Source organism: Niabella hirudinis (assembly GCF_051201075.1).
Taxonomy (GTDB): domain Bacteria; phylum Bacteroidota; class Bacteroidia; order Chitinophagales; family Chitinophagaceae; genus Niabella; species Niabella hirudinis.
Genome location: NZ_JBPEHJ010000004.1, coordinates 115,344 through 173,014, shown reverse-complemented (window position 1 = coordinate 173,014; position 57,671 = coordinate 115,344). Strand labels below are relative to the sequence as shown.

Sequence of the window (57,671 nt, the reverse complement as noted above, 5' to 3'; positions counted from 1 at the left end):
ACAGGTTCCCTCTTTATTTACGGGTACCGGGCTGGTGTACCGATGCGGCAGTTTTGATCAATGGTAAAAAGTCGGCACAACGTTTTAAACCCGGCTCCTATATCCGGATCGAACGAACATGGAAAACCGGCGATAAGATCGAATTGAACCTGCCAATGGAGATAAAAGTACGCGAATGGGTAAAGAATAAGAACAGCATCAGTGTTGATAGGGGGCCGTTAACGTATTCCCTAAAAATCAAAGAACAGTATATAAAGGCCGACAGTAAGGCTTCGGCCATTGGCGACTCCAGGTGGCAGGAATCGGCCGATCCGGAAAAATGGCCTTCGTATGAAATTGTGCCTTCGTCAGACTGGAACTATGGACTAATGTATAATAAGGGCAACAAGGGGTCGCTTTTCAGTATTACAAAAAAGGAATGGCCCGGCGACAATTTCCCTTTTACGCCGGAACAGGTTCCGATCGTTTTACACGCCAGGGCTAAAAAGATACCCGGCTGGAAGATAGACGGCAATGGACTTACGGGAGTATTGCCCCAAAGCCCGGTAACAGCAGGAGGGGAGGAAGAAACTGTGGAACTGATACCGATGGGCGCGGCCCGTTTACGTATTTCGGCTTTTCCTGTTGTGGATTAAATCTATTGCTTTTAATACAGGGTCAATAACTAAAAAACATTAACTCAAAACAATCATCAAATTATGAATCGGGTATTTGGAAAATTAAAATTTATGAGTATGGCCGCTGTGGCGGGCATGCTTCTTTTGGCCTCCTGCGCCTCACAGGAACAAACGGATGAAGCCGAAGCCGGACCGGATGCTTCCCGGGAAATCTGGACGGTGCAGCAGGCCAATAACTGGTATGCCTCCCAGCCCTGGTATGTTGGTGCAGATTTTTTGCCCAGCACGGCGATTAACCAGCTGGAGATGTGGCAGGCGGAAACTTTTGATACAGCAACGATCGATAAAGAACTGGCTATGGCGGAGTCGATCGGTATGAACGTAATGCGGGTTTACCTGCATGACCTGGTATTTAAAAATGACGAGCAGGGCTTTTATGACCGGATCAATAAATTCCTGGAGATCGCTGACCGGCATAAAATAAAAATATTGTTCACCATTTTTGATTCCTGCTGGGACCCCTTTCCAAAAGCCGGCAAGCAACGGGATCCCAAACCGTTTGTGCACAACTCCGGCTGGGTACAAAGCCCGGGACAGGAGGTGTTAAAGGACTCAACACAGTATCCGGAACTGGAACGGTATGTAAAGACTCTGGTGGGCAAATTTGCCAATGATCAGCGGATTATAGCCTGGGACGTGTGGAATGAGCCGGATAATATGACCGGGGCATCTTATGAAAAAGTAGAGATCCCTAATAAGGTAGACCTGGTACTGCCCCTGCTTAAAAAAACGTTTGAATGGGCCCGGAGTGCCAATCCTTCGCAGCCACTAACCTCTGGTGTATGGGCCGGCAACTGGGAGGCCGACAGTACACTGAAACCGATCGAACGCCTGCAGCTCGAGGAGTCCGATATTATATCCTTCCATTGTTATGACGACTCACTGACGCTAAAGAAAAAGATCCAACAGCTTCGGCGCTACAACAGGCCGCTCTGGTGCACCGAGTATATGGCAAGGCCTAATAAAAGCACCTTCCAAAGCTCGCTGCCGGTAGCAAAAGAAAACAAAGTGGCGATGATCAACTGGGGCTTTGTAGATGGAAAATCGCAAACGATTTATCCCTGGGACAGCTGGACAAAAACATATACGAGCGAGCCGCCACTTTGGTTCCATGATATCTTCAGGAAGGACGGTACACCGTACAAACAGGAGGAGGTGGATTTTATAAAATCAATGACGGGGAAAAAATAGCTGCCCGCTCATTGATATTATTGCAATAGATGCCGAAATAATCCCGATCGCCATCGGGACGGCATGAAAAAACAGCGACTTTTGATACAGCGTTTTCCTTTGGAAACAAGCGCCGCTGTGCCGGATATCCTTTTTTTAAACATTGCCGGCAGAACAAAAGAAAAAGATATATGTACCGAATTTTTTTAACGACCCTTATTGTTTTACTGTGTTGCTCATCACCGCTAAGCGCACAAACGGAAGACGGACAAAATCCGCTGATGGCAGACCCCACTATCTTTTTTCATAATGGGGTGTATTATTTGTATGGCACCAATGGCAGGGGTGCGGATAACGGCTTTATTGCTTACACATCCACAGACCTCCGGTCATGGAAGGCGGCCGGGAAAGTACTGACCCCTGGAGATGCATTTGGGACCAAAGGCTTTTGGGCTCCCCAGGTTTTTACGTATAAAGGCAGATTTTATATGGCTTATACGGCAAATGAACATATTGCCATTGCTGTTGCCGATAACCCGCTGGGGCCGTTCAAACAGGAAAAACAGGTGCCTTTAGAGGGGCCCGTGCGGATGATCGATCCTTTTGTGTTTTTTGATAAAGGGAAGATTTATCTCTATCACGTGCGCCTCCGGGAGGGCAACCGGATCTATGTAGCCGAAATGAACGAGGCACTTACAGCCATTAGAGAAACCACGGCAAGGGAATGCCTGCATGCAGCGCCGGGCTGGGAAAATACGGCAAATGCCCCATGGGGTGTTACAGAAGGCCCTACCGTTTTTAAAAGAGGAGACCTGTATTATATGCTGTACTCGGCCAATGATTTTCGCAATCCTGACTATGCTATCGGCATTGCTGCCAGTACATCGCCTTTGGGACCGTGGAGGAAGGAGCCAATCAATCCGGTGATTTCAAGGGCCTCTGTTGGAGCGAATGGCCCTGGGCATGGGGATCTTTTTAGAGATAAACAAGGCCGCTGGATGTATGTGCTGCATACGCATTTTTCCGGCACCCGGGTGGCTCCCCGCAAAACGGCTGTTATACAATTGTTATTTCCCAAAAAGAAGGGCGACCCCATCATAAAAGCAGATCCCAAAACTTTCAGATTTTTAAACCACATACAATGACCCGATTTTTTTCTATTCTTTTTATTGCTGCATTGATAACGGCATGTTCCGGCTCAAAAAACGCCACTGCATTGCACACATTTACCAACCCACTGCTTCCATCCGGAGCAGACCCATATAGTTTTTATAAGGACGGGTATTATTATTATACTCATACCACGCAAAACAGGCTGGTATTGTGGAAGACCAGGAACCTTTCGGACCTGAAGGATGCAGAACAGAAAACCATCTGGACGCCCCCGCGCAATACCATGTATTCAAAAGAACTGTGGGCTCCGGAGATCCTGTTTTTAAGAGGGAAATGGTATATGTATTTTGCGGCGGATAATGGCAATAATCATAACCACCGGATGTATGTACTCGAAAACAGTGCGGCCGATCCGATGCAGGGCGATTGGGTGTTTAAAGGAAAGGTAGCAGCCCCTTCTGATAAGTGGGCGATCGATGGAGATGTATTTGAGTATAAAGGACAATTGTATATGATCTGGTCCGGATGGGCAGGCGATGCCAACGGGCAGCAGAATATTTATATTGCAAAAATGAGCAACCCCTGGACGATTGAAGGAGAGCGGGTACTGATCTCGGAACCGGAATTCAAGTGGGAAAAATATGGGTATCTCAAAGGCGAAACACCGGATCATGTATATGTAAATGAAGGTCCGCAATTCCTGATCCGTAATAACCGTATTTTTATCATATACTCTGCCAGCGGCTGCTGGACGGAAAATTATACCCTGGGAATGCTGTCTCTTAAAAAGAACAGTGATCTGCTGAACCGTGCTAACTGGCTAAAAAGCCCGGAGCCCGTATTTAAAGCAGCCCCGGAAAATGGGGTATATGCAGCCGGACATAATTCGTTCTTTAAATCGCCGGACGGGAAGGAGGACTGGATTCTTTATCATGCCAATCCCCAGCCGGGGCAGGGTTGTGGCGGGCACCGTTCGCCCCGGGCGCAGCGGTTTACCTGGCGCAGGGATGGAACCCCGGATTTCGGCCGTCCCCTTCCAACGACCGAATCACTGCAGGAGCCTTCCCAAAAGAAGTAAAATGAAAAAACTACTTTGCTGTTTGATCCTGCCGGCAGCTTTGCAATTAAAAGCACAGCAGCCCGCGATCAGTACTGATTTTCCGGATCCAACGGTGATCACTGCTGAGGGGAAATACTATGCCTATGCAACCAATTCGGGGCCGGCCGGCAAGTTTATGAACGTGCAGGTTGCTATGTCTGTTAATTTGAAGGATTGGCGTATTATCGGAGATGCATTGCCGGATAAACCGGTTTGGGGATACCGGGATTTTTGGGCTCCTCATGTGCTGTACGAGGAGCAGTTAAAAAAATATGTACTTTTTTATTCTGCGGAAACAGTGGATACTTCAGCTGGCAAAGCCATTGGTGTGGCTTTTGCCGACCGGCCCGAAGGTCCCTTCCGGGACTCCGGAAAACCGCTGATTGTAAGACCGGGCTTTGAAGCCATTGACCCGATGGTGATCCGGGACCCCCGGTCGGGGAAATACTACATGGTATGGGGGTCTGGTTTTCAGCCCCTGCAGATCCGGGAAATGGATCCCTCAATGACAGCATTTGCAAAAGGGGCAAAAATATATGCCGTTTTGCCGGCCGGGGCAGATAAGGACTATGGCCGGCTGGTGGAAGGTGCATGGATCGATTACCGGAACGGTTACTATTATCTTTATTATTCCGGTGATAATTGCTGTGGCGTGGGTGCACACTATGCGGTAATGGTGGCCCGTGCAAAAAAGATTACCGGTCCGTATATCCGCAGGGGAACCGTGGCGGCCAATAAAAGCAGTGTAATTCTTGAAAGTGATGCAATGATGGTTGCGCCCGGGCATAATTCTATTGTCAGAGACCGGGGCGGAAAAACCTGGATCGCCTATCATGCCATTCCGCAGGCGGCATACGATAAAAAAAGATATGGCCGTGTAATGTACCTGAATCGCATTGAATATAAGAACGGGTGGCCTGTAGTAATAAAGGAAATGCCGCCGGCAATAGCTGTTCGTTGGACAGACAGTGTGACCATCAGCGCGGGCTACCGGAAAACGGCTGAGGGTGAAACGTTGCCGGTATATGGTGCACAGTATCCCAGGCTGCTAAGGCTTTCAACAGGAAAATGGCTGGCTGGCTATACGGTACTGCGCAACAGGGGGTATAGAAAAGATGCTCATGGCGGGCTGGAGCTGGAAATTTCGGAAAGTTCCGATAATGGCAGAAGCTGGAAACGGATCAGCACCATTGCAGACCCCGGACGGGATCTCGACAATGCACAGCTGGTACAATTGCCCGGCGGGGATGTATTGCTGGCAGGTCGTTCGGTGCGCTGGCAGGAATCGTACCGGCTACCGGTTTATAAAAGCACCGATGGGGGAAAAAGCTGGCAGCTCCTGAGCGTCATCGATGCCAATGAGGGCGCACCGGGTACTTTGGGTACACCGGATAAAGGAATGTATGAACCTCATTTTTATTTTTTAAACGATGGGCGGCTGGCGGTAATGTATGCCAGCGAAAAACATGTAACGGAATCGCCCTCTTACAGCCAGATCATTGCGCAGCGCATTTCGCCCGATGCGGGGAAGACCTGGGGCACGGAGATCTGGGTAGCCCACACACCCGGAAACCCGCTGTCGAGGCCGGGAATGCCGGTAGTGGACCGCATGCGGAACGGGAGTTATATAGTGGTTTACGAGGTTTGCGGACCAGAGGATTGTGGTATCTATTATAAAACCAGTGCCAACGGCATTAACTGGGAGAAAGGGCTCGGTACCTTTATACCCGGTCATAAAGGAGCCCCTTATGTGCTGGCGCTTTCTAATGGCAACCTGCTGTTATCATCCAACAGGGGCACGGTTTCTGTAAGCAGGGATTTTGGCGCTACCTGGAAGAAACAGGAAATGCCCTGGAAGCACAGTGCGCCTTTTGAAGCCGACTGGCATCAGACTATCTGGCAAAGTATATACCCGTTTGGAAACGATACGATCGGGATCGTAACTTCAAGAAAAAGAGAGACGGGAGGGCATGCGATAGAGATCCGGTTTGGAAAGATCGAAAATGCCCGTGATTTTTAAACCGGCAACAGTGCTGGTTTATTGTATATTTGACACTTATTAATGATTGCGTATGCGTTTGCCTTTTTATTATGGGATCTGCTCCCTGTTTTTAGCCGCCGGGGCGCTGGCACAGGCAAAGCCCGCTGCGCCGGGTCATTATACGCCAAGGGTATTCAATACTTTTGATATTGGGGCTGTAAAGCCAGAGGGATGGCTGCTGGATCAGCTTCAGACGGTTGCTGCGAATTCCACAGGCCACCTGGATGAAACACACGGCAAAATCAAAAATGACAATGGCTGGCTGGGGGGCAACGGAGATGGCTGGGAAGAAACGCCTTACTGGCTGGATGGGGCGGTGCCGGTTGCCTATCTTTTAAATGATCCGCAGCTGAAAACAAAAGTGCTGCGGTATATCAACTGGACCCTGGACCACCAGCGGCCCTCGGGGTATTTTGGTCCTTTGACCCGGTATGAAAAAGAAACGGGGAATACCATCACCGTTGCAACGGCGGAAAAGGGGGAAGACTGGTGGCCCAAAATGGTAATGCTTAAAGTACTGCAGCAGTACTACAGTGCTACCAAAGATCAACGGGTTATCCCGTTTATGCTGCGTTATTTCCGTTATCAGGAAGCGGTATTGCCAAAGGTCCCGCTTTCGAAGTGGACGGAATGGGCTGTTTCGAGAGGTTCCGAGAATATGCTGGTGGTACAGTGGCTCTATGGGATTACCAAAGAACCGTTTTTACTGCGGCTTGCCGCTACTATCCGCAATCAGTCCCTGCCCTGGAGTAACCTGCTGGGAGGGCGCGACTGGGTAATGCAGGCCGCTGCGTTTCAAAATAACAAAGCCTGGATGACGCGCCATGGAGTGAACGTGGGAATGGCGATTAAAGAGCCGGCGCTTAACTACGAGCGCACTTCGGATAAAAAATATATCGACATATTGAATAGGGGCTGGCGCGATGTTATGGTATTGCACGGGTTGCCCAACGGAATTTTTTCAGCGGATGAAGATCTGCATGGGAACCTGCCCACCCAGGGTACGGAGCTGTGCGCTATAGTGGAAACCATGTTCTCGATGGAAGAAGCGCTTTCTATTACAGGAGACCTTCGGTTTGCCGATGCCCTGGAGCGTATGACCTTTAATGCATTTCCCCCGCAGACAACGGCCGATTTTAATTATAAACAGTATTTCCAGATCGCCAATCAGGTAGATGTGAACCGGGGTGTATATGATTTTTCATTGCCGTTCGACCGCCAGATGAACAATGTGTTTGGTGCGCGCAGCGGCTATAGTTGCTGCCTGGCCAATATGCACCAGGGCTGGCCCAAGTTTGTCCGGAACCTTTGGCACCGCGCCGGTGATAAGAGCATTGCGGCTCTTGTATATGCTCCAAGCAGGCTCACAACCCGGATCGGATCTGTGCCGGTAACGATCATCGAAAAAACAGATTACCCGTTTGGCGATGAGATCCTGTTTGAAATAGCTGCCGGAGCGGCTGTTGATTTTTCCTTTTTACTCAGGATCCCGGGTTGGTGCAGGAAACCGGAATTGCGCGTGAACGGTATTGTTCAGGGCGCGGAACCACAACAGGGATTGATCGCACTGAAAAGGACCTGGAAGCAGGGGGACCTGGTCCGGCTCCGGCTGCCGATGGAGGTTCAGGTCTCTAACTGGGGCCGCAACTCAAGAACCGTGGAAAGAGGTCCCCTGGTTTATGCCTTGAAACTGAAAGAACAGGTAACCGGGGGTACAGAGCCTGCCGAGGGCGCCTATGAAACCCTTTCAACAGATGATGCGTGGAATTATGGACTCCTGAAACAGATCGTGGATAATCCCGGCAGCTTAAAGGTTACGGAGCATTCATTAAAAGCGGGCTTCAAATGGACCCAGGATTTTGCTCCGGTTGCTATTACAGCCCCGGGGAAACGGATACCTGCCTGGAAATCCGAGACAGGAAAGGTAGCTGATCAGCCCGTATCGGATCGGGAGGGGATCTATAAAGGCCGCGTAGAGCCCGGGCCCCGGTCGCTTACGCTGATCCCCTACGGATTCACCCGTTTAAGAATTGTGGCTTTCCCGGTGGTTCCCTAAAGATGATAATCGTTAATTTTAAAACCTGAAATAATCAAATCAATAAAAAGATCAACATGAATCAAACTCTAAAGATGGCAGCACTGGTGGTTTTGGCAGCGGGAGCAGTCGCCTGCACTAACCCGGAAAATAAAGCAGAGACGCAAAATACATCTGATTCCACCGGGGTAGCCGGTACTGATAGTACAGGGGCCCTGAACCCTGCGAATTTTGAGGCAACGATCGACGGCAAGAAGACCGGGTTGTATACTTTAAAGAACAATGATGGGATGCGCGTGGCTATTACCAGCTACGGCGGCCGTATTGTGGGGCTTTGGGTTCCCGACAAATCCGGCAAGTCTACAGACGTGGTTATCGGTTTAAATAGTGTAGACGGTTATCAGAACGCAACGGAGGCCTACCTGGGCGCAACCATCGGACGTTATGGCAACCGGATAGCAAAGGCCCGCTTTAAGCTGGACGGCAAAGAATATACACTGGCTGCAAATAACGGACCTAACAACCTGCATGGGGGCAAAAAGGGATTCCAGTATGTAGTATGGGATGCGGCACAGCCCAATGACAGTACCCTTGAGCTGAGCTATGTCAGCCCGGATATGGAAGAAGGTTTTCCGGGTGAACTGAAAGTAAAAGTTACTTACAGCCTTACTTCAGATAATGCCATAAAAATGGAGTACCAGGCAACAACCAATAAGAACACGATTGTAAACCTGACTAACCATGCTTATTTTAACCTGAATGGTGAGGGCAGCGGCGACATCCTACAGCAAACTGCTCAAATTTATGCCGATAAATATACACCAGTGGATTCCACGCTGATCCCAACCGGTAAGCTGGACCCTGTTGCCGGAACACCCTTCGATTTTACGAAGCCGGTTGCGATCGGTGCCCGCATCGGGGAAGATGATACGCAGCTGAAATATGGAAGGGGCTATGATCATAACTATGTCCTGAATGGTACAAAAGGCGATTATGGTTTAACGCATGCTGCTACCTTCACCGGTGATCAATCGGGAATCGTAATGGATATTTATACTCAGGAGCCGGGATTACAGTTTTACAGCGGCAATTTCAATGAAGGAAAAAATACTCTGAAATCCGGTGCAAAGGATATTCATCGCGGAGCCTTTTGTGCGGAAACACAGCACTTCCCCGATTCGCCCAACCAGCCGGCTTTCCCAAGCGTGGAATTAAAACCCGGTGCAACATATCATACCGTTTCTTATTATAAATTTTCGGTAAAGAAATAAGTACATCATCTAACAAAATAAGGGGTATCCTGATGAGGGGTACTCCCTTTTTAATTTGAAAATAGAGGATTACTGCTGACGTGTCAGGGATACATTCAATAAAAATTGTATCTTTAAGCATGGCTACTATGAAAAATACGGGTGTACCTCCGATAGGCCGGTACATTGACCCGCTAACCGATTTTGGTTTTAAAAGAATCTTTGGTTCCGAACCCAGTAAAGACCTGCTGATTTCCTTTTTGAATGCCTTGTTCAAAGGTCGGAAGACTATTTGCGACCTGGTATACAATCCCCAGGAAAGGCATGGCCCGGCAAAGCATTACCGCAAAGCGGTTTTTGATATCACCTGCACGGGCGCTAATGGCGAAACGTTTATCATTGAGATTCAGCGCGCCGATCAGAAGTTTTTTAAAGACCGCGCACTTTTTTATACCGCCAGTCAATTGCACGAGCAGGGCATAAAAGGGAACAAGCATTGGGATTTTGAATTGAAAGAAGTGTATTTTATAGGGATTGTAGATTTTAACTTTGACGGATCATTATCTGGCCAATGGATTTGCCAGGTACAGCTAACTGAAGCCTCAACAGGCCGCGTGTTTTATGATAAACTGGAATTCATATTCCTGGAGTTGCCCAATTTTAAGCTTGGCGCAGCAGCGTTAAAAACTGATTTGGAACGATGGTTGTATCTCTTGCGGAATATGGGAAAAATGAAAGAAATTCCATTAACTTTACGGGAAGAAACATTTCAGCAGGTGTTTGAAATAGCAGAGGTAGCTAACTTAAAAAAGGAGGAATATATGTTATACCAGAAAGACGTTTTAGACCGGTGGACGGAGTATGCTGTATTAAAAACTGCCAAGGAGAAAGCCATATCGGAAGGCATGGCCATCGGCATTGCGAAGGGCATCGCCAAGGGCATTGCGAAAGGTACAGCAGAAGGAATGGAAAAAGGCATGCAAGAAGGAATGGAAAAAGGTATGGAGAAAGGTATGGAGAAAGGCATGGAGAAAGGAATAGAGAAAGGCGCGGAACAAAAGAGTTATGAAGTTGTCGAAAATCTTATCCTTAAGCATGGTTTTACGGATGTTCAGGCTGCAGAAACGACTGGCGTACCGGTTGTCTTTGTAAAAAAATTGCGCATGAAACTGAGGGCAAACAAATAAGATATTCGGAAATTAAAAATAGAGAAGCTGTTCCATTGTGGCAACAGCTTTTTTTGTGCCTATGAGTTATATAAGCTCCCATATTTGAACCTGCCATTTTCTGAGTCCCAATATTTGGATTTACGCAATTTTTTGCTGTTTTTTGACAGGATAATTGCGGTATGTTTCTATTTATTACGAATACATAAAGTCTTTCCGCTGAAAAAGAAATAAATCAAAATCCATTAAAATGTAGCTTAATGTTTTGTTTGTTTAATTATTTATAAAAGCTTTTTAGTTTTTAGTGTTTTTTTTATTGAAGATATTGGCGGGTACAAGCCTATTTTACTTAAATATTAAGGATTTATTAATTATATTTTAACAAAAAAAATTTTGTAAAAAAATTTAAATAAGTTTTGATTTAACCATATTAGTCTTATATATTTGAACTTGATTAACAAGAAATAAACATTTTTTAACGTTTTTAAGATTTTGGGATTCATGATTTTTGGAAACGAGCTGTTTATTTGAAGATAACGATTGTAGTATTGCTGTATCAGAGCAACTATAGAAAAGCATATTGAAAATAGAATTCTTTCAGATTTGATTAACTGTTTATTATGCAATTGAAAAAGCGGTTTATGCATTGCAGGTGGCAATTGATTGTCTTTTTGCTGGTGGGGATCTCTCTTCACAGTAAGGCGCAGGTTGATTCTCTTTCGGATGATGAAAAGCGGGACTCAATACAGAAAGTGGCCGCCAGTCAGCAATTTAACAATGAATTAAAACGTTCTAATCACCCCGGGTTGAGCGATACGTCTTCTGTATTGACCCTGGTGCATTTAGACGGAGTAAAAAAGGCGCCGTTTATCAGTGTGCAGCAATACCTCAAAGGGAGGGCTGCCGGCTTATATGTGAATGAAGAAAGCGGGGAGCCGGGAGCCGACCAGTTTATGTTTATAAGAGGGCTGAACATGCCTGTATTTAATAAACAGGACCTGATTGCACAACAACCGGCCATCTTTGTAAACGGGGTACCCCTGGTACAGGAAAACGCATTAACTTATAATATTCAACGGTATGATTTTAACCGGATTGGTTCCGGCACCAACTTTTTATCAACGATTGATGTGAACAATATTGAAAAGGTTGAAGTGTTGAAAACACCTTCTGACCTGGCAGTATTGGGGCCTATGGCAACCAATGGCGCCATTTGGATTACCACCAAGAGCGCCCAGTCGGGGTTCCGCAAAATTAATGTAGACTCCTATTTTGGAGTGCTGCAGCGCCCCTCCGTTTATAGTATTAACAGCCAGTATGAAAATGAATTCAGGGAACGGTACTACCAGAAATATGCCACGCTGGACCAGATTCAGAACCGGCCCTTATATGTAGCCAACACACTGGATCCCAATTTTTACGGACCTTCTGACTGGACTGATGTTTATTACAAAGCTAAACCGGTTCACTATATCGGAGTAGGGTTACTGGGTGGTATGGAGCGGGCCAACTTTATGTTCAATATCAGCAAAACGAAAGACCATAGTTTTGATGCCACTGCTCTTAACCGGTACAATATTGTTTTTGGCATTAATATGCTGCCGGCAAAGTGGCTGACGATAACCGGTAATGTAAATGCCACCCGGATAGACAGGGATCGTAACCGCAGCCTCAGAGATCGTTTTGCCGAAACAAGATTTGTGCCCGATCTTGCCAATCCTTTAGCGCCCAATGCGGATGCCTATAAAAGTTTCCTGAAAAAATATACCGGCTCGGTAGATGATAATATCAACAACTCCTTTTTCGGTTCGTTTGGCGCACGTGCAAAATTTAATGATCTGGAGCTGAATACCCGGCTGGCTGTTGATTATGAAGAATCATTGAGGGATGTGTTTTATGGAAAGGCCCTGATGGATAACAATAACTTCGGTTCTGTTTATACCGGGTTTAACCAGCGGTTTACGGTAATGAACAATATTAAATATAACCTGCCGCTCAACAACACCGATCACAGGATCCGGCTGGAGGCGGGGCAGAACTATATTTCTGATTTTGTTAAGTATGACTATGTAGTGGCCTACAATACACCCAACGATTTTATTAAGATTAAGGAAACCTATCTGAGCGATGGTATGTTCCTCAACCGCAACGATATTTTCGGATACCCTTTTACAGATAAATCAAAAGCCAACCTTTCCTCCCTGTATGGCCGGATCGGCTATTCCTTTCAAAAGCTGCTGGACCTGGATTTTGTGGGCCGCTATGACGGGTACTCCAATTTTTCGGCATACTCCCGCTGGTTGTTTACCCCGGTTGCCAGCGCCCGCTTCAATGTGCACGAACTGCTAAAATCATCTACGTTGAGCCGGCTTGTACTCAAAGGATCATGGGGCCAGTTTGGCAACCTGCTTGCAGACAACCGGTTTAAAATAGGCCCGCAATACCGGGTAGACCTGGGCTATTCTGATGAGCCTACACTGGGTAGTTACGCCGGCCTGGCAGGAATTTCGCAGCCTTATTCTTTTGGGTGGGTAAATGAATATTACAATTGGCCGTTTAGCGTACGTACCAATATCGGCACAGAAATCGGCCTGTATCAGGATCGTATTGTACTGGGGCTGGATTATTATAATAATAAAAACAAGAACCTGCTGGTACCCACAAGCATGCCCGCAGAAAGTGGTTTCTCTTATAAGTACGTACAGGGAATGACGGTGCAGAACAGCGGGCTGGACCTCACATTCAATGCCGAGGTGGTGAAAAACAGCAATAATTTTAGCTGGAACCTCTTTGGTAATTTCAGCTGGAATAAAAATAAACTCGTACAACTGCCTTACGGACTTACCTCAATGGTGTATGGCAATAAGAAAATTGAAGTAGGAAAGCCGGTGGATGCCTATTGGGTATATGAGAATAAAGGAATTATTAATACCGAAAATGATATACCGAGAGGCAAACTGAATCTGAGCGGGGGCTATGACCCGCTTACATTTAGCGGACTGATCAATTTTTCGCCGGGTGATGCCCTATGGGCCGATAATAACAATGATGGTACTATTGATGATAATGACAAAGTGCTGAAGGGGAATGCGCTGCCGGTATACACGGGTGGACTGGGAAGCAGCTTTGCTTATAAAAGGTTTACGCTCGATTTTCAGCTGTATATGGCATTTGGACAAAAACTGCTAAACCGGTTATCCTCTGCCAAGCTTGATTTTGTGAACAATGAAAACTCAAGGGATATCAGTTATATAAAGGAAATTACCTTTTGGCAAAAAACCTTCGACTATAACGATTATCCCCTTTATAACCCCTGGAGCAGCACCACTCCTTACCGGGTAGATCAGGATCTGTTCCTGGAGAATGCGGGGTACCTGAAACTGCGCAGCCTGACACTCGGTTATGATGTAAGCAAATTGCCAGTATTGAAAACTGCGCAGTTTAACAGGGCGCTGTTCTATGTAACCGCCTCCAATTTATTTACCCTTACTTCTTTTTCGGGCGGAGATCCGGAGCAGGTGGATTATATGGGATATTATAACGGCAGGAGCCTGCCCATTCCCAAATCATTGATTTTTGGATTAAAACTGAATTTTTAAATAATAAGATTCGTTAAGCTATGTCTGTTAAATATTTGAAACAAACCCTTTTCTTGTTGTCGGGTATTATTTTACTGGTAACAACGGGGTGCAATAAAAAGCTGGATACTGCTGTTGCATCGGCGGAGTCTGCTACAAAAATGTGGCAGTCCTATGATGATGCCCGCAATGGTTTGGTGGCGCTGTACGGGCTGTCGCGCGCGGCGTTGGCCGAAAACAACAGTCACTGGATGTATGGCGACCTGAGAAGGGGCGACTTTGTGGCTACCTCCAGCGGCAACTACCTGGATGCGATTATTAAAAACGAATTGAATAAAAGCTTTACGCAAATTAAACAACTCACCAACTGGCGCCGTTTTTATGCGGCTATTGATGCCTGTAACACGTTTATCGAAAATGCGGAGCGATGCAAGGTGGATCTTCGCTATTCTGATATGAACTGTAAAGTAGACATCGCCCAGGCGCATATGCTGCGTTCCTTTTTGTATTTCTATATTGTGCGCATCTGGGGTGATGTACCCCTGATTACTACCGCCTCCAAAAATGGCGAAACCAACCAGGTAGCCCGTACACCGCAGGACCAGGTAATGGATTTTTGTATTGATGAATTAAAGCAATACAAGGATAGCCTTCCTACAGAGTATGGCGGCGATGATAAATCCAAGCTGAACTATGACGGGCTCTATTACGGGCAGGCCTGGAGCAGCTGGGGAAATGCATTCTGGGGCTATTACCAGTCTCTTGGGTTGCTGGCCCACATGTATGCCTGGGTAGGAGACTATCGTTCGGTGCTGGCCGTAACAACGGAGATTAATGCCAATGCATCGGCCGCGCGCACGGGGATGATCAGTTATAATAATTCGAGGGCCTACCTGGCGGGAAGAAATAGCTTGTTTTACAGCAACGGTATCAAAGGCAGTCTTTGCTACCAGATGATTGCCTTTCCTTACAATATGAACAACCGGGAATCGGGGCCCAGTGGAGTAGGCCATATCGAATCCCTTACGCTTGCAAGCCCCTATGTGGTACGCTCCAAACCGGATCTGTATGTTCCCCGCGATACAATCGCCCGCTGGTTTCATTATGTGGGTGATGTGCGCCACCCCTTCCAGCCGGAATTTGGCAACTACGAAGACATTTATTTTTCGAACTACTACGGCAATATTCCCATTTTTGCCAAATTCAAAAATATAGCAACGGGATCCAGCAATTTCCCCATTTATGGTTCTGCTATTCCTATTTTTCGCTGGGAAGATAATGTGCTGCTAATGGCCGAAGCCAATTATGTACTGGGTGATATGCGAACGGCCTTTAACCTCCTGAATAGTGTTCGGCAACCCCGTAATTCCCCCGGCTTTTTTTACGGAACGGCAAGTCAAACCCGCCCGGGGTTTACGTTGCAGCCTACGGAAGCCAGTATGGAAGGAGGTATTCTGTACAATATTTTCCGCGAGCGAAGGGTAGAACTTGCCGGGGAAGGCAGCTGGTGGTACGACCAGGTGCGCTATAACCGCCTGGCGCGAAACAACCCCGACTTTAACAAGTTGCTGGATGAAGGAGGCATTTACTGGCCCATCGACCAGGAAATCATCAGCAAAAATCCATTGATTGAACAAAATTCTTATTGGAAACGGTAATTGGAATCAATATGAAAAAGCAAGTTTTACCTGTAGCAGCTATGCTGTTGATATTGCTGATGCTTGGTGCCGGTTGTAGTAAGGGACGAAGCCCCTACTATAAATCCGAAGTAATCGAAACGGAACGATTTGATGGTACGGTGCTGCAGTACCTTGAGAGCCGGAAGGGGGTATATGATTCGATGGTGGTAGTGATCAAGCGCTTTCCGAATCTTGCAAAATTGCTGTCATCACCCGGCTCCATGACGGTATTTGCGATACCCAACGCGGCATTTGAAGTGGCGGTTACCAATTTTAACCGCGAGCGGGCAAAACAGGACAGTGCGCCGCTGTATTTTTCACCCAATAATTTAAGCCGGCCGGATTCGGGTATGTTTCATTACCTGGGGCTCGAACAGCTGATAGCACGCTATATTTTTAACAGGGTATATACTTATGAAGAGCTGGTGGTGTCGACTACCGGCCTCCGGTCGCCTTCCGTCCTTGGGTATAATATGAACCTCAAGGCCGTGCAGCAGAATGCCGTAGGCGCTATAAAAGACGGCCCTAAGGTAATAGAGCTGAGCGACATGAATAATTCCATTTTTAACCGTTTCTGGAAATCGGCTTTAACCAGCACCATTGCTGCTGTGCAAACCAGTAATGCCCTGGTGCACACGCTTGCCCAAAACCACGAATTTGGCTTTGCCAGTTTTACCGATAAACTACTGAACCCTTCCTGGGACAGAACCGGATGGACGCCCATTGCCTGGCATTCGCAATACCTGGGAACCTGGGGGGGCACGGTAGCGCATGCGCTGGATAATGACTATGATACCCGCTGGCATACCGTTCAGTCGAATATACCGCCGTTGCCGCTGTATTTTACAGTGGATATGAAAAATACGCTGCTCATTGGGGGTGTTAGGATTCAGTGCCGGAGAGATGGCTCGCACGATGCTTCACCGGTGGATTTTACCATACAGTTTGCACCCGATGGAGCCAATCTTGCCGACTCCTCCGTATGGACAAGCTACCGGTTTGATTTTGAGCCAACCACTGTTACCATTAAACTTCCACAAACATTTATGTTTGAGAAAGAGAAAGTGGAGGCGAGGTATTTCCGGTTTATCGTAAACCAGGTGTTTTCGGGCCGGCTTTATACCGATCGGCCCTATTCGAATCTTGATGAAATCTGGATGCTTTATTAATTTATTTTTTTGATTGACTATGAATAAGATTTTTTTAACGGCTTTATGTGCGCTGGTGCTGGTGGCGGGAGAGTCCTGTAAGAAAAACCTTCCCAGCCAGCTGGATGCCATCGACCGCTCGGCTACTTTTCTGACAACCAATTTTTCGCCCATCCTCGGCCGCAACTATATTTCAAGAAGCCCCTTTAGCTATGGGCAGTCTACATTGCCGCTGGAATTTGAAATCGTAAATATGCGCCGGTTCAATGGTCAGCCTGCCCCGGAGTTGACGGACGATGTGTATCCTGTTACCGTATGGAAAACCACCGGTGCGGGATCGTATACCGGTTTTGAAACTTCGCTGGCAGAAATTGAGGCCAAACGCACCATCGAAAACCACCGCATCTTCGAAATGCGAAAGGCTTCGGGCGATGTGGTGGTTTGGGGCGATGTAAATACATCCAAGGTACTTACCCGGCCAGACTCTGGCTACGTGTTTGATGTAAAAGTATCCAACAGCGGCGCTACCCGTTACTTTTATAACCTGCGTTTTATACCCTACAAGCCTGTTCCTTATGATCCCAATAACTATGATCTCAATACAGGTATGGCTTCCAGCCCTGCATTGAGTTCGGGTAGGAGCGGTCTTTCATTATTAAACTTCACCAGGAGTAAGGATAATGTACCCATGTCTTCCACCGAAGTGGATGTGTATTTTAATAAGCTGGTGGGCGGACAGGGCAATACCCTTACATTTAAATTTCTTGATTCGGCCTATGCGCCCATCAATCCAAAACTATTTAACCAAACCCAGTGGGACCGGCTGGTGCATGGTTTTGATATGAAGCTGACCGATACCGAAGTAAAATACACAGTGGCTTATCCCATTCCGCTGGCGCCCATCGCTACGCCCTATACAGTGGGCTCCGGAAGCAGGGCCTCGGTTAAGTTTGCCTATTATCGTTTAGGCCCGGGGGGCTTTGGGGTAACGGCATTGCTTGGATTCACCTTCGCTATTTATCAAAAAGGCGACTGGGAGATTGCTTTTCACTTTAAGAACACATCACCCAAATTCACGAATGATTAACCTGCTTATAGAAAATATAAACGAAAAGTTATGAGGATATTGAAGGGTTTACTGCTTACGCTTTTTTGTTTTTCGGCGCAATTGCTGTACGCGCAGCAGGTCGAAATACGCGGAAAGGTAATCGACAATCAAACACAGCAACCCATTGACGGGGTTTCCGTCATCGTGGGCAACAGGGGAACTCATACCGACTCTCTGGGGCAGTTTATGATTAAAATGACCCGTAGGGAAACCCTGAATTTTTCCTATGTGGAATATAAAAAGCAAACATATAAATTGAACGGGGATGAAAACGACCTGACGATTTATCTGGCTTCGGACGATGCCAAAAGCGCCATGAATGATGTGGTGGTAATGGGATTTGCAAAAAGGAGCAAAGTGTTGTCTACAGGGTCTTCGGTGGTAATTACTTCGGATGAAATTAAAGATGTTCCGGCAGCCAACCTCGCAGACCTGTTGCAGGGGAAAGTGCCGGGAGTAAATATTCAAACCAACAACGGTATGCCGGGTGCCCGCAGCTCCATCTTTCAGCGTGGGTTAAGCTCCGTGGATGTTTCCGGCTCCGGTAACGAGGCCTTCCTGGCATCTACCCAGCCGCTCATTATTATTGACGGCGTGCCCATTGACCCCAATACCGACTACGAATACGGTTTTGCAACTGCCGGGGCAGGGGTAAGCCCTTTAACACTGATCCCATCCGAGGATATAGATGATGTGCAGATTCTGAAGGATGCGGCGGCCATTTCGGTATATGGATCGCGCGGAGCATACGGGGTGTGGATCATTAATACCAAGAAAGGAAGATCCGGAAAACCGGAAATCAACTATATCTCCAACTTTTTTGTAAGCACGGTGCCCAAGCTGCGGGATATCTATGGAGGACGTATCGAACGGATGACAAAGATCGATCAGATCCTGCAGTATAACCGGTACTTTTCCGAGCATGCCGGATGGGCGATGGTAAACGCAAACCCTTACCTTTCCGACAGCTTAAACCCTTATTATAACAACTCTACCAACTGGCAATCCTATTTTTTCAAAAACACCAATAACCAGAACCATAACCTGAGTATAAAAGGGGGGAATCCGGGTTTCAACTATAAGATCAACCTTGGGTACTATAACGAAAAAGGGATTATCGAAAACACGGGCATGTCGCGCTATACCCTTGGTATGAATACCGTGTACGAGCCTCAATCCAAAAAAATGAAACTGATTGCCAGCATTAACGCTAATAATTCGATCCGTAACAATGGCAGCGGGGTAGGGCTGCTGCAAACGGGTGTGGCCACCAGTGGCATGGCTTCCACTACATTGCCGCCTCCCAGTATCTACACGGAAAACAGTGATGCGCTGGCCGCCTTTCAGGTTGAGGAAGATAATAAAACCGCAACCATTATGTCGAACCTGCAGTTTGACCTGGTGCTTCATAAAAACCTGCGGTTCTCAGCGCTGGGAAGCCATTCCTACTCGCATTCCAACAGTAATACCTTTTATCCATCCTGGTTAAACAGCGGCAGCTCCTATTACCTGTCTACCGGTACCAACCCGCTGGCCCAGTACAATACTTTTTCAAGGATCACCAATGGCTACTATAACCGTAACGTATTAACGTATAACAAAACCTTTGATAAGGAAAAGCATTACTTGAGCGCCTATGCCTTTTCCGATCTGTCGGTAGATATGATCCGCAGCAACGCGCTGTTGCTGTATGGCGCGCCCAATGACTATATTTCCGGGCCCATCGGATACAACCTCTCCAACTCCCGTTTCGGAACCAACGGCGTTCCGGTAAACAGGCGGATATTCGGATATGGAGGCAACCTGAGCTATGCCTTTATGCAGCGCTACGTTGTGGAGTTTAGCTACCGGATTGACGGAACATCCACCAACGGGCCATTGACCGGTTTTAGTCATAATCCAACGGCTTCGCTGAAATGGAACCTATATAAGGAGCGGTTTATGGAAAATGTGAGCTGGGTCGATTACGCCTCCTTACGCGGCAGCTGGGGCCGTAATATTGTGCCCCAGGGTGATGTATATGCAATTTACGGAAAGTATTTCCCAGGCGGCAGCTATATGGGGCAGCCCTCTGTTGGTTTGAGCTTTGGAACGGCGCCCAATGCCTACTTCCTGCCCAAAACCTCCAATTCCTGGAACGGGGGACTGGAAGCCGGTTTCCTGAAGGGGAAGTTTTCCATTGAATATGATATTTATTACCGCACGGTTGAAAACATGAGCAGGCTGGTTGATATTGTTACGGAATCGGGCTATGCCAATAAACCTACCAATGATATCAGCATGGTAAACTACGGGCATGAATTGTCACTGCGTTTCAAACCCATTCAAACCAAGAACTTTACCTGGAACATGAGCCTGAATGGCGCTTATAATAAAAACGTGCTTACCCATTTACCCAATGATGCACGGCAATTGGTGGTGAACCCCGGGGATGAATTAGGCTTACCCGTTTTATACCGCCTGGGCTCTAATGCTCTTACCAATTTTGTGTTTAACACAAAAGGCGTTTATGCCACCGATGCAGATGTGCCGGTTGACCCCCTTACCGGGCTGCGGCAGCGGATCAACGGCCGCCAGCTGAAGGGAGGCGACCCCATTTTTGCAGATCTGAACGGGGACTACGTAATTGATAACAGCGATCGTGTGGCCGTAGGCGATCCGCAGCCCAAGATCACGGGCGGGTTTATCAATAATTTTACGTACAAAAACTGGTCGATGTCGCTGCAATTGTCTTATACCCTGTTTCGTGATGTGTTGAACACGCCATTGGCGAGAAGGTTCCAGTATTTCTATTCGCCTAACTCAGCTTCATCGCTGCCGTTGATTGATGATTATAATTACTGGAAGCAGCCGGGTGATGTAGCCGATTATCCCAACCCGTATTCTTATGACCAAAACCTGGCCATTTCATCGTACCGCTATAATCAAACGCTTTTTATGGAGGATGGATCGTATATTAAGCTCAACACGTTTACACTCAGCTACAGTTTAAATAAAGCGCTTATCAGCCAGATCCGGCTAAAGGGGGCCAGGGTATATTTTACCGGGTATAACCTTTGGGTGATCTCCAACTACTCGGGGCCCAACCCTGAGAATGTTTCCGACCTGGGACGGGACCAGCCCAACGGCTACCCCAACCCCCGAAAATTTTCTGTAGGTATCAATGTGACATTATAAAATTCAACTTATGCAACGTAGAACGTATTTATTGATGCTGCTGCTGATGGCAGGACTGGTGACCGGCACAGGTTGTAAAAAATTCCTGAATGTAAATCCCGTGGACTCCATGTCGGGTAACAATTTTTGGAAGAGTAAGGATGACGTGGAGAAGTTTACCACCGGGGCCTATATCCTGCTTCGTAACTATACCTGCATGGACGGCTACTCCCTGCTGGCCATGGCCGATTACCGGTGCACGGCCTGGATTCCCTCTACCCTGGGAACGGGGCGGCTTTATATTGGTGACCTGAACAATAACCGTGTCCGGAGCCTTATCAACACGGTTGGCGGTACATCGGGGGTATATGGAAATTTTAGTCAGAGCATAAATCAGTTTGGATTTCAGAACATGTCCAACTGGGGATATATGTACCAGATCGTTACCTCGGCCAATACGATCATCGCCAATATCGACAGTAAGGACATTACGGATATCACCGATCAGGAACGTAAACAATACAAGGCCGAAGCGATCTTTTTGCGTAGCCTCACTTATTTCCTGATGGTGCGTCATTGGGGCGATGTGCCTTATATTACCGATCCGTCGGATGACACACCTCATGAGCGCATGAACCAGGTGGAGGTACTTAAAAATTGTATTGCGGCCCTGAAAGAAACAAAAAATGACCTGCCGTGGACCTACGCCGATCCAACCCTGCGGGGGGTGCGTGCGATGCGTGGCGGAGCGCTGGCATTGATGATGGAAATGAATATGTGGATGGCCTGCTTTGATGAGGCCAATGACAAAGCCTATTATGAACAAACCGTGAGCCTGGGCACCGAGCTGATTGGTCAAAATGAAGGATCTTATGAGCTGCTGCCCCTCGAAAACTTTAAGGAGATCTTTAAAGGCTCATCAAAAGAGAGTCTGTTTGAAATTGGCCAGGACTACAATTTTGGTGAAACCTTCGGCCTGATGGCTACGATTGCCGATATCGTGTTAAGAACGCCGTATAAGAAAAATGTGAACGTAACCTACCTGTATTACGCAACGCCTTACCTGATGCAGCTTTATGAGCCGGAAATGAATGGCCAGATCGATAAGCGGATTGATAACTGGTTTGAGCAGCCGAATATGTACAATAATACCGGGCAATTTGTATTTAAGAAATTCCTGAACACTTTTGCCACCCAGCAGGAAACGGAGAATCCTAACGATGCCAAGATCCTGTTCCGGTATGTAGATGCCTTCCTCTTAAGGGCCGAAGCATTGGAAAAACTGGGACGTTATGCCGAGGCGGTAGCCGATGTAAATGTGGTGCGGAACCGGGCCGGGGCAGAGTTGTATACCGGGCTGGAAACAAATCAGTTTGGGCAGCAATTGTCGGATGCCATCTGGTGGGAGCGGGAGCGGGAGCTGATGGGCGAAAGTTCCACCTTTTATGACCTGGTGCGTACCAAGCGCATTCTTAGCGGTCAGTATACGCCATTCCCGATCACCTATGACGAGTTTTTGAACGGCGCCTGTACCTACCCGATTCATCCGGATGTAATGCTGGCCAATCCAAAAATTAAACCCAATCCTTACTGGATGTAAAATAAAAACAGATGAGAAGCAAATTGAAATATACATTATTGGGCAGCATACTGGCTGTGCTGCTGGCAACGACCGCCTGCCAAAAGGAGTACTACCTGGATTCGGGTTTGAGCCGGCCGGAGTTTAATGGTTCCATGCTCCAATACCTGGAGTCAAAACCTGTCCTTTTTGATACCCTGGTACAGGTGATCAAACTGGCTGGCCTCGAAACCAATTTCAGAGACAGTAATTTTACTTTTTTTGCCCCGGCTGATTCCACCATCAACAGTACGATGCAGTACTTTAATTTTGAATTGAAACGCCTTGGTGAAGACACCATTTCGGTGCTGTCTGACCTGAGCACGGAGTTCTGGAAATCTACCCTGTACAACTATATGTTCCGGGCGGTAAAGGGACTGGAAGATTATCCGCAGCTGGATCTTTTGAACAAGCAGGCTTTTCCGGGTGAGTTTTCGCGTTCTGTGGGCGGCCGGGTTATGAATATCGGCGGCGTATTTACCAGTGCGCGGGGGGTTAAATACCAGGGGTACCGCTACCTCAATATTTCTTATGTACCCAATGAGGCAGCGCCTTATAACTCCTGGATAGCTACCCGGGTGGCTACCTGTAATATTAAACCCAAAAACGGGATCGTACATGTGCTGGCTTATGCAACGGATGTTGACGATAAAATAGACGGTGTGGGCTATGGGCCTCATTTCTTCGGGTTTAATCCCGTTGATGCCTGGGTACTGGCAAGATATTATGGTATAAAAAAACAAACGAACTGAAACGGAGCATCATGAATCGATTGAGCAATAAAATACTCCTGCCGATGGCGCTGGCGGCGTTATTAATGGCAGGGACTTACTGTTCAAAAAAGAACAGGGAAAGTTTTTCAGGGGCGTATAAGCCTGCAGTAAAAACCTATGTAAGGTTTTCCGGTGCAGCTCCGGTTCCAGGGTCCGGAGCCTCGGGAACCCTGGTGAAATTTAAGGTGACCGGGCTGGACTCGCTGGTTAATCTGGCGCCGGGCGATGTGCAGTTTTTATTAAACGGTATAGAGGCCCGGATTGATAAGATATCTCCTTTAGATAGTATGATTACGATTGAGGTTCCGGAAAATGCATCCTCGGGAGCGGCTACCATTGTAGTGCGGGACCGGATGTATTTTGGCCCGCAGTTTAAGGTAAACGGCAATGTATGGCTGGATTCTACCTTTAATAAATTGGCCAATGATCAGCAGGGCAATGTAGTGCTGGGCTCCGGTACCGATAATACTATTTTCGGTATCTACGCAGAAAATATCGGCACCGTTCAAAGTGTATATATTTTGGGGGCGTTTAGCCAGTACAATGATCTTGCCACTTATGATGCGCCGTCTGCCACGGGAGTCATCCCATCGCGCAGGAGCTATATCCTGAAGCTGAATCCTGTTGACGGAACGATTAAAACGGATTTTGCCAAAGGCACAGGGCCCAGTGGTGTTGTAGCCGGACTATTGCCGCTTACACAGTTTCCGGGTTACCTGATCTATGGCGGGTTTAGCGTATACAACGGCCGTGACGGGGTCAATAATATGACCCGCATTTATACCAATGGCATGATGGATTCTGTAGTACAAAATGTGTATAATCCGAATCCGCTGGAGCCGGAGCATAATATTGATACGCTCCCCGCTTTTATCGGAGGCTTTAATGATGGTGTGCGACGGGCTTTTCTTGATAAGAAGCAGCGCATCATCAGCGTGGGTAACTTTACCAACCATCGCAAAAATCTTTATAATTTATCTACCTACACCAATGTAGTACGCCAAAGCACTTACATGCGCAATGTAGGAGCCATGGATCAGGACGGCAACCTGGATACTACATATAACTACGATAATACCCGGGGGCAAATCATGAAGGGAGCCAATTCGGATATTACGGATGCGGTGCAGATTAAGGACGGCAGTTCGCCCTATGGGAAAATTATCGTGGTGGGGAGCTTCACAACGTTTAATAATGCCCCTGTATCCCGTATCATGATGCTGGATGATAACGGCCAGCCGGACCCCGGTTTTAAGGCCAGTGCCAACGGTGCTATCAACCGGATTACCTACAACCCGGTTACCGGGAAGCTACTGGTAATAGGAATCTTTACAGAATTTAACGGTATTTCTACGCCAACGGGTATTGCCATGATCAATGAAGACGGTACCTCTGACCCTGTTTTTGCAATGGGAGAACTGCGGCGCGGTGGTACTTTTGGAGGAAACTGGATTACCTATGCCGGCCAGATGAACGATGGACGGATTGTGATTGGCGGCAGCTTTGGTAAGTACAAATCGCCGGGGACCGATGACTTTGTAACCCGCCAGAATTTTATGATCCTTAACGCAGATGGCACATTGGCAAATGGCGTTAATAATACAGGAGCAATGGCCGGCACTATCCAGGATATCCTTGAAACAAAATCAGGTACAAAAAAGGCGCTGCTCATTGTTGGAAATTTTAGCCTGTTTGATAACGAAACGGTGGGCAATATCATCAGAATTGGTTTAGAACCGAAATAAATGGCACATTTATGAAGAAGCAATTAAAATACGTATCGCTGCTGATGGGCTGGGTACTGATCGGGTTTACCGCCTGTAATAAATACGGTTACAATTTTGCCGATAACTACGAAGGCGGAGAGGAGAAGGCCAACATGCCCGGCGGGCAATCGGATTCGCTGAGCAAAGATCTTTCCAAGCTGAATGCCGCCCGTAATTTTCCGGGGCTTGTCGGTGAAACCGAGCCGCGCCTGACCAATGTGGATGTTACCATAGATTTTTCGGCGCGCTATGTGCCGGGGTCGGATATCCGGATCAATTCTTCGCCGCAACCCTGGTATAGCACGGGGTTGTATGCAGCTACCGGAGAGCCGGTCAGCATTGATGTTCCGCAGGGTATAAACGGTATTGTAGCGGTAATAGGAGGCTGGACGGATAATCTGGACGGGGTGCCGGCCACCAAAAGAGACCCGCTTATCTTTAACCAGGTGGCCCTGCAACCGGGTAAGAATGTGATCCGCAACCTCTATGGCGGAACCCTGTATCTGAGGACTAATGGTACCGTAAAAGAACTGGGCACCGTTACCATGAAAGTTTCGGGCGCCGTACGCGCTCCTGACTTTGTTCTTGGAACATCCACCGATGAGGGCTGGAACGAGCAGGTACGACAATCGCAGGTGCCCTGGTTCCAGTTGAGAGGCCGGCGGATTGTTTTTGAATTGCCAAAACTGTTTCTTGATAAGCACCCAATTGCCAATCCAACAGCGTTGATGGAAGAATGGGATCGCATCATCGGGGAAGATATTTATAGATGGAAAGGGCTGGAGGATGTTTCAGCCGACTCACTCAACAAAGCGCCCAATCATCCCATACGCGTAATCATGGACGCACAGCCGCGGCTGGCGTATGCGCACAACTCTTTCCCGATTGTGTTACAGATGGATGAAAACCTGTTTACGAACGAGATTGCCAATTACCAGGCTTTAACCACCAAGGGCGCCTGGCGAACATTATACGAGATTGGCCGGAACAATACCACCGGTTTTTGGCAGTTCAGCGGTTTGAGCGCAACCGGGGGCAACCTGTTTTCTGCAAAAATGGCCAACCGGCTGGGGATCAACTACGCCAACCTGGTGCAAGGTATGAAGCTGGCCGTAGATACCGGTATCTGGTACGCCAACCTGCCTAAAAACTATGCAAGCCTCTTTAACCGCGACCTGAGCAACCGGACCAATGGGGACCTCATAAAACTGCTGCCCTTTGTACAGCTTTTTGAATATTACGGGTACGGTCTTATGAGCTATATTGAATATGACGCACGTCATTATACAGAAGGAGGGCTGAACGACCTGCAGCGTATGGATTACTTTTTTACGAAAGCCTGCGACTTTACCCACACAGATCTTTCGGCCTTCTTCAGAGCCTGGTCTATTCCGGTATCTGCGGCCGTAGCCGATTCCATGGAATTGAAATATCCTTTTATGACTAAGACGGTCTTTCTTTATAACCCCATTACCAAAACCGGCGTTCGTGACTCCCTTATGCCCAAGCCGAGGGAACTGTCGCGGACAGCATGGAAGGTGTCGGGCTTCTGCTGCCAGGAAGCAACCACGGGGCCGTTGTATGCGGTGAACCTGATCGATGGCGATGTTAATACCCGCTGGCAAACAAGAGAGACGCATACACCACATACCGTTACGATCGATATGGGGGCCATTACCGATGTTGGCGGATTCTATTATGCCAACGGGGCATCTACCTTCCGCCCCAGGACCATCAAGGTATGGGTAAGCTGGGATAATATAAACTGGACGCAGGCTTTCTCCGGTACAGGTACAAACCCAAGTCTTCCGGGTAACCCCACTACCGATAACGGAGGCAATGTGGTTAATACCATCAATTTTTCGGATAATAAGCGTTATGTAGGCGTGCGCTATATCCGGTTTGAATCTGCAAACGCATTCCCAGCATCGCCGGTGGTAACCACGGCGTCCACTGCAGAGTTTGGCGCATTACGCGGCATTTCGACCGGAACGAATGCCCAAACGCCGGTATATCCTCCAACTGAAGAATAACAATAACGATGAATTAACTTTTATGATGATAAAAAAATTATACATAATAGCAACGGGGGCCTTCATCGGGTGTGTGCTGCTGGCTGGCTGCAAAAAATTTCCGGATCCCGGCGTGCAGATTGAAGAGTACAAGGCCGATACAACCGTACGTGCCGTTTCCAACCAGCGAAGAATGTTGCTGATCAGTATTGATGGGCTGGCGGCGGATGTATTACAGGCCGTAAAGCCGGAAGCCATTCAATCGCTGCTGCAAAACGGCAAATATTCTTTCAGTACAGCCACCAACCTGCCGGTCAACAATACGGCGGCATTGGGATCGATGTTTACCGGAAATTTTGAAACCCGGCTATGGGACAGTACGTTTTACGCCGTGCCGGCAGACAGTACCAATACCATCCCTGTGCCGCTGAACCTGACGGCGTTTCGCTATATCCATGACGAGATCCCCGATAAAAAATTTGCTGCTGTGGCCAATTGGCCCAACCTGGTAAATACCCTGCTGGCGGATGCCGACAAAAAAGTGGTAACGGCCGATGATGCGGCAACAAAAGCCGCAGTGGAAAATATCCTCAAATCCGAAAACAGGGATGTAGTGTTTGCCCGTTTTTCTTCGGTACAAAATGCCGGAAGTCAATATGGCTTTAAGGCCGGGGCAGAATATGAAGCAGCCATCCGGACGGTAGACGGGTACATTGGAGATATTATGAATGCGCTGAAGAGCAGGGCCTCCTACAATAACGAAAAATGGTTAACCGTTATTACTACAACCCAGGTAAGCGACACCCTGCTTACTGCAAAAACCTGGGCGGGTTCACCGTTAAAGATTCCTGGTTTTATTATTGCCCATCACAAGGGCTTTACCAGCCAGGATATTACAAAACTGAACCCTGCAATCATCGCAAAAAATGAAGATGTGGCGGCCATGATGCTCTACTGGCTGCAGGTTTCCAAACCCTCCACCATGGTTAACGGGAGCTCCTGGCTCGATCGGTTTGAGCTGGAGTTTTTAACAAAATAGCTTATTGTTTAAACGGACATTAAATGGAACGAATTATGGACAAACTGAAAGGGATCAGAATCGGTATAGCAGCCCTGCTGCTGCTGGGTATGGCTTCCTGTGCAAAGGAGAGCCTGCCGGCTGCGGAGGCAGAGCTCAAGTCCTACAACAAAATATATTTTGTGCAGGCCAGCCTTAGCGGGAATATCAATTTTAAGGTATACGTGGACGCGGATAAAAGAGATACCGCTTTTAATGTGGTGAATGTAACCATTGGAGGCACCACAGCGCCGGATCATGATATTCCGGTTAAATTTGAAATATTGGATCAGACCTTTGTAGATGCGTATAATACGCAAAAGGGAATGACGGCAAAGCTGCTGCCCGAAGCAAACTTTAGCCTGGATAAAGACGTTGTGATCAAAAAAGGAACGCTAACCACCGGAACCCTTCCGCTGAAGCTAAATCTTGACGGGCTTTCGAACGGCGACATGTATGTGCTGCCGGTAAAATTTGAAGCAACAGATCCCACCCACCCGGTGGATCCGCAATTGCAGGTGGCCTACTATGTATTTAACTGCCAGCAGCTGCCCGTGGGCAAGTATATTGGAAATATACCCCAGGTCAACGAGCCGGGCGTACGTCTTTTTGATTTTTACGATGACTTAATGCTTCGTGATACGGCGGGCGACCTGTGGGTATACCCGCTAAAGGACAGGCAGACCCTTGGAGATCCCGTAAAAGTGGCCTCGGGGTTCGATAGTGTAACCTCCCTGATTTTTAACTCCGGCTATAACCGGCTTATAGGCGTTGTTACATCCGGATTCTATCGAAATTGTGTCGTAAGCTGGAGTATTTCCAATATGCCGGATGTTAAAATAGGAGATACGCTGCTGGCCTATAAATCGGCCGATTTTGCTACCGTTTTTGCCAATACCTTCTTCCAGGGTGTTAACGGGGCCTGGTATGGTGTGCATGCTACAGGCAACTCTTTTTGGTATTTTACGCTCAACGCAAGCGGAACAGCCGCTACCAGAAGCAATATCAATGGGGGATGGGTTCGTGATATATATAAGGACCCCTGCATTATCAATAATGCCGTTGTTGTAAACCACCCCACCAGTTTGCTGGTGTACTTGTTGGGAACAAATGGCGCTACATTTGCTACGGACCGGTGGCCCGTAGGCAAAGGCTTTTTTAAGTACAGCCGGATTTTTTCGTATAAAAATAAGGACCTGATTGGGATAAAGGCCAACGGAGACCTTATCCGTTACGCTGATTTTGATATCCATGGCTTCTATATTGCAGAACTTTAGAAAGCCTCGCGGGAGAATAAAAAATTTATAAGTTATTAAATACGATTGAAATGAAAACATGGGGTAACTGTAGGCTGCTGCTTTTACTAACAGTGATCTTTATTTCCTGTAACAAGGACTTCAAAGACGATGAACAAGGCCTGGTGGAAGGGGCGAATAGTCCCAGCATTTCGGGGCTTAGCAAAACCTCGGGAGTAATGGGCGATACCCTGACAATCATGGGTGATTTTCCAAATGGGGGTGAAGTGACTTTTGGAATTCAAAAGCTCAATATTGTTTCTTTCAACAGCAAGGAAATTGTGGTGGTGGTACCCTATGGTACCGGAAGCGCCTTTGTGATGGTAAACTCGGGCGTGCTTCGCTCCAATAAAGTAACCTTCACGTACACCCTGCCGCCGGCGAAAGAAGGTGTCCGCATCGGCGACAACTACTACGATGTTGATACCACAACAATCATGGAGGTTGGGCCGGGTACAAAATACATGGTATTGAGTTTTACAGACCGTTACACTACCAATCATCTGAAAGTGCACCTTACATTTATGGATACACAAAATCCGCTGTTGTCCTTTAAACCGGCACTGGCAAGGGATACGGTGGCCAGTATGGACAATATCCCGAATATCGCCGTTCGCAAGTCAAAAGCAGGCGCCCGGTATTTTGTGGGGGTCAACGGCGATCTTTTTAATACAACCCTTACGGCGCCGCCCGGTGTCAATAACCAGGGCCGGGTAAATAATTCCTGTATTGTGGATGGGCTGATCACGAATATGAGTTATAATTATCCTGCGTATGCACCCGTGTATTTTAACGGGAATACCGTTTATTTTGATGATTTCGAGTTTGTGTCTTATGTACAGGTACCAGATATGGAAAAAATAGGTATCAAGAATGTGAACAATTCACGGGCGGCGGACGATCTCATTCTCTATAATACAGCCAAAGGGCGTCATACCAATACCAATAATTTTGGAACCGAAATGGCGGTAGTACCCATTGGAGGCTCCTGGGGCGACTATACCAATGTGCGCGTAAAAATAAACACTAAGGTAGTGTATGGCCAGGTAGGCAGCACAGTGATACCTGCCGGCGGAGCCGTTGTCTCGGGACACGATTTTTCGGCTACGGTTTTGAATACCGCCAGTATCGGCGATACACTAACCATTGTTAACTATGCAAAAAATACGGCAACAGGTACCCTTATTCAGCAGATGATCTCCGGCGACCGTAGAATTTTGCAAAACGGACAGGTTATTAACCCGGTTGCAGCCCGCACAGCGCGTACGGCTATTGGCGCTTCTGCAGATAAATCGACCCTTGTGTTTTGTGTGGCGGAGGGCGCTATTGCAGGTGTATCGGTGGGTATATCAACCAGCGATCTGGCGGAGATTTTAAAAATGTATGGCATTGCTGATGCCGTTCACATGAATGGCGGAAACTATAGCACCCTGTATGTAAAAGGGGCCGGTTATAATAACGGCGGATTGGTAAACCGACCCAATAATACAACTACTGCGTCCAGTGTTGGCAATGGGTTATTTGCCATATCCAAAGCGCCGGATGATGCCTCGGTGGTAAAACTGGTATCTGATCTTTATTCTGTTCGGGTAAAGGCAGGCGGCACCATAACGCCCCGGTTTTACGGATTGAATAAATATGGGCATATCGTAAACTCGGACATCAGTGGCGTAACGGTAACGGAGGCTAATGGTTTGGGTACCGTTACCGGAACCAGCTTTACCGCCGGCACAACAACGGGGTATACAGAATTGGTGGGTACTTATGGTGGCATGACATCGAAGGTTATGGTGAATATAGTACCATAAGAAATTCGTTTAGTCACAAATTTATTCCTGTTAAAGTATACATACAGAGCTGTCACAGTAGTTGCTGTGGCAGCTTTTTCATGCATAATAATAAGACGCTTTGAAGGAGAGGCACATAAGGTTTTAATGCACAGGCTAAGCCTGGACGTAAATAAATATTTCTGAAAAAAGATGAAAGCCCGAAGAGGGCCCACCAGTTGAAAATAGCGAAGGGTAATAAAATTAAGAGGGGCGTACGTTGGTCTGGAAAGATTACGAACCCCACTCTTAGCCCTCTAAACCGTTGTAAAGATATTGCCGCCAAACAGTATCTGCCAAACGTTGAGCAGGGTATTCGATAGAATGCCGTTCTCCTTAGTTCAAACCCGTTGTATCATCGATAAAATGAGTATGTATTTTGGCTAAAATCCCCCGGCCAGGAAATTGATAGAAATAATTTTGATACCGGTTCGATAACAACGTATCGATGATGCTTAAAAGGATTCCGTTGCCAATGTAGCATTATTTTTAGGCCCGCTTTTTAATTATTATGGTAGATTTGTGGGGTATGTATGACAAAGTGAATAAGAATAATCAGTTTTATCAGCAGATATTTGAATCGCAGAAAGGGGTACCCGCGGTACCCCCCAACCAGGTTATTGCACGATGGGCGGATGCGTTGATCTGCCTGCTGTTTCCGGAGCGTGCGGATTGTTTCCCCATCAGCATTGATGAAGTGCATCATAAGTTTGAGCTTCGGGAAAAAGAGCTGAAGGCCATCCTGGAACTTACAGATACCTGCGCGCAGGTGTCAAAGAAGGCTAGCAGCTTTTTTAAGCAGTTGCCCGGGTTGTATCGTTTATTAAATACCGATATTGAAGCAATCCTTTCCGGCGATCCTGCTGCCAAAACGCGGTTTGAGGTGATCCGCGCCTATCCGGGCTTTTTTGCCATTGCCTATTACCGCATAGCTCATGAACTGCTGAACCAGCAGATACCACACTTGCCACGGATTCTTACCGAGCATGCCCACGGTATCAGCGGCATCGACATTCATCCTGGCGCCGTTATCGGCGGATATTTTTGTATTGATCATGGCAGCGGTACGGTAATCGGCGAATCGACCGTTATAGGCAATCATGTGAAGATTTACCAGGGAGTAACCCTGGGAGCCCTGAGTGTAGATAAGAGCCTGATGGACCGCAAGCGTCATCCTACCGTGGAAGATGGAGTGGTTATTTATTCCAATGCAACCATATTGGGGGGCGATACCGTAATTGGTCGCAATAGCATTGTGGGCGGAAACGTATGGCTTACCCGGAGCATACCTCCTAACTCAAAAGTGTATCACCGGCCATCGATTGACCTGGTGGAGCAGGAAATACTGGAGTAGAAGGGGGGCAAAGTTTCAGGTTTGACGTTTAAAGTTTAACGTTAGTGCCGGTTCTACGCTCGATGCACATTGCCTACTGGCTACTCACCACTTCCTATTCACTATTCAATATCGTTTCCTTAACGCTTCATTTTATAATATATAATTTTTTCGATATGGCTTCTTTACTGGACCTGGTGGGGAATACTCCCATGGTGGAACTTAGAAAACTCAACCCCAATCCCAATGTGAATGTGTTGGTTAAACTGGAAGGCACCAATCCCGGCGGCAGTGTGAAGGACCGGGCGGCATTCAATATGATCGCCTCCGCTTTGGAGCGCGGCGCTATTAAACCCGGAGACAAACTGGTGGAAGCCACCAGTGGAAATACCGGTATTGCACTGGCTATGATTGCCCGGTTTTATGACCTGGAACTGGAGCTGGTGCTCCCCGACACCTCTACCCGGGAGCGCACATTAACCATGGAAGCCTTTGGTGCCCGGGTGACGCAGCTGGCAGGAATAGAAGCCTGCCGGGACTATGCTGAAGCGAAAGCCGCCAGGGGAGAATCTTTTATGTTGGACCAGTTTGCTAATGACGATAATTGGGGTGCACATTATAAAACCACGGGACCAGAAATATGGCGCGATACCGGCGGTGCTGTTACACATTTTGTAAGCGCCATGGGTACTACTGGTACCATTATGGGATGCTCCCGTTTTTTAAAGGAACAAAACCCAAAGGTGCAGGTTGTGGGCTGCCAGCCCACGGAAACAGCATCCATCCCTGGTATAAGGAGATGGCCCGAAGCCTATTTGCCCAGGATATTTGACCCTCAACGCGTAGATCGGATTATGGATATTACCGAGGCGGAAGCAGTTGACTATACGCGAAGGCTGGCGAAAGAGGAGGGCGTCTTTGCAGGTATGAGTACCGGCGGTGCGGCGGCGGCGGCCCTCCGGCTGGCAGCCGAACTGGAGCAGGGCACTATTGTGTTTATTGCCTGCGACCGGGGCGACCGGTATCTGAGCAGTACCCTTTTTGGATAAGAATAACCTGTCTGATTTGAAGTCTGAATGTTTTTTACATAAAAGCTGATCAGGGCATCCCTACCCGTTTTTCAATATTTTAAGTAGGCAGGAGAGGCCTTATACCCGTGCAGTATCTGCCCTCCAGTTCCGGATCTGCTGTTTAATGAAACGGGGGCGAAGCCCTTCCTGCTGTGTTTTTTCAATAAGCGACAGTAGCTCTTCATCCGGTGCAAACCGCAGTGCAGCGATCTGCGAAAAGGACAATTGCTGTTCCAGCGGTTCAAAGTTTTTACCTGTTAATACAAAATACCGGTACCGCATTTCCTGCACCACAACCCGGTTTTGAAGGGTAAGTGCATAGTGCTGCCGCAGCATATACGACAGCCATCCGATCAGCAGGATCAGCAGGGCGATGAAGATCCATACCAATTTTAAGGCGGGGTTATGGAAAATATTATAAACGGCGCCTGTTTCAAGCAGGAGTATTGCCGGGTAAAAGATAAAATGATGGGGTGTGTAATACCGGACATGATTGCTGTACCGCTGGCTGGCCATAATAAAAATTTTCTGGTAAGATAACGGAAATTGCCGGGGTACCATAAAAAGGCCGTGCCCTTTTTCTATGCTGCTTTTGCGGCTGTTGAAAAAGGAAGGGTTTCTGTTTATCGAAATGCGGCCTGCGATCTGTAATTTTGAAGTAAATGCCAGATATGAAAAAACAATTGCTGTTTGCCGCCGGGTTCTTTCTACTATTGCTATCCGGGGCGCAGGGGCAGGATTCCACCAGGATCAGGCTGCTGATGATGGAAGGAATCCGTTTCCATGACCGGGGGCAATATACAGATGCCATAAAAAAATACGACAGCGTTTTAAGGATAGATCCGGACCATGTGTTTGCTCAGTATGAAAAATCGTATTCGCTGATGGCGGTTAAAAATTATAAGGAAGCCATTGCGTTGAGTCAGCTCGTTGTTAAAAATCAGCGTGCAGATACTGGCATTATTGGCAGCGCCTATAGCACCTGGGGGTCGGCACTGGATGAGCAGGGCGATCATAAGAAGGCGCTGAGTGTGTACGATGAGGGGATCAAAAAAGTACCAGGGTACAACATGCTCAATTATAATAAGGCGATTACCCTCCTGCGGACTCATCAAATTGATGCCGGCGTTTCCGAGCTGGAAGCATCGCTCTTAAAAAATCCCAGGCACCTGTCTTCTCATCTTATGCTGGGCCGGACGATGCTGCTGCTCCGGCATAGTAAAATAGCCGCATTGATGCCTTATATGACCTACCTGTTGCTGGATAACAGGAGTGAACAGGCCCTGGACGTGCTGGGTGTAGTACGCGGCCTGGTGGAAGGCAGTGTAAAAAAAACTGACTCCAACAGTTATCACATTGAGCTGTCAGGGCATTCGTTGAAGAAAAAAAAGAATAAAAAGCCGGCAGATGATGATTTTAAATCGATAGAGCTGTTGTTTAAACTTGGCGCGGCAGCGGATGCCTCAAAAACAGAAGGACAGCTGCCGGCAGACCGGTTTGCCAGCCGGCTGTCATCCGTTATTGAGTTGCTGGCAGGGCAAACCGGACATACCGGATTTTACGGAAGATTTTACCTGCCGTTTTTCAGCGGGCTGCATGAGCAGCAACTTGCCGAAAGTTTTGGTCATCATATCTATACTCCTTCCGGAAATGTAATGAACGAGGTCTGGATCCAGGACCACCGGGAGCAGATGGACCGGCTAAAGATGTGGACACAGGCGTATAGGTGGCCGGGGGCGGGATTTTAGTTTCAGGTTCCCGGTTTACCACCCGCCTGATGGCCGGCGGGGCAGGTTCAACATTAGATTCGCTTTTATACCAAATGTTCTATCTCAAATATGGGGTCTCATTTCATCTGGAAGCTAAGAGCCGATAGCTGAACCCTGGTCTCCTATGCACAGGTTTCGCACAGGTGCTGCGGCAGATTTCGGGGATGGGGCTATTATTGTTATCTTGCATCCATGCAGCAATATTTGGATTTGTTACAACATATTTTAAATGAAGGAGTTGAGAAGACGGATCGGACAGGAACCGGTACCATCAGCACATTCGGATACCAGATGCGATTTGATCTTCAGAAAGGGTTTCCGATTGTTACCACAAAAAAACTCCACCTGAAAAGTATTATTTATGAGCTACTCTGGTTCTTAAACGGGGATACCAATATTAAATATCTGAAGGAACATGGTGTACGGATCTGGGACGAGTGGGCCGATGAAAACGGAGAACTGGGGCCGGTGTACGGCAAACAGTGGCGAAGCTGGGAAGGCAAGGATGGAGTAGTGGTGGACCAGATAACCGACCTGATCGGGCAGATCAAAAAAAGCCCGGATAGCCGGCGCCTGATCGTAAATGCATGGAATGTGGGTGAGCTTTCGGAGATGGCGCTGATGCCCTGTCATACCTTATTCCAGTTTTATGTAGCAGCTCCAAAAACTACAAATGGAAAACCCGGAAAGCCCCGTTTGAGCTGCCAGTTGTACCAGCGCTCGGCAGATGTGTTTTTAGGGGTGCCTTTTAATATAGCATCCTATGCGCTGTTAACGATGATGATTGCACAGGTATGCGATCTGGAGCCGGGTGAATTCGTACATAGCTTTGGAGACGTACATATTTACACGAATCATCTGGAGCAGGTGAAACTGCAATTGTCACGTACACCGTATCCGCTGCCGCAGATGAAAATAAACCCGGAAATAAAAGATATTTTTAATTTTTCATTTGAAGATTTTGAACTGGTAAACTACCAGTCGCATCCGGGCATTAAGGGCGTGGTAGCGGTCTGAGAATGTAGAACGCAAAATGTAGAATTTAACGTATGGAAAATGCCCGAAAATACGACCTGGAGGACCGGTTGGTACATTTCGCAATTCTTGCGCTGAATGTTTGTGACATTTTGCCATCGACAAAAGCCGGGAATAATCTTGAACATCAATTGTCAAAGAGCGGAACGGCACCCGCGCTGATGTATGGAGAAGTTCAGGCCGCAGAATTGCAGGCCGATTTTATACACAAGATGAAATGTGCGCTTAAGGAACTACGGGAAACAAAAATTAACCTGAGAATTATAAAGGAGAAACCGGTAGCTATGCATGAATCTGTGGGCATTGCTTTGCAGGAATGCAATGAGTTGATCGCGATCTTTGCAGCAAGTGTAGCAACTGCTCAAAAAAACAGGAGTAAATAGTTCTAAATTTTAAATTCGGTGTTTAATATTCAATATTTATGATAGTTTCTTTAGTAGCAGCCGCATCTAACAATAACGTTATTGGTAAAGACAACAAACTATTGTGGTCGTTACCCAATGATATGAAACATTTTAAAAATGTAACCTGGGGCATGCCGGTGGTAATGGGACGCAAGACCTTTGAATCCTTTAAACAACCCCTTGCGGGACGAAAAAATATCGTCCTCAGCACTAATAAAAGCCTCAAAATTGATAATGCGATCGTGGCCCGCAGTCAAAATGATGTGGAATTATTGGTGAAGGAAATGGACGTCAAAGAGCTGATGGTGATCGGGGGAGGGGAAATCTATAAATTATACCTGCCCAAGGCTAACCGGATCTACCTGACCCGTGTGGATACCGCCCTGGAGGGGGATGCTTTTTTTCCGGTATTTGATCAGAATGCCTGGAGCTTAACGAGTAAACAGGAATATAAAGCCGATGAAAAACATTTATTCGATTATACTTTTGAACTCTGGGAACGCATTTGAATTTAGAAAATTGAATACCCGGTAACCAACGTAAAACGGAAGCTTGATGTTGCCACAATGGTTCCAGTTGTATAGCAGGAACAATCGTTCTACATTTAACGTTTAAAATTTAATATTCTACATTTCAATGGTATATTCTCCCCTAATTGCCGCATCCAAATATTTTAAATACTATATCCATGCATCCAATAGCAAGGGGCATGGCATGCATTCGCCCTTCGTGTTTGAGTTGATCACCAAAGTGATGAATGATTTTACCCGTTACCCGGCGTATGATAAGATTGAGACGCTTCGCAAAGAACTTTTGAAAGATGGAGAAATAATCACCGTAGAAGACCTGGGGGCCGGGTCATCAAAAACGCGGTCGTGTACCCGGACGGTAGCTTCCATTGCAAAAAATGCAGCCAAGCCGGCAAAATACGGGCAGCTCATGTACCGCATGATCCGCCACTATAAGGCCCGGCGTATTCTGGAAATGGGCAGCTCCCTGGGCCTTACCACATCCTACCTGGCCGCCGCCGATCCGGAGGCGCGGGTAATCACAATGGAAGGGGCGCCGTCAGTAGCAGCATTGGCAAAAAAGCATTTTTCGGCCCTGGAATTGACGAACATAGAATTGGTAGAAGGTGATTTTGACGATACGCTTCCCGCCGTTCTGGAATCAATGCCAAAAATTGATTTTGCCTTTATTGACGGAAACCACCGGCAGGAGCCTACAGAGCGCTATTTTAAACAACTGCTGCCGCATGTTCATAACGATACCTTGCTGATATTTGACGATATTCACTGGAGCCGGGAAATGGAAACCGCCTGGAAAAATATTGTAGCGCATGAAGCTGTAACCTGTGATGTGGATCTTTTTTATATCGGCATTGTAAGTTTCCGGAACGCATTCAAAGAGAAACAGGGTTTCTCCGTCCGGTTTTAGATCTCATTGTCGTCTGCATAAAATTTTTCAATCCGTTTGTCGGGGATGAACCAGATGAGGGCTACAATCGTATACAATGTAATGCTGATCCATGTAGCAATAAAGCTGGCGCTGATGCCTGCAAGATACAGGACGCCGGATATTTTTCCTTTTGAATCGGTGCCCACCGCCTGCGCCAGTTTACAATTGGGGCCACCGGCCTTTATCAATTCTTTCTGAAGTATGAGATAGGCTACAGCTGCCATTGCCAGTACAAAACCGTAGACGGCTACGGGTAAGGGCTGGGTATAGTTTTTATCCATCCATGCGGTTGTAAACGGGAAGAGCGATAGCCAAAACAGGAGGTTCAGGTTTTTCCAGAGAACCGCGCCATTTATTTTATCCGCAAGGTGGAACATGTGATGATGGTTGTTCCAATAAATGCCTACATAAATAAAACTTAATACATAACTCAAAAAAGTAGGGAGCAGTTCCAGCAGCGATTTTAATGTATAGCCGTCTTCCGGTGGACGCAGCTCCAGCACCATAATGGTAATGGCAATAGCCAGCACGCCATCGCTGAATGCTTCAAGTCTTGATTTTGTCATATTAGTGGAAAGAATAAAAAAGTGGTTGCTTCAAAAATAAACGTTGAAACAACCACTCTTCCTGGTTAATTTAATGCAGTTAATGCTGCTTCATAATTGGGCTCTGTTGTAATTTCCGGTACCTGCTCGGTATACACTACTTCCCCAGCGGCATTAGCCACGATTACCGCCCGGCTCAGCAGGCCCTTCATGGGAGAGTCGGCAAACGTTACCCCATAATCATTACCAAAATTTCCTCTGAAGTCGGAAAGGGTTTCTACGTTGCTGATGCCTTCTGCGGCGCAAAAGCGGTTCAGTGCAAATGGCAGGTCTTTCGAGATGTTCAGGACTACAGTATCTTCAAGTGCTGCAGCTTTTTCGTTGAATTTTCTAACAGAGGCGGCGCATACACCCGTATCTACGCTGGGAAAAATATTCAGCACTACTTTTTTACCGGCATAATCAGAAAGTTTTTTCTCGGTTAGCCCTGCGTTCACCAGCGTAAAATCCTTGAGTTTACTCCCTTTTCCAGGCAAGGATCCTGCTGTTGTAACGGGATTTCCTTTTAACGTAATTTCAGTCATAGTATAGAATTTATTATTGATTTTAAAAATGGAATTTGTTTAATACAAAGAAAGCGAATTTATAATGGATTTCTGTTGCATTTTCCCCCGGTTTTTTTGTATTTAAAATTTGGTTTCAGTTTTGAGGCGCTTTGGCGGCTTTCCGGCCGGGACAGGATGCTATAAAAATGGCGGGCCCCGGAAGATAAGTTCACTGGTTTTTATACTTTTGCGTTGTGCAATTACCATCTTCGCTTATCCAATCTTTGAATGGCCTCCCTGGCTTTGATGAAACGGCATTTGTTGCAGTACATCGGTCGGGATCCCAGGTTACTTCAGTCCGGATCAACCCCCGTAAAATTTCTGCGCCCTCCTTTCAAACAGGTATGGACCCTGTGCCATGGTCGGGCCTGGGATATTATCTGGCTCATCGCCCCTCCTTTACCTTTGATCCGCTTTTTCATGCGGGTTGCTACTATGTACAGGAGGCCAGCAGCATGTTTCTGGAACAGGCGTTGAAGCAGACGGCTGATCTTGCAAAGCCTCTTAAGGTACTGGATCTTTGTGCCGCTCCGGGTGGGAAGACTACGCACCTACAATCACTGATCTCAAAGGATAGTCTGCTGGTGAGCAATGAGGTGATCCGGAGCCGGGCGGCGGTATTAAAGGATAATGTTATAAAATGGGGCGCTTCAAATATTGCTATAACGAATAATGACCCGGGCGACTTTGTAATGTTGCCTGGCTTTTTTGATGTAATGGTGGTGGATGCCCCCTGCAGTGGAAGCGGGTTATTTCGCCGGGATGAAGCTGCGATTTCGGAATGGAGCGAGCATGGTGTGGCGCTTTGCAGCCAGCGCCAGCAGCGTATCCTGGCAGATGTATTGCCTGCGTTGAAGGAGGACGGGGTACTGGTTTATTCTACCTGCTCTTACTCGAAAGAAGAAGATGAAGATATTCTGAAATGGCTGGATGAAGAGATGGGACTGGAAGGTATTGAACTGAATACAGAGCCCGGCTGGAATGTGATCGCCGTAAAAGAAGGCTCAAACTTCGGATATCGTTTCTGGCCACACCGTGTAAAGGGGGAGGGGCTTTTTATGGGCGTATTCCGGAAAAAAGATACTACCGGCAGGTTGGGAAAATACCGGGTAAAACAGAAACCGCTTTCCGCAAAAGAAGCCGGGTTGCTAACTAACTGGATCGGTACAGCTGAAAGGCAATTTGTTAGTTTTGGCGGTCGCATTTATGCATGGCCCGAATCGCTTTTTGAAGCACTGGATCTTTTAGCGGAAAAGATGAAAGTGATCTATTCGGGAGTCCTGGTAGGAGAATTGGTTCGGGATAAACTGATACCGGATCATGCGCTGGCATTGAGTGGGTTGGTTTCGGGCACCGTTGCCCGGACAAGCCTGTCTGAAGATACAGCGATCCATTATCTGCAGCGAAAAGATTTTGTATTGGAAACAGCGCAGAAAGGCTGGCAACTGGCTGTTTTTGACGGGCATCCCATGGGCTGGATGAATGTGTTGCCCAACCGTATCAATAATTACTATCCCAGGGAACTGCGGATTCTGAAGGAGCAGCGCCCGGCTGAGTAGGATCCATATTTGAAATGTATCGGCGTAATGCCCGGGACATTTCCGGGAGGTTTTTTGTAGTCCTTTCCCGGATAGTAGAAATCATATTTGATTGTGTTGGGGCTGTATGCTAACGGGCGATTTGGAGCGCGTGCAGCGAAGGACCCCGCCAACATGGACGCGGAACTGGAGGTGATGCCACAATCCAGGAAAAATTGTATCTTTAAGCATGGCTACTATGAATAACACGGATGTACCTCCGATAGGGCGGTACATCGACCCGCTAACCGACTTTGGTTTTAAAAGAATCTTTGGTTCTGACTCCAGCAAAGACCTGCTGATTTTCTTTTTGAATGCCTTGTTCAAAGGCCGGAAGACCATTTGCAACCTGGCATACAATCCGCAGGAAAATCATGGCCCGGCAAAGCATTACCGCAAAGCCGTTTTCGATATTACCTGCACGGGCGCTAATGGCGAAACGTTTATCATTGAGATCCAGCGCGCCGATCAGAAGTTTTTTAAAGACCGGGCACTTTTTTATACAGCCAGTCAGTTACATGAGCAGGGCATAAAAGGAAACAGGCACTGGGATTTTGAACTAAAGGAAGTATATTTTATTGGGATAGCAGACTTTAACTTTAATAATTCCCAGCCGGGTAAATGGCTGCACCATGTACGGCTGACTGAAGCCGCAACCGGTTGCGTGTTTTATAATAAATTGGAATTCATATTTTTAGAATTACCCAATTTTGATTGCAGTGAGGATGCACTAAAAACCGATGTTGAGCGCTGGCTGTATGTGCTTCGAAATATGAGAAAAATGAAAGAAATTCCATTAACTTTACAGGGAGAAACATTTCAGCAGGTGTTTGAAATAGCAGAGGTGGCTAACTTAAAAAAGGAGGAATATATGTTATACCAGAAAGACGTTTTAGATCGATGGACCGAATACGCCGTATTAAAAACCGCCAAGGATAAAGCGATATTGGAAGGTATGGAAAAAGGCGCGGAACAAAAGAGTTATGAAGTTGTCAAAAATCTTATTCTTGAGCATGGTTTTACGGATGCCCAGGCTGCAGAAACAACTGGTGTATCGCTCGATTTTGTAAAAAAAGTGCGCAGGAATCTGACATCGGCACAATAAAACAGAATAAATATTTAAAGCAAAAGCTGTTCCCTTTTTGGGAATGGCTTTTCTTTTGGGAGAATGAACAGATTTGACTAACTATTGAGACATTTTATAGCCCTCAATTGATCTTTTTTTGGGAATTTCGCCATAGAGGAACGGATGAGTTGCATTGCCATAAGAAGGAACCGGGATATAAAACAACCGGGTAAGGAGTATTGCAAACACCTTTTCGTTGCCGCTGTATTCAATTATTAAAAACGAAATGTATCGTCTTATGCTTCAGTCATTTTGCCACGGAGTTAGATCCTGTGTTCTGTTGATGGCCCTTTTTCTTTACCCACCCGGTGTTGATAGTCAAAACCAGAAAGCCCCTAGTTACCCGTTGATCACTCATTCGCCCTATTTTAGTATCTGGAGTAATACGGACCAGCTGAATGAATCGGTAACCACACATTGGTCCGGCGCAGAACAATCGCTGGTAGGCATTATAAAAGTTGATAACCGGTTTTACAGGTTTCTTGGCAGGGAACAGGGGCGCTTTGCTGCCATAGCTCCCACAAGCGATGAAACGCCCTATAATGTTCAGTACACCGAGCAGGATCCCGGCCCGGGCTGGAATGCTCCCGGGTTTGATGATCGCAGCTGGAAAAACGGTGCAGCCCCCTTCTCTGATAACCGGTCGGTGGCAAAAACCTTTTGGGATACGGACGATCTTTGGGTAAGGCGCACGTTCAATGTAAAAGGTCCGGTGGATGGCGATTTGTATCTGAAGATTAATCATGATGATAATATCGATATTTACCTGAACGGAACCCTGGTGTATCATAAGACCGGCTGGGTTAACCGGATGACCTACCTGGATCTGAACGAGGTTTTAAGAACGAATCTGAAGAAGGGGAAAAATGTTTTGGCCGTGCACCTGCGCAATACAGCAGGAGGGCGCCATCTGGACCTGGGCATTTCACGTAAAGTGCCGCCACCAGCATCACTGCAGCTGCTGAAAGCGAGCCAATCCAATGTTGAAGTAAGGGCATTGCAAACCGTTTACGACTTTAAGGCAGGAGGAGTAGATCTGACCGTTCGTTTTATATCCCCGCTTTTATTAAAAGAGCTGGATCTGATGGCCCGCCCTGTATCGTATATTTCCTATGCAGTAAAATCGAATGATGGGCGGCAGCATGATGTAAAAGTATACCTGGGAGCCTCCTCCAATATAGCCGTAAATGAACCCTCCCAGGAGGTGATGGCAAATGTAGTGAACACGGGATCACTCAAAATGCTGCAAACCGGTACTACCAGTCAGCCGGTGCTTGCCAAAAAAGGAGATGATCTTCGTATCGACTGGGGGTATTTTTATGTAGGTGCTGCTAAAGAGCAGGCCACACAGTTTATAACGAGTAGCCAGCAGGACGGCATTGCCGGGTTTACCGGCAACAGGGCGCCCGCGGCGCAATCCGGCATCCGGGGAAGGAGCCTGGTACTAAATACGGTGCTGAACCTGGGAAAGGTAGGCATCGCTGATAAGGAGCAGTTTATGTTATTGGGCTATGACGAGCTGTACGCTATCCAGTATTTTCATAATAACCTGCGCCCCTGGTGGAATAAAAATGGCAATAAAACCTTTACCGCATTAATGAACGAAGCTGCCGCCTCTTATAAGACGGTAGTAAAAAAAGTAAATGATTTTGATAAAATAATTTATGATGATGCGTTTCATGCAGGAGGCAAGGCGTATGCAAAGCTTTGTGAATTGATCTACCGCCAGAGTATTGCGGCGCACGCGCTGGTAGAGAGCCCGCAAAAAGACCTGTTATTTTTATCCAAGGAAAACTTCAGCAATGGTTCTATCAATACGGTGGATCTGACCTATCCGTCTGCGCCGCTTTTCCTGATGTATAATACGGCGCTGCAGAAGGGAATGATGAATGGAATATTTTATTATAGCGAAAGCGGAAAATGGGCCAAACCTTTTGCCGCACACGACCTGGGTACCTATCCGCTGGCAAACGGTCAAACTTATGGCGAAGATATGCCGGTGGAAGAAGCAGGAAATATGATCATCCTCATGGCCGCTATTGCGCGGGTGGATGGCAATGCAGCGTATGCCAGGGCACATTGGAAAACACTGACCACCTGGGCCGGTTACCTGAGCAAAGAAGGCTTCGATCCTGCCAACCAGCTTTGTACCGATGATTTTGCGGGCCATCTGGCCCGCAATGTCAATCTTTCGGCCAAGGCGATAATGGCACTGCGCAGCTACGCCATGCTGGCTGAAATGCTGGGGGAAACGGAAACCGCCCGCAAATACCTGGCATTGGTAAAACCGATGGTATCCAAATGGATGGAGCTGGCCAATGATGGGGATCATTACACGCTGGCATTTGAAAAGAAGGGAACCTGGAGCCAGAAATACAACCTGGTTTGGGATAAGGTACTCAACTTTAATCTCTTTCCGCAATCGGTATATGACAAAGAGATCCGGTACTATTTAACAAAGCAGCAACGATACGGGCTGCCGCTGGATTCGCGAAAAACCTATACAAAATCCGACTGGATCATGTGGACGGCAACCATGACCACTAACCGTGGTGATTTTGAAAAGTTTATAGAACCCTTATACCGTTACGCAACGGAAACCAAAAGCAGGGTGCCAATGAGTGACTGGCATGAGACCACCACCGGAAAACAGGTGGGCTTTCAGGCACGCAGCGTAGTGGCGGGTTATTTTATGAAGGCGTTGGACGACCAACTTAATAAGCGGTAACAGAAACGCTTTATTTTTATACCTAATACGGGATTAATCATGAATGTTTTGAAGAAACTGCTTGCTGTGGGTTTGATTGCCGGAACGGTTGCTGGTACGGTTTTTGCACAACCGGGGAACCTGGTTCGCTATGTGAATACACTGCAGGGTACTAATTCGAGTCATGAACTGACCCGCGGTAATACCTATCCAACAACGGCATTGCCCTTTGGCATGCATACCTGGACGGCTCAAACCGGGCGTAACGGCGATGGCTGGAAATATCAGTATACAAAAAATACCATCCGCGGGTTTCAACAGGCGCACCAATGCAGTTCCTGGACCAATGACTATGCCGTGTTTTCGCTGATGCCGGTAGCGGACAATCTGGTGGTGAATGAAAATGACCGGGCTGCTGTTTTTCGTCATGAAAAGGAAATTGCCGGACCGCATTATTATAAGGTAGCGCTGGAAAATGGGATCACCACAGAAATGTCGCCCACAGAAAGAGGGGCGCACCTTCGGTTTCATTTTCCGGAAGGGCGTAAAAGCTTCCTGGTGCTGGATGGGTATACTGGTTTGAGCGGTGTTGAAATAGATCCGGCTGCACGTAAGATCACCGGTTATATCAACAATGGACGCGGATTTCAGAAAGGATGGAAAAGCTTTTTTGTGATCCTGTTCGATCAGCCCTTTAACGCATACGGTACCTGGGAGAACAAAACGGACAGCATCAGCGCCGGTGCTTTAAAGGCGGAGGGGGCAGGCAGGGGAGCATATATCCGGTTTGGCGATGGTGCAGTGGTACAGGCAAAAGTAGCTTCTTCTTATATCAGCATGGAGCAGGCGGAACGGAATCTGGAGCGTGAACTGGGGGCCGACCGGACATTGGAGCAGACAAAGGCGAGAGCAGCAAAAATATGGAATGAGCATTTGTCGAAGATCCTTGTTGAGGGTAGTTCAGAGGCGGATAAAGCTACTTTTTATTCCTGTTTTTTCCGGGCCAGCCTGTTTTCCCGTAAATTTTACGAACTTGATAAAAACGGCAACCCTTATTATTTTAGTCCTTATGACGGTAAGGTACATCAGGGATACCTGTTTACCGACACCGGTTTCTGGGATACCTTTCGGGCTCAGTTTCCCTTAAATGCATTGCTGCATCCTGTTATGCATGGCCGCTATGTGAGCGCCCTGCTGGATGCGCAGGAGCAGTGTGGCTGGTTGCCCGCCTGGTCGTTTCCCAATGAACAGGGCAGTATGATCGGTAATCATGCCATATCATTACTGGCGGATGCCTGGGCAAAAGGCCTTCACACTTTTGATCCTGTAAGAGCACTGGAAGCCTACGATCACGAAGCCAATCATAAAGGGCCATGGGGCCCTGCCAACGGAAGGGATGGCTACAAAGAATATAACGAACTGGGCTATGTTCCCTATCCGCGCTACCGTGAGGCCACGGCCAAAACGCTCGAATATGCTTATGATGATTTTTGCGGTTATTATTTGGCAAAGGCAATCGGCAACAAAAAATATATGGATCTGTTTGGCAAAAAGATGTTTAATTATAAGCATGTTTTTGATCCCTCCAGGGGATTTATGCTCGGAAGGGATGAACGGGGTAACTGGATAAAGAATTTTGACCCCACTGAATGGGGTGGTCCTTATACGGAGGGGAATGCCTGGCATTGGATATGGTCCGTATTTCATGATATTGCCGGTTTGAAGCAGCTGCTGGGTGGCGACCGGAAGTTTACGGCAAAGCTGGATTCAGTATTCTCTGTGCCCAATACGGTTAAGGTAGGCACGTATGGCGGCCTGATCCATGAGATGACGGAGATGGTTATGGCCGATATGGGACAATACGCGCATGGCAACCAGCCTATCCAGCACATGGTATATTTATATAACTATGCCAATGAACCCTGGAAGGCCCAGTATCATGCCCGTGAAGTAATGAAGCGATTGTATAATGCATCAGAAAACGGCTATCCCGGTGATGAGGACCAGGGCCAAACCTCATCCTGGTATGTGTTGAGCGCATTAGGATTGTACAGCGTTACACCCGGAACTAACGAATATGTGATCGGCAGTCCGCTATTTAAAAAGGCCATTATTACGCTGGAGAATGGAAAAAAATTTATCATTGAGGCCGGTAACAATTCCGAAAAGAATGTGTATATCAACAAGGCACTGCTCAATGGCAGGGCATATTCAAAGAACTTCATCACTTACCAGGAGATAATGAAAGGCGGACGCCTGTCTTTTGAAATGAGCGGAACGCCCAACAGGAGCCGGGGGCTGGCCAAGGGCGACCGGCCTTTTTCGGTTTCAGGATCTCCGGAAATGGAGGTGATACCAGAGTAACAATGATTTAAATTTTAATCCCAACGGGTAGCTGATGCGATTTTACCTGTGCAATCGGTTCCACTATCGCAGGTTTTAAAGGGAGAATGCCGTATTTTGCCGCCTATACTGAGCACTGATAAAGTATATTCAATTTCTGATCATGCGATATTTTCTAACAACAGCCTTGCTTTTTATTTTTAGCGTTTTAACGGCGCAGGATGTAAGTCTTGCCCTTCAGAAAGAACCGCCCATGACCGCGGCTCAAAAGAATGCGCGCTGGCAAACCCTTAAGGGTGGTACACGCGTTGGCTTTCTGAATAGTAATAAACGGTATCCCCAGGATCGTATTCCGGAAACAGCATCTAAAACTGCTGAAACACTGGTAGCCTGGAAGGGAGAGCGGGTGCATGCACAGTTGGGCGTATGGTCAGCAAAAGCCGTAGCGGTGGATGCAGCTGTTGGTACGATAAGGTCAAAAAACGGTGGGGAAATTCCGGCTGATCATATACAGATCGGGTTGATGGGATATGTAATGACGGATGAGTTTCGCAATGGTTGCGGACATCGCAAACCCGAAGACTTTGATTCATCGCTGGTAGCGGATGCCATACATTTTGAAAAAAACAGCGGTCTTCTACAGCAAAACAGGGTACAGCCGTTGTGGGTAAGTATTGATGTGCCGGCAGATGCACAGGCAGGTAATTATGAAGGCTTCATTACGGTAAAAGCCGGTAAAGCATACCGGTTAAAGCTAACGGTTAAAGTATTGGACAAAGTGCTGCCGCCTGCTTCCGGGTGGGCATTTCACCTGGACCTGTGGCAGCACCCCGCTGCCATAGCCCGTGTACACAATGTACCGCTTTGGAGCGATGCCCATTTTGAACGGATGCGCCCTTACTATACCATGCTGGCTAAAGCCGGACAAAAATTCATTACCGCCAGTATTGTAAATGAGCCCTGGGGGCACCAGACCTATGATGATTATCCAAGCCTGATCAAATGGACTAAAAAGAAGGATGGTAACTGGAGTTTTGATTATAATTTGTTTGATAAATATATCAGCTTTGTAATGAGCACTGGTATTAATGAGCGCATTAATTGCTATAGCATGGTACCCTGGAAAGTGGCCTTCCAATATTATGATGAAAACCTGGGGCGCGATACCGTATTTACCGGCAAGATCGGCTCGGCGGCCTATAACGCGTTCTGGACGCCTATGCTGAAAGATTTCACCAGGCACCTTAAGGCAAAAGGCTGGTTCGGAAAAGCTACCATTGCCATGGACGAGCGTCCGATGGATGCCATGAAATCGGTTATTAAGTTACTGAAACAAATTGATAAAGACTGGAAGATAGCATTGGCAGGAGAATACCATGCGGAGATCGAAAAGGATATCGATGACTATTGTATTGCCTCTGCGCACCAGTTTCCGGCAGACGTGCTGGCAGCAAGAACGCAGCGTGGTCAGCTAAGTACCTGGTATACCTGTTGTACCGAAAAGTATCCCAATGGGTTTACTTTTTCGCCGCCGGCGGAGCATGTGTGGATCGGCTGGTATACGGCCGCAAAAAATATGGAAGGTTACCTGCGCTGGGCTTATAATAGCTGGGTGGCAGATCCGGTAAATGACAGCCGTTTTCGTACCTGGCCTGCAGGAGACACGTACCAGGTGTACCCCGGACCGGTAACATCCATCCGGTTTGAAAAAATGGTAGAAGGCGTGCAGGATTTTGAAAAGATCCGTATTCTTAAGAAGCAATATAAAGACAGCGGTAACACGGCCAGGTTGCAACAACTGGAAGCGGCACTTAAAACATTTGAGATCAAAAACCTGGAGCGGCAGTCTGCGGCAGATATGGTTTCAAAAATGAAACCGTTGATTAATCTTTGACGGATATGCTGAAACTTTTTAAGAGAGGCGGCTTCCTGCTGGGTGGCCTATTGCTGATGGTTGCTTTTTCGGATTTCAGAAAGCAACCGGCATTGAAGGCCTTTCATATAAATGGGTTTGCACAGGGTACTACCTATCATATCACGTATTATGCATCAGACAGCTGCCTTACCCGGTTTGAGACCGACAGTATCTTCGGGGCGCTCGATAGCTCGCTTTCTATTTATAAACCCTATTCCCTGATATCGCGTTTTAATCGTGAAAAGCGGGGACTGGTACCGGATCTGCATTTAAAAAAAGTGGTGATCAAAGCACAGGAGGTATCAAAGGCTTCCGCCGGAATTTTTGACATTACCGTAATGCCCCTCGTAAAACTTTGGGGCTTTGGCCCCGATGGACGGCCAAAGACGATGCCTTCCCCGCAGCAGGTACAAGAAGTGCTGCAATATGTAGGCTACCGGAAACTGTATTTTTTAGGGGATAGCCTCCTGAAAAAAGATTCCCGGCTAACTATTGATGTCAATGGCATTGCACAGGGATATACGGTGGATGTAATTGCCGGTTTTCTTGAAAACAGGGGCGTGCAGCACTACCTGGTGGAGGTAGGAGGCGAGATCCGTGTAAAGGGCCGCAAACAGCCTTCGGGTGAAATGATGAAAATAGGAATAGAAAGTCCGCCCGGAGAAGAAGATCCCGAAACTCCTGTGTTAATCAAAACCGTTTTTGTAAAAGAAGGTGCCATAACCACTTCGGGTAAATACCGGAATTTTTACAGGAACGGCAATAAAAAAGTATCGCATCTCATGGATCCGCGCACCGGCTACACTCTTAATAATGAAATGATCAGTGTAACCGTTTTTGCAAAGGACGCCATTACTGCTGATGCTTATGATAATGTGTTTATGGGTTTGCACCTGGATGAAGCATTTGCTTTTTTGAAAAAACATCCGGAACTGGAATGCTATTTTATCTATACAAAAAAGGATGGAACCGTTGCCGATACCGCTTCTGCGGGTTTCGATGCAATGCGGACCCGGCAATAACGGCTGCCAGCTGTCGGCTTTGAGTGTCTGATGTCTGATGAACCTTCTAAGGTACGATGACTGCGTTAACAAATGAAAACCCCATTCTCACATTTCCGCATTTCCACTCCCGATTGCTATCGGGATTCAAATCCTCAAATTAATGGTGAGCAGCACATCGGGTATAAAAACGGATCCGACCTGGAACTTTAAACTTGGAACCTCGTCCGACCGGGTTATCCGGGCGGGCTGGAACCTGGAACATTCCCTCTGTCATTTTCTTTCATACAAAAGGCCATTCATTATCGGATTCGCGTTATATTAGCAGTTTAAGCCAATGGCCTTATAAATAATTAAAGATTGATTGATATGTATAAACAAATCCTTACCGTTTTTGCTCTTGCTTTTTCACTGCTGGGCACTGCGCAACAAAAAAATCCGGCTATAGCCTTAATACCCGAACCGGTTTCGGTGGTCGAAAAGCCCGGCAGCTTTGTATTGCCGCAGAATGTTACAATCAGTCTTCCCGCGAAGGCGGACCTGGGCCATACCTATGCCCTGTTAAAGGACCGCATCTCCAATACCGGCGCAACAGTGCAGGAGCAAAAGGAAAATACCAATGCCACTATTAAACTGGTATTGAACAAACGGGCAGATAGCCGTTTGGGAGATGAAGGATACACGCTTTCGGTAACTCCGGATGGTGTAACAGTAGCGGCCAACAAACCGGCCGGGTTGTTTTATGGCGCGCAAACATTTTTACAGTTGTTGCCCTCGCAGATCGAGAATGTGGAACGGGTAGACGGTCTGCGTCTGCAAGCGCCCGCCATCGAAATTGTGGATTATCCAAAGTTGGGCTGGCGGGGATTGATGCTCGATGTTTCCCGTCACTTTTTTACGGTAGATGAAGTAAAGAAATATATCGATAATATGTCGCGGTTTAAATATAATATGTTTCATTTTCATTTAACCGATGACGAAGGCTGGCGGCTGCAGATTAAAAGTTTGCCCAAGCTTACAGAGGTAGGGGCATGGCGCGTAAACAAAGTAGGACTGTTTAATACTTTTTCGGCTCCGCTCCCTGATGAGCCCAAATCATACGGCGGCTATTATACGCATGAAGATATCAGGGAACTGGTGCAATATGCAAAGGACAGGTTTATAAATATTGTGCCCGAAGTTGATGTGCCGGGGCATAGCCTGGCAGCCATTGCTTCTTACCCCGAGCTCTCCTGTACCGAAGGCGCCGATAAATATCAGGTACGGGCGGGTGAGCCCATTATGGACTGGTCGCACGGAGCGCCCCCGATCGCGCTGATAGATAACACCCTTTGCCCTGCCAACGAAAAAGTATACGGGTTTTTGGATAAGGTGATGACCGAAGTGGCACAGCTGTTTCCCTTTCCTTATATTCATGTTGGGGGCGATGAAGCGCCGCATAACTTTTGGGAGAAGAACCCGCAGGTGCTGGCCCTCATGAAGAAGGAAAAACTGAAAACCATACCGCAGGTGCAGGCTTATTTTGAAAAACGCCTCGAAAAGATCGTAAACTCCAAGGGAAAAAAAATGATGGGCTGGGATGAGATCCTTGAGGGCGGTATTTCGCCAACTGCCGCATTGATGAGCTGGCGCGGGGAAAAATATGGTATCGAAGCATCAAAATCGAAGCACTATGTGGTGATGAGCCCTACACAGTTTGCCTATATTGATTATATGCAGGGGGATGTAAGTATGGAAGTGCCCATCTACGCTTCCCTGCGGTTATCGCAAACCTATAAGTTTAACCCCGTTCCTGAAGGAGCCAATCCACAATATATACTGGGTGGACAGGCCAACCTCTGGACAGAAAATGTTTATAATATCCGGCAGGCCGAGTACATGACCTGGCCGCGGGGGCTGGCTATTGCCGAATCCGTTTGGTCGCCATTAGAGAAAAAAGACTGGAAAAAATTTGCCGCTAAAACCGAACAGTTCTTTGACCGTTTCAATGCGGCGGAGATCAAGTATTCGCCGGCGATCTATGATCCTTCTGTAGCGGTTTCAAAAAAGGATCAGATTTATTTGGTGACCCTTACACCGGAGATTGATGGCCTGGATATTTATACCAGTTTTGATAATTCGGCGCCCGATCGTTTTTATCCAAAATATAAGGAGCCGCTGGAAATTCCGAAAGATGCCGATGAACTGCGCATCATCACCTATAAAGGGAAAAAAGAAGTGGGACGCCAGATGACCATCAAAGTAGCGGATCTCAAAAAGCGGGTAAAAAATTAACCGGAACATTTCTTTTGATGATGCGAAAATTCCTGCTGATAACTTGCGCGGGCCTGGTGCTATGGAGCAGCTGCGCTACCGGTAAGCCCCTGCGGTCCGACTATAAAAAGGATGTACTGCTACAGACCAACTATGGAAACCTGCTGTTAAGGCTAAGCGATCTTACTCCGCAGCACCGGGATAATTTTATAAAGCTGGTGAAGAGCCGGTATTATAACGGCGTGCTGTTTCACCGGGTGATCCGCAATTTTATGATCCAGTCCGGCGATCCGGATAGCCGGCATGCCGCGGGCGGGCAATCCCTTGGAAACGGAGGTCCGGCTTACATGATACCGGCAGAATTCAATACGCAATTATTTCACCGCAAGGGGGCCCTGGCTGCAGCAAGGGAAGGGGATGCCGTAAACCCGCAGAAGGCCAGCAGCGGCAGCCAGTTTTATATTGTTCAGGGAAAGGTATGGACCGCCGGCGCCCTCGATACACTGGACGTAAAGCGGCTCAACGGAAGAAAAATCCCATCTGCCGCCAGGGAGGTATACACCACCATTGGCGGTACCCCGCACCTGGATCAGAACTATACCGTATTTGGCCAGTTAATAAGGGGGTATGAAGTGCTGGATAAAATAGCTGCCGTGCCCACAAGCAAGGGGAAGGACCACGACCGTCCTATATGGAATGTGCGGATCATCAAAGCAAAAATGGTAAAGCGGACGCTTTAGGTTTCACGTTTAACGTTCAAAGTTTAACGTTAGCTTCCCGAAGCTTCGGTTTTTTTACGGTTGGTGTGATGAATGCTGTCTCCCAGAAACCTTTTGAGGCAGACACTTAGTACTGAAAACAAATGGCTGACGGCTTCCGGGTTTTCCCGGGAACCGCGATGAATCTTCAGGGCTCAAATGCTGAATGCTAACATCAGACAAGGAAACTGAGTGTGCAAGATGTGCATGAAACTTTAAACCTTGAGCTTTAAACTTTAAACATCAAACCCGAAACAAAAAATCTATCCCAGTTCCGTATCAATAATAGCTTCCAGCTGGTTTAGCTTTTCCATGACTGTACCGGCATCCATGGATGAAGTGGCTTCGGCTTTAAACTCGGTGGCAAACCAGATCAGCACCATGGATACATAGTCCTGCATATCCTTGCCGGGGAAGGTTTTTTTAAATTCCATCACTTTATCATTAATGATCCGGATGGAGTGGCGCACGGTTTCTTCATCGGCCGGCTCAACTTTGATCCGGAAATGCCGGTCGGCGATCATAATATTGGCGGGGATCAGGTTGTCTTCCATTGACATCATTCATTTATTTAATAGGTTAAACACTTAATAATGCAATACACCGGTCAATCTCTTTGAGGTAGCCATTTACCCTTTTTTCAAAAGCCTTCCGTTCTTCGGGGCTCATTTGGGTGTTGCCATACCGGGCAATATCCAGCTGTTGCTGCATGGCTTCCATGTTGGAGGCCGCGGATGCCGCCGAGTTCTTTGATTCTTCCAGCGCCAGTTTCAGCGCTGTATTTTCTTTTTCAATAACGGCATTTTTGCGGCAGAGCTGCACCAGTTTATCCTGTATTTGCTTTATTTTATCTTCTATTGCCTGACTCATCGGTAAACAATTTCAGTTTAAGATTATTTCCGGATTTCTACCTGCAAATCTCTCTCCAAACTTTGCATGATCTTCTTCATCCAGCCATCAATCTCCCCATCGGTCAATGTTTTTTCTTCATCCAGGAAGGTGATATTGATTGCCAGTGATTTTTTCCCTGCTCCCAGCTTATCGCTTACAAAAACATCAAACAGTTGCACGGCCTGTAGTTTTTTGAGGCTTAATTTCCGGATGGCCGCTTCTACCGATTGGTAGGGCAGCTCTTCCGCAACAATCATGGCAATATCGCGCTGCACCGCCGGAAAGCGGGGAATGGGGGCAAACTGGGTTTTGTACTTTAGCGCCATTTTTAAAATGGTGGTCCAGTTCAGGTCTGCGTAAAATACCTGCTGCTTAACATCAAAGCGCGCGAGGCGCTCCTTATGCACGGCACCAAGCTTGCCCAGGTTTGCCGTTCCCGATTTGAGCACCAATCCATATTGGAAATTGGCATCCTTTAGCTCTTCAAATTGCAGGCCGGTAAGCCCGCACAATTGCAGTCCTTTTTCAACAATACCTTTCAGCGCAAAAAAATCATATTTGATACCAGGTTGTTTCCAGCCGGCCATTTGCTGGTTTCCCGTCAGGTAGATACAAAGATGTTCCGGTTCGTCAAATTTTCCTTTCTTACTGATACTGTATGTTTTGCCAAATTCAAATAATCTTAAATTTTCGTTCTTCCGGTTCAGGTTCCATTCAATAATTTCAAGACCGGTTTCCAGCATATCCGGCCGCATAATGTTCAGCTCGGCGCTCAGGCTGTTCTTCATTTTCACCACAGTGCTAAGTTCCTCTTCTGTATAGTAAGCTTTGTTGGTGATGGAATTGGTCAGGATCTCGTGGTGCCCGGATCCTGTAAGAAAGGATACTATTTTTTCCTTTATTAATTCACCTTCAATGTTTTCATCAACCGAAGGTGTTATTTTAATTGAGGTTGGTATTTCCACATTATCAAGCCCGTCAATACGCAAAATTTCTTCAACTACATCGGCCTGCAGGCTAATATCCGGTTTGTGATAGGGCACGGAGATCAGGAGCGAGTCGATAGTGTCTTTTTCAATTTCAAATCCCAGGGCCTGCAGGATGGATTTTACAGCATCGGGGTGATAATTTTTTCCACTCAGTTTTTTGAGATAGTGGTATTTCAGGGAAATTTCTTTTTTAGGCTGTGGCTCGGGGTAAATGTCATAAATGTCGGAGCTGAGGGTGCCGCCGCAGGTTTCAAGGATCAGGGCTGCCGCACGCTTTAAAACGTTTACGGTAGCTGAAACGTCCGTTCCTTTTTCAAAACGGGTGGCAGCATCCGTCCGAAGCCCGTGCCGGAACGAGGTTCTCCGTATGGTAACAGGGTCAAAGCAGGCGCTTTCAAGAAAAATCCGGGTGGTTTGCCCGGTTACTCCGCTTTCTATTCCGCCAAATACGCCGCCAATGCACATTCCGCCTTCCGCATCGCAGATCATCAGGTCCTCCACGCTCAGTTTCCGCTCTTTTTCATCCAGCGTGGTAAAGCGTGTTCCCTCCGGCAGGTTCTTAACAATAACCTGGTTGCCACGGATTTTATCGGCATCAAAAGCATGCAGCGGTTGCCCGGTTTCATGTTGGATAAAATTGGTGATGTCTACAATATTATTGATGGTTCTCAGTCCAATAGCTTTTAGTAGATGCTGCAACCAATTAGGTGATGCTGTTACTTTAATATTATCGATACAGATACCGCTGTACCGCGGGCAGGCGGTTTTGTTTTCTACAGTGACTTTGAGTGGGGCCTTGCCTTTGGGGGCCTTAAAATGGTGAGTGTCCGGAAGTTTGGGCCGCACCGATTTTTTGTCGTGATGCGAGAGGTAGGCGCAAACATCCCTTGCTACGCCCCAGTGGCTCATGGCATCCATACGGTTGGGCGTAAGTCCGATCTCAAAAATAGTATCGGAATAGCTTTGGAAATATTCGGATGCCGGTGTGCCGGCTTTAACATCTGCGGGTAATATCATAATGCCGTTATGCGAGGCGCCCAGGCCAATTTCGTCTTCGGCACAGATCATGCCCTGGCTTTCCTCCCCGCGGATCCTGGCCAGCTTCATAGTTACCGGGTCACCGTTAACGGGGTAAATAGTAGCACCCACAGGGGCTACCACTACTTTTTGACCGGCTGCTACATTAGGAGCCCCGCAAACGATGCGGAGCGTATCGCCACCCACGGCAACCCGGGTCAGTTTAAGCTTATCGGCATTGGGGTGGGGGCTGGTTTCCAGCACTTCCCCAACTACAAGGCCTTTAAGGCCACCTTTTAATTCTTCGTATTCGTGAACGGCTTCCACTTCAAGTCCGATGGAAGTCAGGATCTGGCTTAATCGATCTGCACTTACGGTTACCGGCAGGTACTCACACAGCCATTTATAGGATATTGTCATTTGCGCTTAAAAATTATATAAAATCGGACTGCGAATATACAAAAAGCCCCTGCATTAACATCAATGCAGAGGGCTTCCAAAAAAGGTGCTTTTTCTACGGTAAGTCTACGGGTTGAGAAATACGCCCCATAAACAGTATACTTTGTGAAGTATTTTCGCTGATGATAATTCCAAAAGGCTTGTTGCAGATAAATTGAGGATTGAGGGGGGCGCTGGTGCCTACCATACCGATATTGGTGACCGCTGCGGCTTCCGTACCGTCTTCATTCATGGCTATAAAAGTGCTTTGCTTCACAAAACTAATGGAAGACGGTTCCTTGCTTATTGCGCTGAAATCGGCAACCATCGGTGTAAAGGCTTTTTTTATCCCCATGGCTTCCAATATCGCATTCAGCCTAAAGTCCTGTTTCAGCTTAAACCGGGGAAGTCCAACTCCTACTTTGGTGGTTTGGAAGGCCTGTTGCAGGTCATCCCATTTTTGTGCATCCATCTGGTTAAAAAGGTCGGCAACGGCACTTGTTTTTGGCAATAGAACAGTCAGGGTAAACTGCCCGTTGCCGTAGGGTTTTTGAACGGCTGCAAAATCGGGAGTGGCGGCATATCTTACGGTATCATTCAGGTACATCATGTTCACCTGCATCGTACTGCCATCCTGTTTTGTGAAGGTTGCCGGCCGGGTTGCGTTCTTGTCAAATTTTACCCGCCAGTCGCCCTTAAAATACAGTGCATTCAGCAATAGCATTACCAGGTCAGGCTTCAGTTCATCCATTACTTTCGGAATTTTTCCATTGGTATGGTCACTGGCCCATTTATTGATCACCGGCAGGTCTGATGGCTGAAAGGAAAGGCCCGAAACCTCTGCTTTATAGTAGTCGTTGAGTGTTTTTA

42 protein-coding genes (2 of these 42 cut by a window edge) are annotated in these 57,671 nt (G+C 47.2%); 35 read left to right on the top strand and 7 right to left on the bottom strand.

The window, feature by feature from the left end; genetic code table 11:
- The 22 genes from GGU45_RS09680 to cysM form a co-directional block, all read left to right on the top strand.
- Positions 1–635, top strand: the 3' portion of a protein-coding gene (locus GGU45_RS09680; RefSeq protein WP_435224194.1) for a beta-L-arabinofuranosidase domain-containing protein. 1,426 nt of this gene lie to the left of the window's left edge; the window shows 635 of its 2,061 coding nt (coding positions 1,427–2,061); the start codon falls outside the window, past its left edge; the stop codon is at positions 633–635.
- 63 nt (positions 636–698) lie between these two features.
- Positions 699–1,868 carry a glycoside hydrolase 5 family protein gene (locus GGU45_RS09675; RefSeq protein WP_435224192.1) on the top strand — a complete coding sequence of 390 codons (1,170 nt, stop codon included), beginning with the start codon at positions 699–701 and terminating at the stop codon, positions 1,866–1,868.
- A gap of 170 nt (positions 1,869–2,038) precedes the next feature.
- Positions 2,039–2,992 (top strand): glycoside hydrolase family 43 protein, encoded by a 954-nt coding sequence (locus GGU45_RS09670; RefSeq protein WP_435224191.1) that lies wholly within the window; start codon positions 2,039–2,041, stop codon positions 2,990–2,992.
- Complete coding sequence (locus GGU45_RS09665) at positions 2,989–4,038, top strand: glycoside hydrolase family 43 protein (protein ID WP_435224189.1); 1,050 nt, start codon at positions 2,989–2,991, stop codon at positions 4,036–4,038. Before GGU45_RS09670 ends, GGU45_RS09665 begins: the two co-directional genes overlap by 4 nt.
- Position 4,039: 1 nt before the next feature.
- Complete coding sequence (locus GGU45_RS09660; protein WP_435224188.1) at positions 4,040–6,079, top strand: family 43 glycosylhydrolase; 2,040 nt, start codon at positions 4,040–4,042, stop codon at positions 6,077–6,079.
- A gap of 52 nt (positions 6,080–6,131) precedes the next feature.
- Complete coding sequence (locus GGU45_RS09655; protein WP_435224186.1) at positions 6,132–8,156, top strand: beta-L-arabinofuranosidase domain-containing protein; 2,025 nt, start codon at positions 6,132–6,134, stop codon at positions 8,154–8,156.
- Between the two features lie 56 nt (positions 8,157–8,212).
- The gene (locus GGU45_RS09650; RefSeq protein ID WP_435224184.1) at positions 8,213–9,406 is read left to right on the top strand and encodes an aldose epimerase family protein; all 1,194 of its coding nucleotides are present in this window, start codon (positions 8,213–8,215) and stop codon (positions 9,404–9,406) included.
- 119 nt (positions 9,407–9,525) lie between these two features.
- Positions 9,526–10,572 carry an Rpn family recombination-promoting nuclease/putative transposase gene (locus GGU45_RS09645; protein WP_435224182.1) on the top strand — a complete coding sequence of 349 codons (1,047 nt, stop codon included), beginning with the start codon at positions 9,526–9,528 and terminating at the stop codon, positions 10,570–10,572.
- Positions 10,573–11,171: 599 nt separating this feature from the next.
- Positions 11,172–14,150: a SusC/RagA family TonB-linked outer membrane protein gene (locus GGU45_RS09640; RefSeq protein WP_435224181.1), complete on the top strand. Its 2,979-nt coding sequence runs from the start codon at positions 11,172–11,174 to the stop codon at positions 14,148–14,150.
- A 20-nt stretch (positions 14,151–14,170) separates the two neighbouring features.
- Positions 14,171–15,787 (top strand): RagB/SusD family nutrient uptake outer membrane protein, encoded by a 1,617-nt coding sequence (locus tag GGU45_RS09635; RefSeq protein WP_435224179.1) that lies wholly within the window; start codon positions 14,171–14,173, stop codon positions 15,785–15,787.
- Between the two features lie 11 nt (positions 15,788–15,798).
- The gene (locus GGU45_RS09630) at positions 15,799–16,977 is read left to right on the top strand and encodes a discoidin domain-containing protein (RefSeq protein WP_435224177.1); all 1,179 of its coding nucleotides are present in this window, start codon (positions 15,799–15,801) and stop codon (positions 16,975–16,977) included.
- A gap of 19 nt (positions 16,978–16,996) precedes the next feature.
- The gene (locus tag GGU45_RS09625; protein ID WP_435224175.1) at positions 16,997–18,043 is read left to right on the top strand and encodes a DUF5007 domain-containing protein; all 1,047 of its coding nucleotides are present in this window, start codon (positions 16,997–16,999) and stop codon (positions 18,041–18,043) included.
- Positions 18,044–18,073: 30 nt separating this feature from the next.
- Complete coding sequence (locus GGU45_RS09620) at positions 18,074–21,241, top strand: SusC/RagA family TonB-linked outer membrane protein (protein ID WP_435224174.1); 3,168 nt, start codon at positions 18,074–18,076, stop codon at positions 21,239–21,241.
- A 10-nt stretch (positions 21,242–21,251) separates the two neighbouring features.
- A complete protein-coding gene (locus tag GGU45_RS09615) occupies positions 21,252–22,820 on the top strand; it encodes a RagB/SusD family nutrient uptake outer membrane protein (RefSeq protein WP_435224172.1) in 1,569 nt (522 codons plus the stop codon).
- A gap of 11 nt (positions 22,821–22,831) precedes the next feature.
- Positions 22,832–23,590, top strand: a complete 759-nt coding sequence (locus GGU45_RS09610; RefSeq protein WP_435224170.1) for a hypothetical protein — start codon at positions 22,832–22,834, stop codon at positions 23,588–23,590.
- 11 nt (positions 23,591–23,601) lie between these two features.
- Positions 23,602–25,356: a DUF5008 domain-containing protein gene (locus tag GGU45_RS09605; RefSeq protein WP_435224168.1), complete on the top strand. Its 1,755-nt coding sequence runs from the start codon at positions 23,602–23,604 to the stop codon at positions 25,354–25,356.
- 11 nt (positions 25,357–25,367) lie between these two features.
- Positions 25,368–27,410, top strand: a complete 2,043-nt coding sequence (locus tag GGU45_RS09600) for a M60 family metallopeptidase (protein WP_435224166.1) — start codon at positions 25,368–25,370, stop codon at positions 27,408–27,410.
- Positions 27,411–27,432: 22 nt separating this feature from the next.
- On the top strand, positions 27,433–28,428 hold the full coding sequence (locus GGU45_RS09595) for an alkaline phosphatase family protein (protein ID WP_435224164.1): 996 nt from the start codon (positions 27,433–27,435) through the stop codon (positions 28,426–28,428).
- 23 nt (positions 28,429–28,451) lie between these two features.
- Positions 28,452–29,723 carry a DUF1735 domain-containing protein gene (locus GGU45_RS09590; protein ID WP_435224162.1) on the top strand — a complete coding sequence of 424 codons (1,272 nt, stop codon included), beginning with the start codon at positions 28,452–28,454 and terminating at the stop codon, positions 29,721–29,723.
- 50 nt (positions 29,724–29,773) lie between these two features.
- Positions 29,774–31,549, top strand: coding sequence for a phosphodiester glycosidase family protein (locus GGU45_RS09585; RefSeq protein WP_435224160.1), 1,776 nt, complete (start codon positions 29,774–29,776; stop codon positions 31,547–31,549).
- Between the two features lie 529 nt (positions 31,550–32,078).
- Positions 32,079–32,921, top strand: coding sequence for a serine O-acetyltransferase (locus GGU45_RS09580; protein WP_435224158.1), 843 nt, complete (start codon positions 32,079–32,081; stop codon positions 32,919–32,921).
- A 155-nt stretch (positions 32,922–33,076) separates the two neighbouring features.
- The gene (cysM, locus tag GGU45_RS09575) at positions 33,077–33,949 is read left to right on the top strand and encodes a cysteine synthase CysM (protein ID WP_435224156.1); all 873 of its coding nucleotides are present in this window, start codon (positions 33,077–33,079) and stop codon (positions 33,947–33,949) included.
- Between the two features lie 99 nt (positions 33,950–34,048).
- Here cysM and GGU45_RS09570 read toward each other — a convergent pair whose 3' ends face one another.
- Positions 34,049–34,486 carry a DUF6526 family protein gene (locus GGU45_RS09570; protein ID WP_435224155.1) on the bottom strand — a complete coding sequence of 146 codons (438 nt, stop codon included), beginning with the start codon at positions 34,484–34,486 and terminating at the stop codon, positions 34,049–34,051.
- 155 nt (positions 34,487–34,641) lie between these two features.
- On the opposite strand from GGU45_RS09570, the gene GGU45_RS09565 reads away from it, so the two are divergent.
- The 5 genes from GGU45_RS09565 (at position 34,642) to GGU45_RS09545 (ending at position 38,615) form a co-directional block, all read left to right on the top strand.
- Positions 34,642–35,718, top strand: a complete 1,077-nt coding sequence (locus GGU45_RS09565; RefSeq protein ID WP_435224153.1) for a tetratricopeptide repeat protein — start codon at positions 34,642–34,644, stop codon at positions 35,716–35,718.
- A 213-nt stretch (positions 35,719–35,931) separates the two neighbouring features.
- On the top strand, positions 35,932–36,756 hold the full coding sequence (locus GGU45_RS09560; RefSeq protein ID WP_435224151.1) for a thymidylate synthase: 825 nt from the start codon (positions 35,932–35,934) through the stop codon (positions 36,754–36,756).
- A 32-nt stretch (positions 36,757–36,788) separates the two neighbouring features.
- The gene (locus GGU45_RS09555; protein WP_435224149.1) at positions 36,789–37,157 is read left to right on the top strand and encodes a four helix bundle protein; all 369 of its coding nucleotides are present in this window, start codon (positions 36,789–36,791) and stop codon (positions 37,155–37,157) included.
- A gap of 38 nt (positions 37,158–37,195) precedes the next feature.
- The gene (locus GGU45_RS09550) at positions 37,196–37,687 is read left to right on the top strand and encodes a dihydrofolate reductase (protein ID WP_435224148.1); all 492 of its coding nucleotides are present in this window, start codon (positions 37,196–37,198) and stop codon (positions 37,685–37,687) included.
- A gap of 127 nt (positions 37,688–37,814) precedes the next feature.
- On the top strand, positions 37,815–38,615 hold the full coding sequence (locus GGU45_RS09545; protein ID WP_435224147.1) for an O-methyltransferase: 801 nt from the start codon (positions 37,815–37,817) through the stop codon (positions 38,613–38,615).
- Here GGU45_RS09545 and GGU45_RS09540 read toward each other — a convergent pair.
- Together GGU45_RS09540 and tpx are read right to left on the bottom strand one after the other, a co-directional pair.
- Complete coding sequence (locus GGU45_RS09540) at positions 38,612–39,202, bottom strand: TMEM175 family protein (protein ID WP_435224145.1); 591 nt, start codon at positions 39,200–39,202, stop codon at positions 38,612–38,614. The two genes, GGU45_RS09545 and GGU45_RS09540, sit on opposite strands and share 4 nt — an antisense overlap.
- A 65-nt stretch (positions 39,203–39,267) precedes the next feature.
- Entirely contained in the window at positions 39,268–39,765 is a 498-nt protein-coding gene (tpx, locus tag GGU45_RS09535) for a thiol peroxidase (protein WP_435224143.1), read from the bottom strand.
- Positions 39,766–39,980: 215 nt separating this feature from the next.
- On the opposite strand from tpx, the gene GGU45_RS09530 reads away from it, so the two are divergent.
- From GGU45_RS09530 to GGU45_RS09495, 8 genes are all read left to right on the top strand, one after another.
- Positions 39,981–41,345, top strand: a complete 1,365-nt coding sequence (locus GGU45_RS09530; protein ID WP_435224141.1) for an RsmF rRNA methyltransferase first C-terminal domain-containing protein — start codon at positions 39,981–39,983, stop codon at positions 41,343–41,345.
- 208 nt (positions 41,346–41,553) lie between these two features.
- Complete coding sequence (locus GGU45_RS09525; protein WP_435224140.1) at positions 41,554–42,468, top strand: Rpn family recombination-promoting nuclease/putative transposase; 915 nt, start codon at positions 41,554–41,556, stop codon at positions 42,466–42,468.
- 304 nt (positions 42,469–42,772) lie between these two features.
- On the top strand, positions 42,773–45,217 hold the full coding sequence (locus tag GGU45_RS09520) for a glutaminase family protein (protein ID WP_435224138.1): 2,445 nt from the start codon (positions 42,773–42,775) through the stop codon (positions 45,215–45,217).
- Between the two features lie 39 nt (positions 45,218–45,256).
- On the top strand, positions 45,257–47,560 hold the full coding sequence (locus GGU45_RS09515; RefSeq protein WP_435224137.1) for a GH92 family glycosyl hydrolase: 2,304 nt from the start codon (positions 45,257–45,259) through the stop codon (positions 47,558–47,560).
- Positions 47,561–47,702: 142 nt separating this feature from the next.
- On the top strand, positions 47,703–49,433 hold the full coding sequence (locus tag GGU45_RS09510) for a DUF4091 domain-containing protein (RefSeq protein WP_435224135.1): 1,731 nt from the start codon (positions 47,703–47,705) through the stop codon (positions 49,431–49,433).
- A 5-nt stretch (positions 49,434–49,438) separates the two neighbouring features.
- Positions 49,439–50,476, top strand: coding sequence for an FAD:protein FMN transferase (locus tag GGU45_RS09505; RefSeq protein WP_435224134.1), 1,038 nt, complete (start codon positions 49,439–49,441; stop codon positions 50,474–50,476).
- Between the two features lie 348 nt (positions 50,477–50,824).
- Positions 50,825–52,729, top strand: a complete 1,905-nt coding sequence (locus tag GGU45_RS09500) for a beta-N-acetylhexosaminidase (protein ID WP_435224132.1) — start codon at positions 50,825–50,827, stop codon at positions 52,727–52,729.
- Positions 52,730–52,746: 17 nt separating this feature from the next.
- The gene (locus GGU45_RS09495; protein WP_435224130.1) at positions 52,747–53,448 is read left to right on the top strand and encodes a peptidylprolyl isomerase; all 702 of its coding nucleotides are present in this window, start codon (positions 52,747–52,749) and stop codon (positions 53,446–53,448) included.
- A gap of 281 nt (positions 53,449–53,729) precedes the next feature.
- Here the strand turns inward: GGU45_RS09495 and GGU45_RS09490 are convergent, their stop codons facing one another.
- The 4 genes from GGU45_RS09490 to GGU45_RS09475 all read right to left on the bottom strand — a co-directional run.
- A complete protein-coding gene (locus tag GGU45_RS09490; RefSeq protein ID WP_435224128.1) occupies positions 53,730–54,020 on the bottom strand; it encodes a cell division protein ZapA in 291 nt (96 codons plus the stop codon).
- A gap of 25 nt (positions 54,021–54,045) precedes the next feature.
- Positions 54,046–54,336, bottom strand: coding sequence for a hypothetical protein (locus GGU45_RS09485; RefSeq protein WP_435224126.1), 291 nt, complete (start codon positions 54,334–54,336; stop codon positions 54,046–54,048).
- Positions 54,337–54,359: 23 nt separating this feature from the next.
- Complete coding sequence (gene pheT, locus GGU45_RS09480; protein ID WP_435224125.1) at positions 54,360–56,783, bottom strand: phenylalanine--tRNA ligase subunit beta; 2,424 nt, start codon at positions 56,781–56,783, stop codon at positions 54,360–54,362.
- Between the two features lie 94 nt (positions 56,784–56,877).
- Positions 56,878–57,671, bottom strand: partial view of a serpin family protein gene (locus tag GGU45_RS09475; RefSeq protein WP_435224124.1) — the 3' portion only. It continues 454 nt past the right edge of the window; the window shows 794 of its 1,248 coding nt (coding positions 455–1,248); the start codon falls outside the window, past its right edge; the stop codon is at positions 56,878–56,880.

Bases quoted from the DNA above. Each gene is read 5' to 3' on its own strand.
- GGU45_RS09505 (WP_435224134.1), top strand. From the start codon at position 49,439: ATGCTGAAACTTTTTAAGAGAGGCGGCTTCCTGCTGGGTGGCCTATTG.
- GGU45_RS09640 (WP_435224181.1), top strand. From the start codon at position 11,172: ATGCAATTGAAAAAGCGGTTTATGCATTGCAGGTGGCAATTGATTGTC.
- GGU45_RS09615 (WP_435224172.1), top strand. From the start codon at position 21,252: ATGCAACGTAGAACGTATTTATTGATGCTGCTGCTGATGGCAGGACTG.
- GGU45_RS09650 (WP_435224184.1), top strand. From the start codon at position 8,213: ATGAATCAAACTCTAAAGATGGCAGCACTGGTGGTTTTGGCAGCGGGA.
- GGU45_RS09560 (WP_435224151.1), top strand. From the start codon at position 35,932: ATGCAGCAATATTTGGATTTGTTACAACATATTTTAAATGAAGGAGTT.
- GGU45_RS09670 (WP_435224191.1), top strand. From the start codon at position 2,039: ATGTACCGAATTTTTTTAACGACCCTTATTGTTTTACTGTGTTGCTCA.
- GGU45_RS09525 (WP_435224140.1), top strand. From the start codon at position 41,554: ATGGCTACTATGAATAACACGGATGTACCTCCGATAGGGCGGTACATC.
- GGU45_RS09500 (WP_435224132.1), top strand. From the start codon at position 50,825: ATGTATAAACAAATCCTTACCGTTTTTGCTCTTGCTTTTTCACTGCTG.
- GGU45_RS09540 (WP_435224145.1), bottom strand. From the start codon at position 39,202: ATGACAAAATCAAGACTTGAAGCATTCAGCGATGGCGTGCTGGCTATT.
- pheT (WP_435224125.1), bottom strand. From the start codon at position 56,783: ATGACAATATCCTATAAATGGCTGTGTGAGTACCTGCCGGTAACCGTA.
- GGU45_RS09595 (WP_435224164.1), top strand. From the start codon at position 27,433: ATGATGATAAAAAAATTATACATAATAGCAACGGGGGCCTTCATCGGG.
- cysM (WP_435224156.1), top strand. From the start codon at position 33,077: ATGGCTTCTTTACTGGACCTGGTGGGGAATACTCCCATGGTGGAACTT.
- GGU45_RS09515 (WP_435224137.1), top strand. From the start codon at position 45,257: ATGAATGTTTTGAAGAAACTGCTTGCTGTGGGTTTGATTGCCGGAACG.
- GGU45_RS09635 (WP_435224179.1), top strand. From the start codon at position 14,171: ATGTCTGTTAAATATTTGAAACAAACCCTTTTCTTGTTGTCGGGTATT.
- GGU45_RS09580 (WP_435224158.1), top strand. From the start codon at position 32,079: ATGGTAGATTTGTGGGGTATGTATGACAAAGTGAATAAGAATAATCAG.
- tpx (WP_435224143.1), bottom strand. From the start codon at position 39,765: ATGACTGAAATTACGTTAAAAGGAAATCCCGTTACAACAGCAGGATCC.
- GGU45_RS09490 (WP_435224128.1), bottom strand. From the start codon at position 54,020: ATGGAAGACAACCTGATCCCCGCCAATATTATGATCGCCGACCGGCAT.
- GGU45_RS09675 (WP_435224192.1), top strand. From the start codon at position 699: ATGAATCGGGTATTTGGAAAATTAAAATTTATGAGTATGGCCGCTGTG.
- GGU45_RS09550 (WP_435224148.1), top strand. From the start codon at position 37,196: ATGATAGTTTCTTTAGTAGCAGCCGCATCTAACAATAACGTTATTGGT.
- GGU45_RS09625 (WP_435224175.1), top strand. From the start codon at position 16,997: ATGAATAAGATTTTTTTAACGGCTTTATGTGCGCTGGTGCTGGTGGCG.
- GGU45_RS09665 (WP_435224189.1), top strand. From the start codon at position 2,989: ATGACCCGATTTTTTTCTATTCTTTTTATTGCTGCATTGATAACGGCA.
- GGU45_RS09600 (WP_435224166.1), top strand. From the start codon at position 25,368: ATGAAGAAGCAATTAAAATACGTATCGCTGCTGATGGGCTGGGTACTG.
- GGU45_RS09605 (WP_435224168.1), top strand. From the start codon at position 23,602: ATGAATCGATTGAGCAATAAAATACTCCTGCCGATGGCGCTGGCGGCG.
- GGU45_RS09620 (WP_435224174.1), top strand. From the start codon at position 18,074: ATGAGGATATTGAAGGGTTTACTGCTTACGCTTTTTTGTTTTTCGGCG.
- GGU45_RS09555 (WP_435224149.1), top strand. From the start codon at position 36,789: ATGGAAAATGCCCGAAAATACGACCTGGAGGACCGGTTGGTACATTTC.
- GGU45_RS09520 (WP_435224138.1), top strand. From the start codon at position 42,773: ATGGCCCTTTTTCTTTACCCACCCGGTGTTGATAGTCAAAACCAGAAA.
- GGU45_RS09590 (WP_435224162.1), top strand. From the start codon at position 28,452: ATGGAACGAATTATGGACAAACTGAAAGGGATCAGAATCGGTATAGCA.
- GGU45_RS09495 (WP_435224130.1), top strand. From the start codon at position 52,747: ATGATGCGAAAATTCCTGCTGATAACTTGCGCGGGCCTGGTGCTATGG.
- GGU45_RS09645 (WP_435224182.1), top strand. From the start codon at position 9,526: ATGGCTACTATGAAAAATACGGGTGTACCTCCGATAGGCCGGTACATT.
- GGU45_RS09655 (WP_435224186.1), top strand. From the start codon at position 6,132: ATGCGTTTGCCTTTTTATTATGGGATCTGCTCCCTGTTTTTAGCCGCC.
- GGU45_RS09570 (WP_435224155.1), bottom strand. From the start codon at position 34,486: ATGGCCAGCCAGCGGTACAGCAATCATGTCCGGTATTACACACCCCAT.
- GGU45_RS09565 (WP_435224153.1), top strand. From the start codon at position 34,642: ATGAAAAAACAATTGCTGTTTGCCGCCGGGTTCTTTCTACTATTGCTA.
- GGU45_RS09545 (WP_435224147.1), top strand. From the start codon at position 37,815: ATGGTATATTCTCCCCTAATTGCCGCATCCAAATATTTTAAATACTAT.
- GGU45_RS09660 (WP_435224188.1), top strand. From the start codon at position 4,040: ATGAAAAAACTACTTTGCTGTTTGATCCTGCCGGCAGCTTTGCAATTA.
- GGU45_RS09510 (WP_435224135.1), top strand. From the start codon at position 47,703: ATGCGATATTTTCTAACAACAGCCTTGCTTTTTATTTTTAGCGTTTTA.
- GGU45_RS09630 (WP_435224177.1), top strand. From the start codon at position 15,799: ATGAAAAAGCAAGTTTTACCTGTAGCAGCTATGCTGTTGATATTGCTG.
- GGU45_RS09485 (WP_435224126.1), bottom strand. From the start codon at position 54,336: ATGAGTCAGGCAATAGAAGATAAAATAAAGCAAATACAGGATAAACTG.
- GGU45_RS09585 (WP_435224160.1), top strand. From the start codon at position 29,774: ATGAAAACATGGGGTAACTGTAGGCTGCTGCTTTTACTAACAGTGATC.
- GGU45_RS09610 (WP_435224170.1), top strand. From the start codon at position 22,832: ATGAGAAGCAAATTGAAATATACATTATTGGGCAGCATACTGGCTGTG.